The 57,671-nt window shown below is 41.6% G+C and carries 41 protein-coding genes (1 of these 41 running past the window's edge); 24 read left to right on the forward strand and 17 right to left on the reverse strand.

All coding sequences use genetic code 11. The features are described from left to right. Positions 1–279: 279 nt before the first annotated feature. Positions 280–843, reverse strand: coding sequence for a nuclear transport factor 2 family protein (locus Q0R88_RS07560; RefSeq protein ID WP_295714531.1), 564 nt, complete (start codon positions 841–843; stop codon positions 280–282). A gap of 309 nt (positions 844–1,152) precedes the next feature. Here Q0R88_RS07560 and Q0R88_RS07565 point away from each other — a divergent pair, with 309 nt between their 5' ends. Continuing rightward, entirely contained in the window at positions 1,153–1,830 is a 678-nt protein-coding gene (locus Q0R88_RS07565) for a tetratricopeptide repeat protein (protein ID WP_295714535.1), read from the forward strand. A gap of 352 nt (positions 1,831–2,182) precedes the next feature. Here Q0R88_RS07565 and Q0R88_RS07570 read toward each other — a convergent pair whose 3' ends face one another. After that, a complete protein-coding gene (locus Q0R88_RS07570; protein ID WP_295714538.1) occupies positions 2,183–2,539 on the reverse strand; it encodes a helix-turn-helix domain-containing protein in 357 nt (118 codons plus the stop codon). Between the two features lie 105 nt (positions 2,540–2,644). On the opposite strand from Q0R88_RS07570, the gene Q0R88_RS07575 reads away from it, so the two are divergent. The 9 genes from Q0R88_RS07575 to Q0R88_RS07615 all read left to right on the forward strand — a co-directional run bounded on the left by Q0R88_RS07575 (position 2,645) and on the right by Q0R88_RS07615 (position 13,447). Continuing rightward, on the forward strand, positions 2,645–3,397 hold the full coding sequence (locus tag Q0R88_RS07575) for a glucose 1-dehydrogenase (RefSeq protein WP_295714543.1): 753 nt from the start codon (positions 2,645–2,647) through the stop codon (positions 3,395–3,397). Between the two features lie 247 nt (positions 3,398–3,644). Next, positions 3,645–4,229, forward strand: a complete 585-nt coding sequence (locus tag Q0R88_RS07580; protein ID WP_295714546.1) for a Crp/Fnr family transcriptional regulator — start codon at positions 3,645–3,647, stop codon at positions 4,227–4,229. Positions 4,230–4,680: 451 nt separating this feature from the next. Further along, positions 4,681–5,439, forward strand: a complete 759-nt coding sequence (locus Q0R88_RS07585) for a glucose 1-dehydrogenase (RefSeq protein WP_295714549.1) — start codon at positions 4,681–4,683, stop codon at positions 5,437–5,439. Positions 5,440–5,719: 280 nt separating this feature from the next. Next, positions 5,720–6,361, forward strand: coding sequence for a hypothetical protein (locus Q0R88_RS07590; protein WP_295714552.1), 642 nt, complete (start codon positions 5,720–5,722; stop codon positions 6,359–6,361). Positions 6,362–6,908: 547 nt separating this feature from the next. Then, a complete protein-coding gene (locus Q0R88_RS07595) occupies positions 6,909–7,637 on the forward strand; it encodes a hypothetical protein (RefSeq protein WP_295714555.1) in 729 nt (242 codons plus the stop codon). A gap of 50 nt (positions 7,638–7,687) precedes the next feature. Beyond that, positions 7,688–9,136, forward strand: a complete 1,449-nt coding sequence (locus Q0R88_RS07600) for a family 43 glycosylhydrolase (RefSeq protein ID WP_295714558.1) — start codon at positions 7,688–7,690, stop codon at positions 9,134–9,136. Between the two features lie 57 nt (positions 9,137–9,193). Continuing rightward, positions 9,194–10,321: an alpha/beta hydrolase-fold protein gene (locus Q0R88_RS07605; protein ID WP_295714561.1), complete on the forward strand. Its 1,128-nt coding sequence runs from the start codon at positions 9,194–9,196 to the stop codon at positions 10,319–10,321. 173 nt (positions 10,322–10,494) lie between these two features. Continuing rightward, positions 10,495–12,060: a glycoside hydrolase 43 family protein gene (locus Q0R88_RS07610; RefSeq protein ID WP_295714565.1), complete on the forward strand. Its 1,566-nt coding sequence runs from the start codon at positions 10,495–10,497 to the stop codon at positions 12,058–12,060. A 43-nt stretch (positions 12,061–12,103) separates the two neighbouring features. Next, the gene (locus Q0R88_RS07615) at positions 12,104–13,447 is read left to right on the forward strand and encodes a family 43 glycosylhydrolase (protein ID WP_295714568.1); all 1,344 of its coding nucleotides are present in this window, start codon (positions 12,104–12,106) and stop codon (positions 13,445–13,447) included. 142 nt (positions 13,448–13,589) lie between these two features. On the opposite strand, the gene Q0R88_RS07620 is transcribed toward Q0R88_RS07615, so the two are convergent. Then, the gene (locus Q0R88_RS07620; RefSeq protein ID WP_295714571.1) at positions 13,590–17,804 is read right to left on the reverse strand and encodes a hybrid sensor histidine kinase/response regulator transcription factor; all 4,215 of its coding nucleotides are present in this window, start codon (positions 17,802–17,804) and stop codon (positions 13,590–13,592) included. A gap of 592 nt (positions 17,805–18,396) precedes the next feature. Between Q0R88_RS07620 and Q0R88_RS07625 the strand changes: the two genes are divergently transcribed. From Q0R88_RS07625 to Q0R88_RS07655, 7 genes are all read left to right on the forward strand, one after another. Beyond that, the gene (locus Q0R88_RS07625) at positions 18,397–20,358 is read left to right on the forward strand and encodes a family 43 glycosylhydrolase (RefSeq protein ID WP_295714573.1); all 1,962 of its coding nucleotides are present in this window, start codon (positions 18,397–18,399) and stop codon (positions 20,356–20,358) included. A gap of 67 nt (positions 20,359–20,425) precedes the next feature. Continuing rightward, the gene (locus tag Q0R88_RS07630; RefSeq protein WP_295714575.1) at positions 20,426–21,700 is read left to right on the forward strand and encodes a glycosyl hydrolase family 8; all 1,275 of its coding nucleotides are present in this window, start codon (positions 20,426–20,428) and stop codon (positions 21,698–21,700) included. A 30-nt stretch (positions 21,701–21,730) separates the two neighbouring features. Continuing rightward, positions 21,731–23,704, forward strand: a complete 1,974-nt coding sequence (locus Q0R88_RS07635; protein ID WP_295714578.1) for an alpha/beta hydrolase-fold protein — start codon at positions 21,731–21,733, stop codon at positions 23,702–23,704. A gap of 14 nt (positions 23,705–23,718) precedes the next feature. Then, entirely contained in the window at positions 23,719–24,573 is an 855-nt protein-coding gene (locus Q0R88_RS07640) for a sialate O-acetylesterase (protein WP_295714581.1), read from the forward strand. A 72-nt stretch (positions 24,574–24,645) separates the two neighbouring features. After that, complete coding sequence (locus Q0R88_RS07645; RefSeq protein ID WP_295714584.1) at positions 24,646–25,848, forward strand: endo-1,4-beta-xylanase; 1,203 nt, start codon at positions 24,646–24,648, stop codon at positions 25,846–25,848. A gap of 176 nt (positions 25,849–26,024) precedes the next feature. Next, a complete protein-coding gene (locus tag Q0R88_RS07650) occupies positions 26,025–28,529 on the forward strand; it encodes a glycoside hydrolase N-terminal domain-containing protein (RefSeq protein ID WP_295714587.1) in 2,505 nt (834 codons plus the stop codon). A gap of 347 nt (positions 28,530–28,876) precedes the next feature. Next, positions 28,877–31,039 (forward strand): CRTAC1 family protein, encoded by a 2,163-nt coding sequence (locus Q0R88_RS07655; RefSeq protein WP_295714588.1) that lies wholly within the window; start codon positions 28,877–28,879, stop codon positions 31,037–31,039. A gap of 130 nt (positions 31,040–31,169) precedes the next feature. Here Q0R88_RS07655 and Q0R88_RS07660 read toward each other — a convergent pair whose 3' ends face one another. The 7 genes from Q0R88_RS07660 to Q0R88_RS07690 form a co-directional block, all read right to left on the reverse strand. Further along, complete coding sequence (locus Q0R88_RS07660; RefSeq protein ID WP_295714590.1) at positions 31,170–34,733, reverse strand: VCBS repeat-containing protein; 3,564 nt, start codon at positions 34,731–34,733, stop codon at positions 31,170–31,172. Between the two features lie 73 nt (positions 34,734–34,806). Next, the gene (locus Q0R88_RS07665; protein WP_295714592.1) at positions 34,807–36,366 is read right to left on the reverse strand and encodes a RagB/SusD family nutrient uptake outer membrane protein; all 1,560 of its coding nucleotides are present in this window, start codon (positions 36,364–36,366) and stop codon (positions 34,807–34,809) included. 21 nt (positions 36,367–36,387) lie between these two features. Further along, a complete protein-coding gene (locus tag Q0R88_RS07670) occupies positions 36,388–39,555 on the reverse strand; it encodes a TonB-dependent receptor (RefSeq protein ID WP_295714594.1) in 3,168 nt (1,055 codons plus the stop codon). Positions 39,556–40,448: 893 nt separating this feature from the next. Beyond that, entirely contained in the window at positions 40,449–41,210 is a 762-nt protein-coding gene (pstB, locus tag Q0R88_RS07675; RefSeq protein WP_295714596.1) for a phosphate ABC transporter ATP-binding protein PstB, read from the reverse strand. After that, positions 41,203–42,048 (reverse strand): phosphate ABC transporter permease PstA, encoded by an 846-nt coding sequence (gene pstA, locus Q0R88_RS07680; RefSeq protein WP_295714599.1) that lies wholly within the window; start codon positions 42,046–42,048, stop codon positions 41,203–41,205. The genes pstB and pstA overlap by 8 nt, the downstream gene beginning before the upstream one ends. Further along, on the reverse strand, positions 42,045–42,935 hold the full coding sequence (gene pstC, locus Q0R88_RS07685; protein ID WP_295714602.1) for a phosphate ABC transporter permease subunit PstC: 891 nt from the start codon (positions 42,933–42,935) through the stop codon (positions 42,045–42,047). The genes pstA and pstC overlap by 4 nt, the downstream gene beginning before the upstream one ends. Before the next feature lies 1 nt (position 42,936). Beyond that, positions 42,937–43,773, reverse strand: a complete 837-nt coding sequence (locus Q0R88_RS07690) for a substrate-binding domain-containing protein (protein WP_295714605.1) — start codon at positions 43,771–43,773, stop codon at positions 42,937–42,939. A gap of 1,197 nt (positions 43,774–44,970) precedes the next feature. Here Q0R88_RS07690 and Q0R88_RS07695 point away from each other — a divergent pair. From Q0R88_RS07695 to Q0R88_RS07705, 3 genes are all read left to right on the forward strand, one after another. Next, positions 44,971–46,011 carry a methyltransferase gene (locus Q0R88_RS07695; RefSeq protein WP_295714607.1) on the forward strand — a complete coding sequence of 347 codons (1,041 nt, stop codon included), beginning with the start codon at positions 44,971–44,973 and terminating at the stop codon, positions 46,009–46,011. Positions 46,012–46,265: 254 nt separating this feature from the next. Continuing rightward, the gene (locus tag Q0R88_RS07700; RefSeq protein WP_295714609.1) at positions 46,266–47,189 is read left to right on the forward strand and encodes an aldo/keto reductase; all 924 of its coding nucleotides are present in this window, start codon (positions 46,266–46,268) and stop codon (positions 47,187–47,189) included. Between the two features lie 115 nt (positions 47,190–47,304). Next, positions 47,305–48,075 carry a DUF2310 family Zn-ribbon-containing protein gene (locus Q0R88_RS07705; protein ID WP_295714611.1) on the forward strand — a complete coding sequence of 257 codons (771 nt, stop codon included), beginning with the start codon at positions 47,305–47,307 and terminating at the stop codon, positions 48,073–48,075. 184 nt (positions 48,076–48,259) lie between these two features. Here Q0R88_RS07705 and Q0R88_RS07710 read toward each other — a convergent pair whose 3' ends face one another. The 5 genes from Q0R88_RS07710 to Q0R88_RS07730 all read right to left on the reverse strand — a co-directional run bounded on the left by Q0R88_RS07710 (position 48,260) and on the right by Q0R88_RS07730 (position 52,694). After that, positions 48,260–49,054 carry an alpha/beta fold hydrolase gene (locus tag Q0R88_RS07710; RefSeq protein ID WP_295714614.1) on the reverse strand — a complete coding sequence of 265 codons (795 nt, stop codon included), beginning with the start codon at positions 49,052–49,054 and terminating at the stop codon, positions 48,260–48,262. Positions 49,055–49,241: 187 nt separating this feature from the next. Continuing rightward, positions 49,242–49,838, reverse strand: coding sequence for a Crp/Fnr family transcriptional regulator (locus Q0R88_RS07715; protein ID WP_295714617.1), 597 nt, complete (start codon positions 49,836–49,838; stop codon positions 49,242–49,244). 532 nt (positions 49,839–50,370) lie between these two features. After that, a complete protein-coding gene (locus Q0R88_RS07720) occupies positions 50,371–51,177 on the reverse strand; it encodes an AraC family transcriptional regulator (protein WP_295714620.1) in 807 nt (268 codons plus the stop codon). A gap of 77 nt (positions 51,178–51,254) precedes the next feature. After that, positions 51,255–52,061 (reverse strand): SDR family oxidoreductase, encoded by an 807-nt coding sequence (locus Q0R88_RS07725; protein WP_295714624.1) that lies wholly within the window; start codon positions 52,059–52,061, stop codon positions 51,255–51,257. Between the two features lie 132 nt (positions 52,062–52,193). Beyond that, positions 52,194–52,694, reverse strand: coding sequence for a DUF2165 domain-containing protein (locus Q0R88_RS07730; protein WP_295714626.1), 501 nt, complete (start codon positions 52,692–52,694; stop codon positions 52,194–52,196). 138 nt (positions 52,695–52,832) lie between these two features. Between Q0R88_RS07730 and Q0R88_RS07735 the strand changes: the two genes are divergently transcribed. Continuing rightward, on the forward strand, positions 52,833–53,459 hold the full coding sequence (locus Q0R88_RS07735) for a hypothetical protein (protein ID WP_295714628.1): 627 nt from the start codon (positions 52,833–52,835) through the stop codon (positions 53,457–53,459). 90 nt (positions 53,460–53,549) lie between these two features. On the opposite strand, the gene Q0R88_RS07740 is transcribed toward Q0R88_RS07735, so the two are convergent. Beyond that, positions 53,550–55,139 (reverse strand): ABC-F family ATP-binding cassette domain-containing protein, encoded by a 1,590-nt coding sequence (locus Q0R88_RS07740; protein ID WP_295714630.1) that lies wholly within the window; start codon positions 55,137–55,139, stop codon positions 53,550–53,552. A 208-nt stretch (positions 55,140–55,347) separates the two neighbouring features. Here Q0R88_RS07740 and Q0R88_RS07745 point away from each other — a divergent pair, with 208 nt between their 5' ends. From Q0R88_RS07745 to Q0R88_RS07755, 3 genes are all read left to right on the forward strand, one after another. Further along, complete coding sequence (locus Q0R88_RS07745; protein WP_295714632.1) at positions 55,348–55,929, forward strand: Crp/Fnr family transcriptional regulator; 582 nt, start codon at positions 55,348–55,350, stop codon at positions 55,927–55,929. Positions 55,930–56,009: 80 nt separating this feature from the next. Continuing rightward, a complete protein-coding gene (locus Q0R88_RS07750) occupies positions 56,010–56,687 on the forward strand; it encodes a hypothetical protein (RefSeq protein ID WP_295714634.1) in 678 nt (225 codons plus the stop codon). A 21-nt stretch (positions 56,688–56,708) separates the two neighbouring features. Further along, positions 56,709–57,068, forward strand: a complete 360-nt coding sequence (locus Q0R88_RS07755) for a hypothetical protein (RefSeq protein WP_295714645.1) — start codon at positions 56,709–56,711, stop codon at positions 57,066–57,068. A gap of 352 nt (positions 57,069–57,420) precedes the next feature. On the opposite strand, the gene Q0R88_RS07760 is transcribed toward Q0R88_RS07755, so the two are convergent. Beyond that, positions 57,421–57,671, reverse strand: partial view of a nitronate monooxygenase gene (locus Q0R88_RS07760; protein WP_295714772.1) — the 3' portion only. Its footprint extends 613 nt past the window's final position; the window shows 251 of its 864 coding nt (coding positions 614–864); the start codon falls outside the window, past its right edge — the gene reads right to left on this strand; its stop codon occupies positions 57,421–57,423.

A 57,671-nucleotide genomic window follows, 5' to 3' on the forward strand; every position in this document is an offset into this window, starting at 1 on the left:
CTTTCTGGACATTCAAATGCCTGATGCCTTGCAAACTTGTTATCGAATAACCGAAAGAAAACAATGTCTTACATTTTGAAAAGCCCTTAAAAATGGGTATATTTATCTTATAAGATTTGCAATTAATCTGTATCAAAAAAACGCGGTGCGTAATTCGGTGAGTAGTGCCGTTATATCCGTTTAAAATACTGAAGTCCTACACGTTATGAATACTTGGGTATTCTCGTCGGGACCACTGAGAAAAGTAAAGCCTTTGGATGCAAATTCAGAGGCTTTTGTTTAAACAACTTTTATTCTTGATCTCTTTATTATTTTTGTAATGAATCTGGCTATTAAATACAGCAAAATAAGCCCCAGGATGGTGAATATCACAGGATAGTAGGATGGTAAGCCGGTCATTGTTCCCTGCCAGCCAATAAAATCCCACTTTCTATTACGATATATCCATGTTTCTGTATAAAATATCTCGGCAACTAAAATGGATTTCAAGTAAAACTTTGCCCTCCCGGTGATAATCGACAGGTTCCCATAGTGCCTCACCTGCTTGTCGGATAATGTAACCGCTGCGCCTTTAAATTTTCCGAAGTTTTTCATCATTTCGATTTTATCCTCCAACACCCCATCCGCGTTGATGGTGATATAATCCTGTCCCACCATTTTGTCGGTGGCAGGTTTATCAGCAGTCAGTATCGCGTTAAACATTTCCGCTTCTTTACCGATGAGTACCTTTGTTAGTGAATCGGCATTTGCAGACAATTGTGCGAAGCATGGTTGTATAATTCCTGGAAGAAAAAGCACAATTATAACGAGTATCCTTTTGGCAAACAGAATAAATTCAGGCATGTTTTTAAGCTAAAAGATTTAGAAATAAGTACCACTATCAATGAGGCACTTGAGTTATGTGTTGATAAATGCCTGATTATGAATGAAGATACGCTTTTTTATTATTATTATAAATAAGTTCCCCCTAAACTTTAGATATGAGTTCGATTCTCGTCGGGGTCACATTCACACCCATCCATGGGAACAGGATGGGAAAGATTAATAAAAAGCCTTTGGATTGAAAATCTGAAGGCTTTTTATGTTGTCATATTCAAAACGATATTAATTACCTTAGCTACAGCTATGAAACATATTATTCTGTTTTAACTTTTGAAAAAAGATTACGTAGCAGCAAATGAAATGAAGAAAATATTCGGTATCCTAATAATCGTTTTAAGTATTTTTTTTCTGATGAAAAAAATATACCCATCTTCTGAAAAATTGGATGTTAAGAAAATAAATAAGTTGTACTACGCCAGAGAATTTGAAAAAGCAAAGAATGAGCTAGAAGCACACATAAAGACATATCCAAGTTCTTCTCAAAGTTGGACTTATCTGGGCCTAGTAAAACTTGAGCTAAATGACACACTTGGAGCCGAATTGGCTTATAGAAAGGGATTTGAACTAGATAAAGAAAATGATAAAGCTATTGTAGGCTTGGGAATAATAGAAAGGATGAAAGGTAATTATGCGAAAGCAAGGCAATACTATGAAAATGCAATGGCGATAAATTCTAACAATCCCGATTGCTATGCGAGTTTGTTGATACTGGAGATTAAAAATAAAAACTACTCAAAGGCTGTTGAATTAGGGGAAAAAGCGAGGAGCCTTAGTCTGACTAAAACTCGCCCTGGAATTCTCGGAAATTTGGTAATTGCCTATCATTTAAATCATCAGATAAAGGAACGAGATAACGCATTAGCTGAACTTGAGAAAATGGATTACCCGGATATTAAATATACTAAAATGATAATTAATAATGAGCTTGATGTTGATGACTTTCTTTAGGCGAGACCGTTCTTGATTATGAGGAAGCTTTTAGCTTTAGCGCGGCACCTTACGTCGATATTCTGTAGATCGGCAATTTCAAAACCTAGGCAAACTATCCTCCAATCCCACCGCACAAAGCAAATCACCCGTAAAAGAGTTCGGGTTTTGTAGTCTAAGGACCACTTCACAGGGAAAGAGCGATAGCATCACATCTTTCCCATTTATATTTTATCGTAACACATTGTTAATGTGATATATTAGACGAGTTTCTTCGTTCAATCTTATATTCTATATTTTTTATTGGGCAATCTAATGGCTGATACGAGGTTGTCATCAGCATGGTTGAACGACACTCAACAAAGAACCAATATTATTTCCCGACAATTTTCTTGCGGTGTACAATTCCCCAGCCTGAAAGTTCGCTGATGATGGTTTGCAGCGTATTGCCGTGCTCGGTCAATTCATATTGAACCGATATCGGTTGGGTGTCTAAAACTGTTCGTTTAACCAATTGATTTGTTTCCAATTCCTTTAATTCCTTACTCAGCATCCGGTTGGAAATTCCTTCTATATCATTCAAAATATCGGAGAATCGCCTTTTTTTGTAACAGCAAATGGATGAAATAATAGCGACTTTCCATTTCCCGTTCAACGCGTCCATGGCATCCTGAACGGACCTCATTCTTTTCTTTTGTTCCTGTTGAAACTCTGTTATTTCGCACCTCATAATGTTACTTGGTTACACCGATGTTACTGTTATTTATCAGTACAAAGTTACTAAAAATAACCAATGTGGTCTACCTTTGTCGCTCAATCTTTAAAAAAAGAAATAATGAGTAAATTAAAAAACAAAGTAGCCGTGATTACAGGCGGCAATAGCGGTATTGGGTTTGGTATTGCTGAAGCATTTAAAAACGAAGGTGCCAAAGGAGTTATTGTCGGCAGAAATCAGAAAACTTTAGATAGTGCTGTGGCTCAGCTTGGCGATAATTTTATAGCCATAAATGCCGATGTAACCAACCTTGCCGACCTGGAAAGAGTGTTTGCAGCAACAGCTGAAAAATTTGGTAAAATAGATGTTATTGTAGCTAATGCGGGTGCTGGAACTGTAGGAACTGTGGCAACTATTGGCGAAGCCGATTATGACAAGACAATGGATTTAAACCTGAAAAGTGTTTACTTCACTGTTCATAAAGCACTGCCCCATATGAATGATGGCGGTTCTATTATTCTTATCGGGTCAAATGCTGCACATCGGGCATATCCGTCATTTACGCTGTATGGTGCTGCAAAAGCGGCTGTGATCTTTTTTGCAAAAGCATTTTCAAGCGACCTTTTAGATAAAAAAATCAGAGCAAACGTAATAACACCAGGTACAACAGATACACCAGCATTTGAACAGTTTGTTCCCGCAGAACAAATTGAAGCTATAAAAAAACACTTTGCAGGTGAAATGCCGACAGGCAGGATTGGGCAACCTGCCGACATTGGTAAAACAGCGGTCTTCCTGGCCTCCGATGATTCTTCGTTTATGCTTGGTGCTGAACTCCTTGTTGATGGTGGTATGACCTATTTGGCTAAGTAATTAGCCCACACTGGCGCGGGTTTTATAACCCGTGCCAACTTGTTCAAGTTCGACTGACGAATTGTGGTCATAAATTGCGATGCAATAACGCCTCATGGACAAAGGAAACCACAGTTTGATTATAAGTTTCTTTTAAATCCCTGTTCCTTCATGAGCAGGGATTTTTATTGTTTAAAATAACCGGCCAAAGATCTTAGTCTTTTATCCGGCAGCTTGATTAAATTGCGCATGATTATATATTTGTACAATGTCCAATTTTGAAGCGTTTTTCGATTACATTCAAAAAATATCAGGCAAAGTGCTGTCAGAGGATGATAAGCATTTGTTGACAGCGCATTTCAAACCCAGAAAACTTCGAAAACGGCAATACTTTTTACAGGAAGGAGACGTGTGCAAATATATCGCGTTTATTGTAAAAGGATCCGCCAGGACTTTTACGGTAGATGAAAAAGGACATGAACATATACTGAAATTGTCTGTAGAAAATTGGTGGCTGACAGATTTCGAAAGTTTTTACCGGTTAACGCCAACTCGCTTCAATATTGAGGCGCTGGAGGAACTGGAGATACTGCAGTCAACCCACGCCGAAATTGAGGAGTTTTTGAAGCATATCCCTGCCTTTTCGGCGATGTCGAACGTGATCAGTCAAAACAACACCATTGCTGCCCAGAAAAGAATGCAGGCCATTAGTCATTCGGCTGAAGAACGCTACGAAGAACTGATCAGCAATTATCCTCATTTTCTACAACGGTTTCCGCAAAATATGATCGCTTCCTATCTTGGTTTATCGTCTGAAACTTTGAGCCGGATAAAGAAAAACGCCTTAAAATAGATCCTTTAGCGATTTCAGGCTTCGCTATCCATTACAAATGCGCCTGTTAAATTGAATCGCCCGGGAATCTTCTTTCTCCCTGATATATAAACATCCGACTGATCAATGTCTGGATTTGCGAGGGTAACTTGTCAATTACTTCTACCGGGGACTACAATTCGTGGTTTGCCAACGCTATACTTCCCTGGATAAGAAGATGTGCTCAACAATGAAATCTATGCTGTTGTGGTCTTTCAGCCGTTTTGCATCTTCGATTTTCACTGCTGTTTTAAGTTGTTATCTTATAATTAGTTAGCGTATTTTTTTGATTTAAGCCACCTCTTTGAAGTGACATTTATCGTGTGTATTTAATGATTTATGTCAGCCTCCGGTTCGTTATGATGCAGCATCTTTGAATGTGCTTCAGAACGGAAAAAACCTGAAGAACTTGAATATAATTAATAATAGAATCATGAGTAAATTAGAAAACAAGGTAGCAGTAGTTACCGGTGCTTCAAAAGGAATAGGTGCAGCTATCGCCAAACATTTTGCTGCTGCAGGCGCAAAGGTTGTTGTAAATTATGCTACAAGCAAAGAAGGCGCGGATAAAGTGGTAAAAGCCATAACCGACAATGGAGGTACAGCCATTGCAGTACAGGCCGATGTATCGAAAGAGGCCGATGTAACCAGGCTGTTCGAAGAAACAAGGAAGGCTTTCGGCACGCTGGATATTTTAGTAAATAATGCGGTATCTCAGGGATATGCACCTATTGAACTCATTTCGGTAGATGACTTCCACCAAAGTTTCAATGTAAATGTGTTAGGGCCTGTATTGACTATCCAGGCAGCTCTGAAACTTTTCGGCGATAAGGGTGGGAACATTATCAATATCAGTTCGGGTGCAAGTAAATACCCTCTTCAAAATGCCTCTTTGTATTCTGCAACCAAAGCGGCACTGGATGCCTTCACCATTGCTTTATCTAAGGAGTTGGGCATAAAAAACGTTCGTATCAATTCTATTTTGCCGGGCGCTACGGAAACAGAAGGTGCAGCCAGTGCGGGCGTTACTGCTGGCAGTGAGTATGAAAAGATGTTTGTAGAGAAAACACCGCTTGGCCGCAGAGGACAGCCCGCAGATATTGCGAAAGCTGCAGTATTTCTGGCTTCCGATGACGCAGCCTGGATCACAGGAGAGCAAATTTCTGTTTCGGGTGGTATGTATGGTTTTTAAATTCATATTGACCACAAAACTTCATTGTTATGGCAGTTACAGGCTTAATAATCATATAGTTTGAAACACTTCCCGGCGCCATATTTAAAATGTGTATTTATTACGCCGCGAGGTCGATTAATGGCTGTAAATCCTCAATGAAATTATCGGAAATCGGAGCCTTTGAGACTACATTTAACCCCGCTCATGGTAATTGCCGGGAAATATTATTAAAAGCCTTTGGATGGAAATCTAAGGGCTTTTTTTATTGCTGTCCAAGTGGCTATATTCGTTCTGGCATATGGAGATAATTGACCAACTTTTAAAAGCTATAGAAATAAACGATGAGGTTGTTATTTGCTCGACATCAATAGATGATACAACAAAATGTGCTTTTCTTAAGCTGTCGGCTTACATTAAAGACTTTTTAATAGTTAATTCCCAAAAAAGGAAATTAAAATCGCATGAAATTAACTCTTTAAAAAATGAACTTTTGATTTATTGGAATGAATCGGTAAATAATGATGTTGAACAATTTTGGATAAAGCTGAAGCAACAATCAATTCCTTTTGAAAGAAAAGACCCACTCAGGCGTGCTCTGATCAACAATAGATTTAAAAGAGTGGAACAAGGTATGGGGGCGAGAAATTTCTGGCCGGTTCTTAAGGAAATGAACTCTATAACTCAACGGTTTACTGAATCTGAAATTGTAAGACTCCATCAAATAATATCAGAAGATGAGAAATATAGGCTAAGTATACTGAACAAGGTACTTGCCCACAAAAAAATCTTTTCAAGTCAATATTTAAAGTTTGGGGAATGTATGGCATATTTTGAAAATTGCAAACTATTTATGGTGTACTTCAACGAAAATGAAAAAAATGAGCTTTTTCAAATATGGCTCAATTATAATACCGGAGAATCAAAAGCTATAAAGTCATAACTTCCTCCAAACCCGCTACACAACCTAAGTCAGCAATAAAAGTAAAAATACCCCCAAAGGCACTTATTTAAAAAAAGGTGTCGAATGCGGTGGGTACCGCCGCCTTTATACTCAACTCCGAGTTCCTATTTAAAAATCACCTGTAAATAGGACTAAGTGCTTTTGCAAAGAATTACCCTCAGGCGCAACTTTTTTATTTCTATTGGAAATGGCATCACGGCCATGCTCGAATAAATGATGGAAAAATCGTTCATAAACGGTATTTCACGCAGCGTTATTGACAAAAGTTGACTTTTATTGCTGAATAGTGTGATAGAGTCCTTTTCTGAAGGTATAGTTTTGGGTTAATGGTTTACAAGCCATTTTTTAAAATTGAAGAAATACATTTTAACGTTAACGCAAAATATCATCAATAACACATAGGGGTATTAGGCCAACGATATCTCGTAGGCCAACGACTTCTGGGCAATCGATCGACAGGCCGCGACTCAATGCATTTTCGACAATTTATTATTTATCAAAATTGATTTAAGTTAAAGTATCTACTATGAATATTAAACTCAGTGCAGCGTTGGCGGCAGCCTTTGTAATTTTGACAGGATTAAGATCACAGGGACAGTCTGCTGCCCCAGGCAAGATCGATGTTATAACCCAAAATGATACCGCACGAACGCTCACACCATTCTTTATCCCGGCAACCGCATCAAAAAAGACCCCAAATCCCGAGGGGTTTATTCAGCGTTGGTTACTTTTAGAGCCCATTAACAAATCAATACGGAGTAATCTTGTTTTTACGGATAACTACCTGAAAACACAATTTGAAACCAATTATTTTCCAAACCAGTTTACCGTTATTCCGAAGAATCTGGAAAAAGTAAAAGTTGCCGAGCAGGAATTGTTATGGCATGCATTGGAAAGTCCGAATTTCAACCTCAAATTATTCCGTTTTGCCTATGGGTTAAAGAAACAGACGTATGCAGTTTTGTTTTGGGCGGTAACCATAGTTAACAGTCCGCGCGAAATGAAAAATGTAAGATTGGCAGTAGGGTCAAATGGAGGATCAATGTGGTGGCTGAATGGCAAGGAAGCGGTAATACTTGACGGAGATAGGCGCATGGTGATGGATGATTGTGTCTCCACTCGGTTGACACTCAACAAAGGAAAAAATATAATACGGGGAGCCGTAATCAACGGGCCCGGACTTAGTGACTTTTGTGTTCGTCTGCTGGATGAAAAAGGAGAGCCGATAAAAGGGCTCACTATCAGTCTGCAATAAATTAGTTGATCATCCCATTTAATATCGAATTTGTATAGCAATTATTTATTATGAAATTAATAGTAAAGGTAATAAGCACTATAGCCCTATTTTCATTGTGGTCAACCGGAAATGCGATAGCACAAATTGGCAAACCATTTATACATGATCCCTCAACTATCACAGAATCTGATGGGAAGTATTTCACATTTGGAACAGGTGGAGGCGGATTAATATCCGAAGATGGCTGGACATGGAATGGGGGTGCAGTAAGGCCCGGCGGAGGAGCCGCTCCTGATGTATTAAAAATTGGTGACCGCTACCTTATTGTTTATGGCGCAACTGGCGGTGGCCTGGCGGGCGGTCATAACGGAACAATACTTACCATGTGGAATAAATCGCTCGATCCCAAATCCCCGGATTTTAAATATTCAGAGGCTGTCAAAGTTGCCTCGTCCGATGGTATAGAGGATAATGACGCGATAGATCCGGGGCTTCTTCTGGATCCAACCGATGGAAGGTTATGGTTATCGTACGGCACCTATTTTGGGTATATCCGCCTTGTGGAACTTGATCCCAAAACGGGTAAGCGGGTAGAAGGTAATAAAGCATTAAACATAGCCATAGATTGTGAAGCCACAGATCTGTTATATCGGGATGGATGGTACTATTTGCTTGGAACCCACGGCACATGCTGTGATGGCCCAAACTCAACCTATAATATTGTTGTTGGTCGCTCCAGAAAGGTAACCGGCCCATACCTTGATAACATGGGAAGGGCTATGTTAAAGGGAGGCGGCAAAATGGTAGTTGCAGCTGGCGACAGGCTGATAGGCCCAGGCCATTTTGGACGTTTAGTTGTTGGCGACGGCGTTGAAAAGATGTCTTGCCATTATGAGGCAGATTTGGATCAAAGTGGTCGGAGCGTATTAGGCATTCGCCCGTTACTATGGAAAAACGGATGGCCTGTTGCTGGTGATAACTTCAAAGAAGGAACTTATGAGATTGAGTCTGAGCGAAGGGGATACGCCTTAGAATTAGGGGTTGATTTTATAAGAATGCCAGGTGGAATGCGGTTTAATAGAAACAATGATGAACCGGTAAAACCGGTTCCGTCCCAGGAATTAGCAGATGTAGCTAAGGGCTGGCCAGCTGGAAACATTGGTGTAAGGATAAGTGATTATGTATTTCGTCCACATCAAAAATGGGCCATTTCACAAGTTCCTAGTGCAGGGGGATATCTGGGCGGACCATATTATAAAATAGTGATTGCCGGAACAGACCGTGCATTAGCAGCAACAGCAGAAGCTGAACTGATAACAGTTCCAACGTTTACCGGTGCGCCGGAACAATTATGGCGAATTGATCAATTGACTGATGGAACTTATAGGATTATGCCAAAGGTGGTTCCTGATTCGAAGGAGCAGCTGGCTTTAGTGTCATCTGGAGACAGCACACCCACACTCGCCAAATTTGATATGAATAGTGATAATTCAAAATGGAATTTCAGGGCTCATTAACTTATTTAAATGCGCTCAGGAAAATGCTACCAATCTTGAAAATTAAATTATAAAAAAATGAATTTAAAACGTTTTGCTATTTTATTAATGGCCTCCCTGGCCGGTAGTGTTTGCAAGGCTCAAACGAGCCCTGGAGAGATCAAAGAAGATTTCCATGCTTCCAGCCTTAACCAACCCGGGCGGGACTACCCCCAGGTTAATTCGCAAGGCTATACACGTTTTCGGATAATGGCCCCCAAAGCGGACAGCATACGGGTTACCCTGGGCCTGGGTGGAAGAGGAGGAACAAAACTTACTAAAGGAGCTGACGGATATTTTTCCGGCACAACAGAAGGCCCAATGGACGAAGGTTTCCACTACTACCACTTAATAGTTGATGGAGGCGTATTTAATGACCCCGGCACATTAAATTATTATGGCTCCACCCGTTGGGAGAGCGGAATCGAAATACCTGCTCATGACCAGGACTTTTATGCCTTGAAGGATGTACCTCACGGTAATGTGCAGCAAATACTTTTTCCTTCAAAAAGCACAAATACGCAGCGAAGAGCCTTTGTTTACACACCTCCGGGTTATGACAAGGAAAAATCGAAGAAATACCCGGTGCTTTATTTGCAACACGGCTGGGGTGAAGATGAGACCGCATGGAGCAACCAGGGGCATGCCAACCTGATCATGGATAACCTAATTGCTGAAGGCAAAATAAAACCCTTCATCATCGTGATGACCTATGGCATGACCAACGATATTAAAATGAAACCTGGTGGTTTGAGGGATTTCAAGATAGATGCTTTTGAAACCGTATTAACAGATGAATTAGTGCCTTATGTGGATGCCAGCTTCCGTACGGTTGCAGATAGGGCGCACCGCGCGATGGCAGGGTTATCAATGGGGGGCATGGAAACGCATTTAATAACACTTGCCAAGCCCGATGAATTTGCCTATTACGGTCTTTTAAGCGGAGGGATTTATACACCCGCTGAATTAAAAGATAAACCTAAGGCTAAACTTATTTTTATAAGTTGCGGCAGCAAGGAAAATCCTGCTGGCGTAAATAACGCTGCGGCTGCATTAAAAGAAGCAGGCTACAATGCGGTATCTTTTATTTCAGAGAATACTGCCCATGAGTTTCTAACCTGGCGCCGCAGCCTGAAAGAACTTGCGCCGCTGCTGTTTAAAGACTGAGCGGCCTTGTTGTGTTAATATATTAAGTGCGCTTAATTGCGGGTAAAGCAATTAAGCGTGTTTTTTAATATCTATGCGTATCATAAAGCATTCAAAATAATCATCATATGAAAAGGATTCAGTTACCCAGCTGCAAATAGAAATATCTATTCATATAACAGCACAAACCGACTATGAGTAAAATATTCAATAATCTTTTTTTGGGAATAGTATTTTTTTTGCTGGGCCCATCCGCGCCTTTTGCACAAACGGCTCATAATCCAATTATTTACGCAGATGTGCCTGATATTTCAATAATCAGGGTAGGTAATACTTATTACATGAGCAGTACTACTATGCACATGAGCCCTGGGGTGCCGATAATGAAATCTAAAGATTTAGTCAATTGGAAACTTGTTAGCTATGCGTATGATATTTTAGATGACACCGATGACCTAAACCTGAATAATGGCCAAAACAGTTACGGGCGAGGTTCGTGGGCAAGTAGCCTGCGCTATCATAATGGCATTTACTATGTAGCTACTTTTGCTGGCAATACCGGCAAAACTTATATTTATACCACTCATAATATTGAAAAAGGCCCTTGGAAGGCTTTATCCTTTAAGCCAAGTCTGCATGACCATTCCTTGTTTTTTGACGATGATGGTAAAGTTTATATGATTTATGGAAGCGGGCGCATCATGTTAGCGCAATTGAAGGATGATCTTTCCGGAATAAAACCTGACACAAAGCCACAGGTGCTGATAGAGAACGCCAGCCTGGCTGCCGGGCCGAATTTAGGATTGCCGGCAGAGGGTTCCCAGATGTTCAAAATCAAAGGGAAATATTACCTGTTCAATATTTCATGGCCCCGTGGTGGAATGCGAAGTGTTCTTATCCACCGGGCAGATAATATTACTGGCCCCTACGAGGGCAGGCTGGCGTTACAGGATAAAGGCGTAGCCCAGGGTGGTTTGGTAAACACACCAAACGGACGGTGGTTTGCGTACCTTTTTCGCGATTTTGGTTCAGTAGGCCGGGTGCCCTACATGGTTCCTGTAAAGTGGGAAGATGGTTGGCCTGTATTGGGTATAAATCATCAGGCACCCGATACTGTCGCGTTACCGGCAAACAAATCGCTCATGCCCGGTATCATCTCGTCGGATGAATTTAACCGTAGGCGCGGTGAGCGCGATTTGCCCCTGGTTTGGCAATGGAACCATAACCCGGTTAACCAATTATGGTCTGTTACACAGCGTAAAGGTTACCTCAGGTTAACTACGGGGAGGCTTGATACCACTTTAGTTGCAGCAAGAAATATACTCACACAACGCACGTTTGGTCCCGAATGTTCAGCTATAACGGCTATTGATGTTTCTGGACTTAAAGACGGCGATCATGCCGGCCTCGCCTTGTTACAGCGAAAATTTGGATGGGTGGGGGTGAAGGTCGAAAACGGCAGTAAGTATATTGTTATGGTAAATGCACAGGGAGCTTCGCCAACAGAGTCGGCAAGTATTCCGTTATCCCAAAATCTGGTGTATTTAAAGGCCGCGTGTGATTTTAAAGACCGGACCGACAAAGCGTATTTTTATTATAGCATCGACGGAAATAATTGGATACCAATTGGCGCTACGCTTCAAATGGCTTATACCATTCCACATTTTATGGGTTACAGGTTTGGCCTTTTTAACTATGCCACAAAAGCCACAGGAGGATATGCCGACTTCGATTATTTTCGGTTAGCGGCAGGTAAATGAAATCGATTTAAAGAACAAGATAATGAATAGTAATAAATTGTAGATGATGAAAGATTTTAAGACATACGCAGCACTAATTGTATCTATCTTATGGTTCAATTGTTTGATGGCGCAAAACCCGCTTATACAAAACCAGTTTACTGCAGATCCCTCGGCCCGTGTTTTTAATGGCAAGGTATATCTTTATCCTTCGCACGATATCCTGGCTACGCCCGGGCATGGCAGAGCTGGTTGGTTTTGTATGCAGGATTATCACGTCTTCTCATCGCCCGACCTTACCAACTGGACCGATCACGGCGTAATTGTAAGTCAAAACAAGGTGCCCTGGGCCGACTCCACAGCATATAGTATGTGGGCGCCTGATTGTATTGAGCGGGCAGGAAAATATTATTTTTATTTCCCGGCCACTGCAAAATCCGGTAGCCCCAAAGGCTTTTCAGTTGGTGTTGCCATAGCCGACGAGCCTTACGGCCCTTTCATTCCCCAACCGTTGCCCATAGCCGGGATTCATGGCATAGATCCGAATGTACAGATCGATAAGGACGGGCAGGCATATATTTATTGGGCGCAAGGAAACCTGTACGGCGCTAAACTTAAAGCAAATATGCTTGAACTGGCATCAGAGCCGGTAAAACTTGAAGGCTTTCCAGATAAGGGTTTAAAGGAAGGGCCTTACTTATTTGAACGAAAGGGTATTTATTATATGACCTATCCGCATGTGGCTGATAAAATAGAACGGCTTGAATATGCCATGTCAAGTAACCCCCTGGGGCCTTTTAAATACGCCGGCGTGCTTATGGACGAATCAGCTTCGGGCTGCTGGACAAATCATCAGTCGGTTATCGAGTTTAAAAATCAATGGTACTTATTTTATCATAACGATGATTTATCGCCAAACTTTGATAAAAACCGGGCGGTAAGGGCCGATAGTTTGTCCTTTAATGAAGATGGCACCATCCGCAAGGTTATCCCCACATTACGTGGCGTTGGTGTAACGGCCTCATCAAAAAAAATACAGATAGATAGGTTTAGTGCCAAAAGCGCGGATGGAGTAGAGGTAGCGTTTCTCGACACGCTAAACAAATTCAGGGGCTGGAAAACTGTTTTTAATAAAACTAATTCATGGATAAAATATAACAGTGTGCTTTTTGGCAAAAAAACAGCAGGGCGCATTAGTGTAAACGCCTGTTCGGCAACCGGGGGAACTTTATTAATAAGTACTGAGGATAAGCCGGGTAAGGTTATAGCAAAACTTATTATACCAAAAGGAAATAACTGGAGCGTTATCAAAAAAGCAGTTTTATCCATGCCAGGCGGTGTGAAAAACCTTATCATACAATTAAAAGGCAGCGGCCATGTGGAAGTTGACTGGATAAGCTTCGAGTAGCTTTGTGTTACCGTAAGTATTGATACTCATTGGTTGGTAAGTTCACCCGCAAACGGCTCAAGCACTTATGGCTGTTTACCTAAATTAGGTTACTTACCCGCACATCAGCGTCCGCTTATATCAAATACATAAAAGCCATTTTTTATGCCAGCACCCTGTTATTCTCCACCTTTCTATAATCAGAAGGTAGCATATTAAATTTCTCTTTAAACGATCGGGAAAAATAATGAGGTGTAGCAAAACCGGCTTCATAGGCTATTTGTGTAACCGTGAGGTCGCTCTTCAGAAGCAATATCGCAGCGCGGTCGAGTTTATATGAGCGGATAAATTCAACGGGGGGAAGGCCGGTAAGCTCAAATATTTTTGTGTAAAGCGCACCCCGGCTCATTGCCAAATGTTCGCTGAGATTTACGACAGAAAACTTCGGATTATTTAAGTTGTTATCTATGTAATTGATCACCTTACTTAAAAACTTCTCTCCGCTTGATTCAATTTCTATATCGGGGTGGATGACCGTCAATTGCTTTTTATAGGTGTTTTTGAGCATGGTATTGAGTTGTAATAAATTTTTAATTTTGATATTTAGAATATCAAAATTGAAGGGCTTGGTCAAATAGTCGTTTGCCCCCGATTCAAGCCCTCTTAGTTGCTCATCTTCGCGCGTGCAGGCGGTAAGCATTATAAATGGAATATGGCTGGTACGTTTATCGGCTTTTATTTTTCTACTCAGCGTAATGCCATTCATGAATGGCATCGTTATATCGCTAATGATCAAATCAGGATGGCATGATAGCGCCTTATCCCAACCCTCTGCACCATTTGAAGCTTCAACAATTTTATATTGGGCAATTAAATTATCTTTAATGTAATAGCGAAACTCATCATTATCTTCCACGATAAGCAGTGTTGGCATGTTTGTAATTGCCTGGGCATTATTTCTTTTTATCCGCAGATCGTTTTCTTTAACATCTGTTTTAACCGGCAGCTGAACGGCAATTGACCTATCTGCAAAAACTTCAAGAGGAATTAACACGCTGAAAACTGAACCTTTTCCTAAATCACTTTCAACAGCTATGCTGCCACCATGCATTTCAACAAATTCCTTTGTGATTGAAAGACCGATTCCGCTTCCCGGGTTTACGTTTCCTATATTAGTATCCCCTGCCTGATAAAACCGTTTAAATATAAAATGTTTTCTATCCGGGGCAATACCAATACCGGAGTCACTTATTTTTAATTCCAACACGGTTTTATCTGTGTGTGATGTGAGATGCTGCGTAATATTAACGGTAACCGTCCCTTCAGGTAATGTAAATTTAAAGGCGTTGGAGAGCAGGTTAAATAAAATACGCTCCACTTTGTCGTGATCAAAACGTACGAATAATTTTTCCTGTGGTGCCTTAAAATCAAACGTGATGCTTCGCGATTCTGACAGATCATGAAAAGAATCTACAACATCGCTTATAAATGAAATTATTTCACCTTCGGCCAGGTTAAGCTTTAATTCCTGCTCTTCTAATTTGCGGAAATCTAAAAGTTGATTTACCAAATTCAACAGCCGTCGCGCATTTCGTCGTATCACTGCCAATTGGCCTGTGGTTTGCTCGTCTTTATGTTCTGTCAATAGCTTATCTGCCGGTGCCATGATAAGCGAAATTGGTGTGCGGAACTCATGACTCAGGTTAGTAAGAAATTTAATCTTAAGCAGATCAAGTTCATGCAGTTGTTCCGCTTCCCTTCTTTCCTGTTCCAGCGCAAGTTTGCTTTTTAATTTTTTTATAGCCCTATGACGGATGAGTAGAAGCGTGCCCACAGCCATCAGGGCATATAGTAAATAGGCATACCAGGTCATCCATATCGGGGGATGAATCACGATGCGGATTTGTGCACCAGAGTTGTTCCATATTCCATCGTTGTTGCAAGCCCTCACTACAAAAAGGTATTCGCCGGGATCTAAATTGGTATAATACGCTGTAGTAGCCGAGCCTACATAATTCCAGCTTTTATTGAACGATTTAAGGATGTAGGCGTATTTGTTGCGTTGGGGAAGCGTAAAATTAATTGCAGAATAACTGATTGAAAAGTTTTCCTTGTAATCCAGGTCAATCTGCTTTGCTACCGAAATATCTTGTTTAAGTGGCGAGTGACTGCCGGATAATACAATGTTATTATTTACTTTAAGGGTGGTTAAAAATACCGGGGGCGCATTGTTGTTGCGTTTTACTTCCTGCTGCGGGTCGATATAATTAAAGCCCCGGTCTCCGCCGAAGAAAAGCAGGCCTTTGGTTGACCGTAGGCCCGATCCGTCGATGAATGCATCGCTTTGCAGGCCATTGTAGGCAGAATAGTGAGTAAACTTTTTGGATACCGCGTTAAGCATACATATTCCTTTATCGGTACTTAACCATATGTTGTTGCTATTGTCTTCCAGTAGTTTGTGCACTACTCCGTCTGGCAGTTCATCTGGTGCAGAGTAATTAACGATTTTTTTATTGTTGAAATTAAAGCAATATAACCCGTCTCCGGCGGTGCCAATCCACATGTTGCCCTTATGATCTTGCAACAGCGAAAACGTGCGATCGATTGCCATGCCGGTATTCTTATTATTATACACCCTAAACTTTTGAGTTGCAGGATTTAAAACCGCTATTCCACTACCATAGGTGCCAATCCATATATTTCCCTCCTGATCCTCTTCAATAGCCCTGATAAAACCATTCACAGGTAACGGCCTTTCCCCGGCAGAAGCAGGAGTTGACACATATTTAAAAAAGGTTTTTTTATCAGGGTCAAACACATTAACGCCGCCGCCATTGGTCCCTATCCATATCTTTCCTTTGCTGCTTTCTTTTAAACAAAAAATTTCGTTATGGTTTATATGCGCATTATCGTTTCCTGCATTTAACTGTTGATACTGCCCTGTTTTTGTATTGTAATTAAATAGGCCATCCTGAAACGTGCCGATCCAGAGTTGCTGGTTGCGGTCAAGCATCATACATAATATCGGGAGACCGGCAGAATTACTTCTTGCCTTAGCTTTTATAGCGATATGGCTAAACAAACCGCTCTTGATGTGAAAAAGGTTCAAGCCTCCGCCGTCTGTGCCAACAAACAGATCCCCGTCCTTGTTCTCGGCGAACGATGAAACAAAAGGCGCGCTTAGGCCGGCCGGGTCATATGCATTATTTTGCTTTGAATTAAATAAGGTAAGGTGTTTGTCATACTTATCAACCCCACCCTGATAAGTGCCAAGCCAATAAATCCCTTCGGGATCATTATAAATGCAGCGGATAGATTTGCTGCTTACGCTAAACTTATCCCTGTCGTCGTGATTGTAGCGGGTTGCCTTTCCCGATAATGGGTCTATAATATTCAAACCACCTTCGGTACCTACCCAAATTTTATCACCGTTCGCGGCTATGCTATATATAAGGTTGCCGCTGATCGTGCTATCGTCAGCGGGGCTGTATTTAAAATTTCTGAAAGTTTTTAAATCCGACGATAAACTGCATAGTCCATCATCGGTACCTATCCATAACCTGTGCTGGCATTCGGCTATGGTATTGATTCCGTCACTTGGGATACTTGAGGGATTGTTTTTTTCATGCAGAAAGGCATTGAAGCTGTTTGATCCTTCATCATAAAGATACAGCCCTTTATCTGTACCAACCCACATTCGCCGTTGGCTATCCCGGAAGATAGATAATATGATACCCGAATGGAGCTGCCCGGGTTTGTTTTCGTTGGCCGCGTAAAATATTTCTTTTTTTGTTTTAGGGTCAAGTACGCACAGGCCACCTAACATACCAATCCAAAGACGGCCACGATCATCACCGTAGATAGATTTTATGTAGCTATTTGCAAGACGTCCATTTGCGGAACTCTCCTGGTAGATTCGAAACTGATCGTGAGAACGGTCGAAGTAATATAATCCTCCTCCCATCGTAGCTACCCAAAACTGCCCCGCTGCGTCTTCATACATGCTTGTAACTTCTTTGGACCGATAGCCTGATTTGTCTGCGGGATCAAAACGGTATGGCTTATGTTCCAAACCGTCAAATCTGTCCAGTCCATCGGCGGTAGCAAACCATAAAAATCCGTAACGGTCCTTTATGATCGCATTAACCGTATTTGAAAGCAAGCCGTCATGAGATGTCAGTACAGTAAATCGTATGGCCTGCCCGCGGCATTGGGAACTGATACAGAGTGATACCGTTAATACAATTAAAAACAACCGTGTAACAGTAGTTTGCTTATGTGATGATGAGGTATTTAACATGCCAGATGCCATTGCTTTTTTTAAAATTGTACAGGCACCCCCCTTTTTATCGGCAGATGAGTGTACTGATAATTTCATTTTCGGAAACATGAGGTTTATAAAGGTGCAACTTCAATCGTTTAGTAAAAATCACACAACGTAAATCTAAACTATAAATTCAAAAAAAACAATCGATTGCATAAATAAAAAAATAACATTCTTAAGCAGGTTGTCTGTAAATTATTTACGTGGATTTTTGATCATGTTGGCATAGTATACCCAATAAAAACCTCTTAATTCATCGCAAATTGAAACCGCCGTTTATTATTGTTGACTTGCCCCCGTATCGCGATTTGTTTGCCGTATCGCAACCGGATAATCAGGTATTAAATGATTTAGGGTTTTGGATATGGTATGCCTGAATAAGGCTCCTGTGCAGGAAAAGGCCGCTTATTTCAACTAAAGTGTTAATTTAATCAACATTTGTGTCACAGCAAGTTCTGTTTTCAAAATACTTTTGGTTGATGTTGATTTAACAATTATTGGTTTTACCATTGTTCCCTTTTTTATTTAGCAAACTAAATTATAAGGCCGTGAATGCATAATACTTATTCGCCAGGTAAATCGCCAATCTGTGAAACAACGCTTCAACTTAAACACCCTGGAGTACAATCTGAATTAATTAAATATTATGAACCAATTCACAAGGCTTACCGGCCTTATATTCATCTTCACGCTTGCTGTTTTATTTGCCAATGGCCAGGGAAAAATGCCAGATTCTTCTTTGTTTTATCAAACAGTTAACACCTATGTGAACCCGGTGTTACCTGGCGACCACCCGGACCCCACCTTACTTAAAGTGGGAGACGATTTTTATCATTGTGGGTCTTCTTTTCATTTTAACCCTTACCTGCCCATTTATCACTCAAAAGATCTCATTCATTGGGAGGTAATAAGCAGGGTGTTACCATCATCCAAAGCAGCCTGGGTTACTGACCGGCCTTCCGCTGGTATCTGGCAGGGCGCTATAACCTATTTTTACGGCTCTTACTGGATCTATTTTTCGGCAGGAGGGCAGTGGTTTTGTAAGGCAAGTTCCCCTAAAGGGCCGTGGTCTGCTCCTGTACAAGTAAAGTCTAATCCCGAAACAGGTAATCTTGGTTACGACAACTCCATTTTTGTGGATGATGACGGAAAGCCTTATATGGTAATAAAAAACGGTCAAAAAGTTAATCGTTTGCAAGCCCTGGGCAAGGATGGGCAATTGACAGATCATGTGATAAATCTCGACTGGGTAAACGCCAGGCTACAATATAGCTGGGCGGAGGGGCCGGTAATGTGTAAACTCAATGGCTATTATTATTACTTTCCGGCTGGCGATGTTACCGGCGGACAATATGTTTTAAGAGGAAGAGCATTGACCGGCGACTCGACAAAATGGGAAAGACTGGGTGATTTTTTTAAACCGGTTACCGATGATAAGGCAGGCTTTCGTCGTCCTAACCACATTTCAGCCCCCTTTCAATTAGCCGATGGCACCTGGTGGACTATTGGACAAAGCTATGAAAAGTATGATGGCGACGATTGGTCAGGTGCCGGGCGACAAACTTCGCTTTACCCTGTAACCTGGGAGGGCGACAGGCCATGGGGCATGGCGCCAGTCACCACACCTATCCGGAAACCAAACCTGCCACGGTCAGGTATTTCATGGACAAGCGTAAAGACAGATTATTTTGACGGTAGTGACTTAAGCCTGAATTGGCATTTCCTCACCAAAAAAGCTTCAGCCGCTTATTCACTTACCGGCCGGAGGGGATGGATAAGGCTTGTGCCCGATTCATCCCGTACCCACCTTGTTCAAAAAGAAACGGACCACTATTATTCCGCTGTTACAAAGGTTGACCTGGGTGCAACGAATGACGGTACCAAGGCTGGCATTTACCTCACTAACGGAAACCAGACCGTGGTGGTGAGGCTTTACAGCGGTTACAACAACGGAAAGAAAATTGTTTTTACAATGGATACCGCGAGCCGAAGCGTGCCGAACATCTTTGGAAACACAGTTTGGCTGAAACTGGAAAGAAACGGCCACGAGCTAACCGGATATTATAGTGGCGACGGAAAAGCCTGGGTTTCTTTAGGCAGGCCAATTAACGCAGTTAAACTTGATGAAACCCAGCCAAACTATAATTCATGGGTAGGTACAAGTGTAGGGTTATTTGCAGAAGGAAAGCCGGCGGATTTCGACTGTTTTATTTGTAAAGACGGATCCTCCTCATTGCCCGCAGCAAGCTATAGTAATTACTATGGAATAGCAACTGTTAATAAAGGGATGGGGAAAACGGTAACCAATACATCTATATATGGCGGATGGTTTATGATCTCCGGTGTGGAAATTGGAAGGCAGTCGGCATCTTCCGTCCAGGTAGTTGCTTCTTCAAAAGGCAAGGGCAAGCTTCAAATATGGCTTGATGATCTTCAGAACGGTAAATTGATAGCCACAATACCGCTAAACGCTACGGGCAGCGGTAATTATAAAATATTCAGCAAACAACTTAAAAATGTTACCGGGCAGCATGATGTTTTTGTGCGGTATCCTGCAGGCGTTCCGCAAAGCATCTTTATTAAAAGCATAAGGTTTCCTTGCAAGTAGGATGACCTTTTTATTAACCAATGAGAAAATTAGTAAGACAAAATCTTTATTTAACTACCACGTGAGTATGAAAAAATTAGTGTTATTGTATGTAATGATTGCTTTGCTGCCTGCTTTGGCAAATAGCCAAAATCACAAAGCTTCAAAAAAAATGTCAGGTAAAGGGGCCTTTGCATCCGGCGTTTATCCTGATCTTTTTCATGAAGCGGGATACAGCAAGGATGATATCAACATTAAGGTAGCCAAGGCTTATCATGATGTGTTTGAAGGCCCCAACAAGGTTTATTTCGAGGTAGGCGATTCAATGGCCTACGTGTCTGATGTGAAAAACCACGATGCCAGAACAGAGGGCCTTTCGTATGGTATGATGATCGCGGTTCAGCTTAATAAAAAAGACGTATTCGACCGTATATGGCGATGGTCAAAAAAATATCTTCAACACCAGGACGGACCAAGCGAAGGGTATTTTGCCTGGAGCATTAATCCGCAAACTATGAAGCGTAATTCAGAAGGTTCTGCATCTGACGGGGAATTATACTATATCACCGACCTGCTTTTTGCGTCCAACCGGTGGGGAAATAATACAGGCATTAATTATTATGGAGAGGCCAGGAGGATACTTGACGCCATGTGGAAAAAAGAAGGCGCCGCGAGTGTTCATCCTTTAATAAACATTGCGGCGAAACAAATTTCCTTTGTGCCCGAAGGCGGCGGGTATGAGTGGACAGATCCTTCCTATCACTTGCCTGCGTTTTACGAAGTATGGGCGCTTTATGCAAAAGACGGCCATGAACAATTTTACCGGGATTGTGCAGATACAGCAAGAGCGTTTTTACACAGGGCCTGTGACCCCGTTACAGCTCTTAATCCTGATAATACCGATTTTAATGGCAAGTCACTCGGTGGGAGGCGAATGCCGTCGGCTTTTCGTTTCGACTCCTGGCGCGTACCAATGAATATCGCGATGGATTATGTGTGGTTTGGGAAAGACAAAAAGTGGCAGCAAGGGTATGCTAAGCGTTTTCAAAACTTTTTACGCTCAAAGGGGATAAATGATTTTGAGGATCAGTTTAATACAGACGGATCTACGCCTGCGTTTGTTCTTCCGGCAGGAGGAGTAAAGAAGTTACGGCATTCTTTGGGATTGGTGGCCACTTCGGCCTCAGCCTCGCTCATGATAAACGATAACACAAAATTCGATTTTGTGCGGCCTCTTTGGACCGCTAAACTTGAGCCTTATGCAGATGGATATTTCGATCCATATTATGATGGCTTGTTGTATGTATTCAGCCTGATGCATCTCAGCGGCTCATACCAGCTTATACAACCACAAACCAATTGATAAATTATTTACCCCTAAACAATATTAATAATGAACATATTACAAAACATTAAGCAGGTTTTCCTAGCGGTATGCGCCGTTCTTTTGTTTAATGCACCGGTTTATTCGCAAGATATAGTTAGCCAGGCACGAGCGGGTTTTGATGTATTTCGTACAGATATTCCGCATGGCAAAATTGATACTATCACTTATCAATCAAAAACGGTGGGTAATACCCGTCGTGCTCTTATTTACACACCTCCCGGATATTCTAAAAGCAAAAAATATCCCGTGCTGTATCTTTTGCATGGTATTGGTGGTGATGAAAAAGAATGGTATAACGGTGGTAGCCCCCAGGTGATATTGGATAACCTTTATGCACAAGGTAAAATTGTACCCATGATAGTAGTATTGCCGAACGGCAGAGCTATGAAGGACGACCGCGCGACGGGAAATATCATGGCACCCGATAAGGTACAAGGTTTTGCCGTTTTTGAAAAAGATTTACTGAACGATCTGATACCATTTATTGATAGTAAATACCGCGTATATACTGATAAGGATCACAGGGCAGTGGCGGGCTTATCGATGGGCGGTGGGCAATCATTAAATTTCGGGTTAGGAAATCTTGACGTATTTTCATGGGTAGGTGGTTTTTCCTCAGCCCCCAATACAAAAAAACCTGAAGAATTGCTTCCCAACCCCGACGCGGCAAAAAGTAAACTAAAATTACTTTGGATATCATGTGGATCAAGCGACGGACTAATTGCATTCAGCAAACGCACCCATGATTACCTGGCAGAGAAAGGCGTGCCGCATGTTTACTATATCGAGCCGGGCGTCCATAACTTTAAGGTTTGGAAAAACGGCTTATATATGTTTTCACAAATGCTTTTTAAGCCGGTAGATGCCTCAACGTTTGCCCGTTATTCTTATAATGAAGCAGGTGTACCGGCGCCCACTAATATTCCGGGTGTGCAATACCCGCAGATATTTCCAGACAATACAGTTTTTTTTCGTGTAAAGGCCCCGAAGGCACAAAGTGTTCAAATTGACTTATTGAAAAAGTACCCAATGACCAAAGATACCGGAGGGTATTGGACGGTAACTACCGACCCGATTGTGTTAGGGTTTCACTATTATTCTTTGATAATTGATGACGTTGCCGTTGTCGATCCGTCAAGTCAAACTTTTTACGGTATGGGAAGAATGGCCAGCGGGATTGATATTCCTGATCCGGAGGGTGATTTTTATACCACCAAAGATGTGCCCCACGGTGAGGTGCGTTCAGTAAATTACTACTCAAACATAACTAAGGCCTGGAGACGGGCAAATGTATATACACCTCCCGGTTATGATACGCAAACCGACAAAAGATACCCGGTACTTTATTTACAACATGGCTCGGGCGAAGACGAAACCGGCTGGCCCACACAAGGTAAAATGAACTTTATATTGGATAACCTCATTGCGGGGAAACAGGCAACGCCTATGATAGTTGTTATGGATAGGGGATATGCCACAGATCCAACGCAACCGGTAGCTACTAACGCACCTGGAATGAGCATGGCAGGAAATGTTTTTCCGGATGTGCTTGTGAAAGAAATTGTTCCAATGGTTGATGCAAAATTCAGGACGCTTGCCAGCCGCGATCACCGTGCTATGGCTGGGCTTTCAATGGGAGGATTTCAAACATTCCAAACTACAATGACCAATCTTGACAAATTTGCTTATATAGGAGGTTTTAGCGGCGCTGGTTTCATGCAGCCGGGTACCGATATAACCAAAATGTATAACGGCGTATTTGCTGATGCAAATGCTTTTAACCAAAAGGTTAAAGTGCTTTACTTAAGTGTTGGAACTACCGAGCAGGAAAGAATGCAAACCATGGTAAAGGGCTTTCACGAGGGGCTTGAAAAGGCAGGCATTAAACATGTATTTTACCAATCGCCGGGCACAGCGCACGAGTGGCAATCCTGGAGACGCTCCTTAAACCAGTTTGCAGGCCTGATATTTAAGAATTGAAATTATACATGAAAATGAAGTTTAGATTCATAGCCGTTGCATGCCTCACTTTGTTAAGCCTGAAAAGCTTTTCGCGAGACAAGAAATTTTACATATTTATCTGCTTTGGTCAATCAAATATGGAGGGTAATGCAAAAATTGAAGCCGAAGACACTACCGCTGTTGATAGCCGGTTTCAGCTGTTGCAAGCTGTTGATTGTGGCGACAAAGGCAGGATAAAAGATAATTGGTATAGGGCCGTTCCGCCATTGGCGCGGTGTACTACGGGCTTAACCCCGGCAGATTATTTCGGCCGGACTTTGGTGGCTAACCTTCCTGAAAATATAAGGATCGGCATTATAAATGTCTCTGTCGCCGGTGCCAAAATTGAAATTTTTGAAAAGGATAGTTATCAATCATACCTTGCAACAGCCCCCGGCTGGATGAAAAGTATTGCCGCTGAATATGGTGGAAATCCGTACGGAAGGTTAATAGAACTGGCCAAATCAGCTCAAAAGGCTGGTGTAATTAAAGGTATTTTGTTACACCAGGGAGAATCAAACCCGAACGATACGCTATGGACAAAAAAAGTAAAAGGGATTTATGATAATTTGATCAAGGATTTAAACCTGAATCCTAAGAAAGTGCCATTACTTGCAGGCGAATTGGTAAATGCTGACCAGGACGGTGCTTGCGCTGCGATGAACAAAATTATTGCAACGTTACCTCAGGCCGTTACTAATTCATACGTTATTTCTTCAGCGGGTTGTCCCTGCTCCCGTGATCATCTTCATTTTACAGCAGAAGGCTACAGGTTATTAGGCAAACGATATGGCGAGGCGATGCTTTCATTGTTGGGTTACAAGCTTACACAAACCGCTAAGCTTTAACCTGTTTAAGATGAGTAACGCGGAGTGATGTAAGCACAGTTAAACACTATCAAATAAAACCATTAATGATTTATGAATTTTTCAGCTGTCACTAAACAAACAAATCGGGGCTTCCTGCTCTTGGCCATTGTGTTTATTGTTTTATCGTTTGTTCAATGTACACCTAAACATCAGGTTGCTTCCTCATCCCAGGCGGGTACAAAAGCCGATCATCCAGACAAAGGTTTAAAAGATTATTATAAAAACTATTTCCCAATTGGTGTAGCGGTTAGTATGGCTTCCCTGCATGGCCCTGATTCTGCATTAATTGTGAAAGAATTTAACAGTGTAACGCCCGAGAACGATATGAAGATGGGCCCGATACATCCATCAGAAGATATCTATAATTGGAAAAATGCCGACAAAATTGTTGATTTTGCAGTAAGCCATCATATTAAAATACGCGGGCACAACTTATGCTGGCATAACCAGGAAGCAGCATGGATGTTTAAAGGGGCCGATGGAAAGCCGGTTACCAAAGAGTTGCTGTTGCGGCGCTTAAAGGATCATATTTTTGCTGTTGCGGGAAGATATAAAGGGAAGATTTATGCCTGGGATGTGGTTAACGAGGCCGTTGATGATAGCGATGATACAACGCAGGTATATCGTAAAAGCAATTGGTACAATATATGCAATGGTCCCGATTTTATAGAGGCTGCCTTTAGGTATGCGCATGAAGCCGATCCGCAGGCTAAGTTATACTACAATGACTATAACAGCGAACACCCGGTAAAGAGAGAAAAAATATATAAATTGTTAAAAAAATTGATTGAGGACCACGTACCTATTGATGGGGTGGGCATGCAGGCACATTGGAAGTTATATGAACCATCGCCCGACGAATTACGTAAAGCTTTGGATGAAGTAACCTCGTTAGGTTTAAAGGTACAATTTACCGAACTGGATATTACTATACGTTTGCCACAACCAAAACCTGCGCCCGGATCAACTCCGCCAACCCCTGACCCGGGTTATACGCCAGAATTGGAAGCCAAACAAATAGCGCAATACAAAATGGCGTTCGATATCTTCAGGCAGTATAAAAAGTTTATAACAAGTGTTACTTTCTGGAACGTATCTGACAAATACAGCTGGTTGGACCAGAGAGGGGGAGGATTAACTGGCGGAGTTGCCGCAGGCGAGAACACGCCCCGCACGGTTAGAAAAGCGTATCCTTTATTGTTTAATGAAAACCTTCAACGCAAAAATGCTTACTGGTCTGTAGTGAATTTTTAACCCGAGTTTTGTTGAACTTCGCAATGAGGCGTGATCAATGAGTTTTACTACTGAAGGCTATAAGCATTAGGCACACGGTATGGATTTAAAACGCGGATGTTGCTGAAACAGATGATATAATAGAAAGATAATAATAATGCTGTCCAATGAGGATTGCACGTTACAAACCAAAGTATATGACAAGATTAGTTAATAAAAAAGTGTACTTATTTGCTGTGGTATTATTGATATTTTCATCAATACAGGCTCAACAGAAAAATTATGCCGGTAAAAAAAATAGCGTACCCGATAATTCCGGGCGATATAAATTGTGGTATAATCAACCTGCTAAAAACTGGAACGAAGCCCTGCCTCTTGGTAACGGTTTTATAGGGGGAATGGTGTTTGGCAACGTACAAAACGAACGTATTCAGCTTAATGAATCAACCATATGGGGAGGAGGCCCCAATAATACAATTGATTCAAGTGCGAGGCCATACATTGATCAGGTTAGGCGGTTGCTCGCTGAGAAAAAGTATGCAGAAGCGCAAGAATTAGCTAACAGTAAACTTGGCCCAAAAGGTAATAGCGGCATGCCGTACCAACTTGCCGGTAATTTATATATCAGCTTTCCTGGATCAGATGCCGTTAGCAATTATTATCGCGATCTGGATATAGCGAATGCCACAGCTACGGTAAAGTATACTTTAAATGGAGTTAACTATAAAAGAGAGTTTTTTACTTCGTTTGGCGCAAATGTGTTCATGGTAAAACTTACAGCCAATAAGCCCGGCATGATTAACTGCAGGCTAAAACTTCAAAGCCCTCTTAAATCTTCAGTTACCATAAATAACGAAAAAGCATTGGTTTTATCCGGCCAGGGCAGTGAGCACGAAGGGCAAAAAGGACAAATAGAATTTAATGTGCTCACCAGGGTCAAAAATTCGGGAGGCACAACCGTTGCAGATACTTCGGGCATTACTATCGCAAATGCAGATACGGCCGTGATATATCTTTCTATGGCCACCAATTTTATCAACTATCACGATGTTTCAGCAAATTCAATGCTTCGGGCAGAAAATATTTTAAGCAAGGCGTACGAGCACAGTTACGATGAATTGTTGGCTGAAAATATCAAGTTTTATCGCTCGTATTTTGACAGGGTTAAACTCGATCTTGGTGCAGATAGTGCAGCAAAACAGCCAACAAATCTTCGGATCCAAAATTTTTCCGCCAATAATGATACGCAATTAGCCGAGTTGTATTTCCAGTACGGTCGCTATCTGTTGATTTGTTCATCTCAGCCAGGATCGCAGCCAGCCAATTTACAGGGTATCTGGAACGGCGAAGTTAAAGGCCCGTGGGATAGTAAGTATACGATTAACATCAATACCGAAATGAATTATTGGCCAAGTGAGGTAACCCAGTTACCAGAATTAAGCACTCCGCTTTTTAATATGATCAAAGATTTGTCTGTTACAGGCAAGCCTACTGCCAGGATAATGTACGGAGCACGTGGATGGATGTTACATCATAATACTGATATCTGGCGCATAACCGGTGTTGTAGACGGCGCTTTCTGGGGTTTGTGGCCAACGTCAAATGCATGGCTTTGCCAGCATCTGTGGGAACATTATTTATACTCAGGCGATAAGGAATTTTTAAAGCAATATTATCCGATAATTAAAGGCGCGGCCGAGTATTACGTTGATGCCCTTCAAAAAGATCCTGAACATGGCTGGCTGTTGGTGTCGCCGTCGGTTTCGCCCGAACACGAGTATATCGACGGAAAAAACCAGGTTTCTGTTACTGCAGGCGCCACCATGGATAATCAGTTAGTTTATGGCTTGTTTACTGATGCTATACGAGCGGCAGCCGAACTAAATATTGACAAGGTATTTGCAGATAGCCTGGCCACCTATCGCCGCCAACTACCTCCAATGCAAATTGGCAGGTACGGGCAGTTACAGGAGTGGCTGGAAGATCTTGATCGTACGGATGATCATCATCGCCATGTTTCTCATCTATACGGCTTGTTTCCGGGAAACCAGATATCTCCTTTTACGCAACCGCAACTTTTTGCCGCTGTAAAAAAATCACTTAATTATCGTGGTGACGTATCAACCGGATGGTCAATGGCGTGGAAGATCAACCTTTGGGCACGTTTACTGGATGGCAATCACGCCTACAAGCTTATTAAAGATCAAATAAAACCTATAGGCGGGGGCTCTGGTGGCACTTATCCCAATTTATTTGATGCTCATCCGCCATTCCAGATTGATGGTAATTTTGGCTGTACATCAGGGATAGCAGAAATGCTTTTGCAAAGCCATGATGGTGCGATTTACCTATTGCCTGCATTGCCTGATGAATGGAAGGATGGCAGCATCTCGGGGTTAATGGCAAGAGGTGGTTTTAAAGTAGATATAAAATGGGCTAACCATAAAATCATCAAAGTGGTGATACATTCCTCACTTGGCGGAAACTGCCGTCTGCGTGTCAATCAACAAATGAATGGTAAATTGCTGACAGCAGTAAGCGGTATAAATAAAAACCGCTTTTACCAAACAATGGATTTGCAAACGCCGATCATAAAAAATAGCGATAAAAATCTTCAGCCAGACTTACCTAAAACCTGGATGTATGATGTAGCCACGCTTCCGGGTAAAACATATACCATTGTTAATAGCGGTTTGCATTAGTCTGCCGATTTTACAAGGGACAAGCAATTTCAAATTCTATTGAAAGACAGTTCCTGTAAATTTATACAGATGTTATATGAATATAAACAAACGTTGTGTTTGGGGCTATGGTCGTTTTTTATCTTTACTAATCGCTTCTTAACGAGGGTTGTTAGATATAGTATTTTGGTCCGTTTTACGGTTCAAAATACTATATCTGGCAGCCTTTCATGGTTTAGGGAACAAAAAAACGTATCTAATTTTTAAAACAAAATATCATGTTATCACGATTTGCAAAAATGGTCATGTTTTTTGCTGCATGTACTTGTGGTTTAATAATATCATGTAAACCACATTCGCCGGCGAAAATGACAGACTTGCTGCAGCAACTTGAAAGACGAAATTATAATCCTCAAAATATTTTTAGTTCAGATGCCCGGCTTGCTGCCAGCGATTCGCTGTTAAAGGTTGATTCGCCAAACTATGATGTTCAACTGTTGTTAAAAAAAGCTTTGTTTGAGTTACAGGAAGGGCATGAACAACAGGCTGTTGACATATATTCAAAAGTTTCAAAACTGCCGCCTTACATGAATCCCGTAAATGTAATGCCAGATCAGGCTGTTGCTTTTATGCGTTTAGGAGAACGTGCCAACTGCATGCTTGGCCATAACGGCTCATCATGTATATTCCCAATTAAAGGCGCGGGCATACATCAGGCGCAAACAGGATCGCAGCAAGCCATTGAAACACTGGAGAATATTTTAAAAAGTAACTCTCATGATGCCCAGTCCCGATGGCTGTTAAATATAGCTTATATGACGTTAGGTCGTTATCCTGATCAGGTTCCTGCCCAATATATGATCCCTAACTTAAATGCTGACGATGGGCCGTATAAAGTGAAGCCATTTACAGATGTTGCAGCAAATGTTGGTATTAACCTGAATAGCAGGGCGGGCGGCTCCATTGCCGACGATTTTGACGGAGATGGTTATATAGACATCATTACAAGTGGGATGGATCTTCAGGATCACATGCATTATTTTCATAACAACGGAGATGGTACTTTTAGTGATCGCACCGCTCAAAGTGGCTTACAAGATGAGGTTGGCGGCCTTAATATTGAACAAACCGATTATAACAACGATGGCCTCCCCGATATTTTTATAATGCGTGGAGGCTGGCTTCGGGATGGTTTTGGCAACCAGCCAAGTTCATTGCTTAAAAACAACGGCAACGGTAAGTTTACCGATGTTACTATTGCAGCCGGCCTGCAATTTATGCATCCTACACAAACTGCCGTATGGGCCGATTTTAATAACGATGGCTGGCTTGATGTTTTTATCGGGATGGAAAGCCATGGCGGGACGGACCCTAAGAATAACCATCCATCGGCGCTTTATATGAATAACCATGATGGTACCTTTAACGAAATGGCTCAAAAAGCGCATTGCGGGATCAACGATTTTGTAAAAGGTGTAACATCAGCAGATTACAATAACGACGGCTGGCCCGACATTTTTGTTTCTACCATGAGCGGAAGAAAATATTTGCTGAAAAATAAATGTAAGGGAGGGAAGAATGTAGATTTTGAAGATGTTACCGAAAAGGCGGGCATTAATATTACGCAAAATACATTTACTACTTGGTTTTATGATTACAACAATGATGGCTGGCCTGATATTTTGATTGGTAGTTATAATTTTACTACAACCCTGGGTTATTATGCTGCATTGGAGGCTTTGGGTACACCTGTGGCAAATAATGGCAACATTTTTCTTTTTAAAAACAACCGCGATGGAACATTTACAAATGTAACCCGTGATGTAGGGCTGAACAAAGTAGTGTTTAGCATGGGGGGTAATTTTGGTGATATTGATAATGACGGCTATCCCGATATTTACTTTGGAACCGGCAATCCCGATTTTGGATCGCTTATACCGAATAAACTTTTTCGGAATATAGGGGGCAAAAAATTTGCCGATGTAACCAGTTCGTCACGTACCGGCAATTTGCAAAAAGGCCATGGCGTGTCATTTGCCGATTTTAGGAATAATGGCCTGCAGGATATTTTCATCGAGATGGGCGGGGCTTACATAGGCGATGCTTATAAAAGCGCATTGTACCTTAATCCAGGTCAAAATAACAATAATTGGATAGGTTTAAAACTGGTTGGTAAAATGTCAAACAGGAGTGCTATTGGGTCACAAATCAAAGTCACTATTACAGAAAATGGCTTACAAAGAAGTGTGTTTAAAGATGTAAACTCCGGCGGAAGCTTTGGTTCGTCTCCATTAAGGCAAGAAATAGGGATAGGGCAGGCCGGTATCATCGATGATATCGAGATTCGATGGGCAGGGAGTGGTACCGTGCAGCATCTTCAAAAAATAAAGCCTAACCAATTCCTGGAAATAACAGAAGATGGCAAGGTAACACCACTTAATTTGAGGACACTTAAATTTAATACCAACGCGCAGCCGATGTCAATGCCCATGGCTGGTATGACGGTAAAAGGCAAAGGTATTTTTAAGTAAAAAGCACTTAAAAAAGGAAAAATCTAAATCATCATGCAAAATGGATTTGCAGAATGATTTAGATTTTCCCCAATAGAAAGGCCTTTTAGGAACAGCTAATTAATTGATTAAACCGCTAAAATTATCCTGCCTAAAATTTAACTAACCTCGTTTTCCCCGAATAATCTTTTATAGATACCTGCGCTACTTTATCACTAATGAGGATAGACCTGGAAGATTGAGAAAGAAACGAACTACCATAGTAAAATTCTTGTTTGGTATTACTGCCATTTTTATAAGTGATAACAGCGCTTTGATCGGTATCATTTATTTTTAACATGGATACGTGAGCATTTAGTTGAAAAATTCGGAGTGGCCCTAAGTGCTCGCTTGCCGCCAGTAAATAGTTATCAGCCGCGCCCTTTAATTTTACAAGCGCTTTCCCATCTCCAGGTAAATATATGCCGCTGCGTGCAATTGATAAAGGGGAAAAATCACCTTTGCCATTACCTTTTAGCAACAAGCCATTTAAGGCATCATATCTTCCAATTGAAACATCAGTGCCAAAATCATTTCCATTAATCAACAAATCCAGATTGCCGTCCGCATCAAAATCGTCGGCCACCATCCCGTTTAATGCTGAAACCTGCGCTTCAAGAGGTAAGGGAACCATCGTGAATTTACCTTCGCCATCGTTTCTAAAATAGCAGGACCTTAGCTCGGTAGCTTTAAGCCGCAGCGCACTTTTCATTTGGTCGGCGCTCAGCACATCCTGCATTGTAGCCTCCGCATAAGAATGATAGTTGGTGAATTTTGCACGTAAAGTTATCATTTGCTTAATGGCATCATCCCTTACATTTGCAGGGTATTCGCGTTTTATGCCATCCTTGCCCGGAAGGAAAAATGATGGAAATGCATCAAACCGGTTTCTTTTGTCGAAATCATTTGCTGTAATAAAGGCCGGAAATTCTTCACTGGCCTGGTAAAGGGTGTTTAAGCCTACATTTCCAACTATGTAATCTGTTCTGCCTGTATGCCTGAAATCGCCGGCAATTATTGAGTTCCACCATCCGGTTTTATTACCGACGCCACTTTTTGCTGTAACGTTCGCATATCTTCCGCCTAGGTTTTTTAAGAAGGTTAGTGGCATCCATTCTCCTGCCAATATCAGATCTGTTTTACCATCGTTGTCAAAATCACTAAAAATAGCATCACATACCAACCCAATCTTTTTTAGGTCTGGTGCAACTTCATTAGTTACATCTGTGAATTTCACCCTCCCGTCCTTTGTGTCATTTCTTAAAATATAACTATTTACAGGTTCGGGATATCTCCAGGGCTCAACCCGGCCTGAAATAAAGAGATCTAATTTGCCATCGTTATTGTAATCGAAAGCTCTTACGCATAATTTACTTTTAAAGCATACCGGCAACGCATCTTTTGCAAGCGTAAAATGGCCTTTGCCATCGTTAATATATAAGCGGTCCTGATAGGCGGGATCATTTGCCGGCGTTTTATAACCGCTGCCGGTAATTAATACATCAGGAAATTTATCGCCGTTTGAATCGAAAATGAGAATTCCTCCATCAAGATAGGCGTGATCATACTTCTTTTCTTCTAAAAGGCCCCGTTGTATAAATGTGCCATTCTTTTGTTGAAAAAAGATCTGTGCCGGCTCAGTCAAATTTCCACCGACAACTATATCATCTAAGCCATCGCCATTAATATCACCTGCCGATAGCGCGGGATTGTACTCTGAAAGCTTATGCGGCAAAAGTTTTTGAATATTAAAGTCTGTATAATCCGTATCGCGATGAATGTATTTAACCCCGCTTTTGCCCGTGATATTGGTAAACAACGGAGTTTTTACCTGTATAGGTTTTTCCCAGGAATAAGTTTGATGAGCATTATTAACGTTTGCAGACAAAGTTTGATCTGCATCTACATTTAAAAATGTTTGCCTGAATTTGTTTGGCCACCTAACAACCACCGAGTCTATGGTTTTGCATTTACCTAACCCGAAATGTGCTATAGGCTGAATGCTGGTAAGGTAGCCCCGGTAAGGAGTATTTTCATAAACCTGGTGTAAACCGTGCTGGTAATATATATCCACAAAAGTTCCGATTCCTTCGAGGTTCTGATTTGGGCCTTTAAACTTTACACTGAGGTAATGGTGTACATTTTCTTTATCCTCCCCGGCGGTGTTTTTATAAATCAGCGCTTCGTCATTGATATTATTAATTACAAGGTCAAGTGCGCCGTCATTATTTAGGTCGGCATACACTGCACCATTCGAAAAGGAGGGAATACCCAGGCCCCAATCCAGGCTCACATCATTAAATTCCGCACCGCCCTGGTTACAGAAAGCGTAGTTGTGAATTTTGACTGACGGTATCTGCTTGAGAACTTCTTTCTTTGGCGTTATTAAAAATGCATTGGATCTGTAAGCAATAAAATCGTGATCTGTAACGTCGCGGGGATAACCGTTAGTAACTATAATATCGCGGTAACCGTCATTATCAAAATCGGTTATCATCGGGGTCCAGCTCCAGTCTGTTTGGGCCACACCGCTTAAAAAGCCTATTTCGCTAAAAGTTGGGTTACCAAGCTGGTTATTTTCTCCTATAGACGGCCCTTGATTTAGCTGTAGTGTATTTCGAACGTATTGATATTGATAACCGTAGTGGTCAAAATTTTGAATAGTGTTATAGCTGCTTGGTCCCGACATCATTTTTTTTCGGAAATTATCAGCAGGATTCATATCCAGCTCAAATATATCGGCCAGCCCATCGTTGTTGATGTCCTCAATATCCTGACCCATGGCATTGAAAGAGGTATGCTTAAAATATGCTTTAGACTGATCGGTAAAAGTGCCATCATGATTATTGATGTACAATATATTATTAGACAGAAAATCGTTGGTAACATATATGTCTTTCCAGCCATCGAGATTAATATCAGCAACAGTTGCAGCATGCCCGTAACCTTCAATCTTGATCCCCGCTGCTAATGATACATCCGTAAATACCGGATGTTTAAGTTTCGGGTCCCAGTCGTTCCGATATAATCGGCCCATGCTTCTGCCGGTGCCGATGGTATTAATGGGCCTGAACTGGTTCGGAAATTCGGCAGGGTTTGGCTCATTTACGGTCAAATACATATCAAGGTCGCCGTCATTATCATAATCAAAAAAGCTGGCCATTGTAGAAAAAAACTGACTATCAAGGCCGTATTCCTTCGCTTCCTCTTTAAATACAGGCACACCGTTTCTATTAGCCCCTTGGTTTATATACAATAAATTCTGCCTTTTTTTTGGATCATTGGCAAACGAGTTACATACCAATATATCGGGCAAGCCATCGTTATTAATATCAATGACAGAAGCGCCCCGTCCCCAGCGTCCTTTGCCATCTACGCCTGCTGTTGCAGTAACATCCTCAAACCTGAAGTTACCTTTGTTGATATATAACTTGTTTGGCACCATGTTGCCCACAAAGTAAATATCCTGTAAGCCGTCGTTATTAAAATCACCAATGCCAACACCTCCGCCATTATATACAGTGGCATTATCGATAGGATTAATCGAATCGTTTTCTGTAATCAGGTTATTAAACGTAACGCCGGAAGCAGAAGATGGTATTTGCTCAAATAGCGTATGTTTTTTACATGACGAAATTAGTATCGCAACAGTAAAACCAATAAGGAGCCTTTTCATAGTTTAACATAAATATAAGAAAAAGCAGGCGGCTTGTAGGCCGCCCGCTTTTTAAAAATAAGTGCGAAGTGAATTAATAACCAGGGTTTTGATGTCCTGTAACAAGAGGATTATTATCTAACTCAGCTTGAGGTATAGGTAATAACTCGTCTCTGTTGGCATGGAAAGCAGCAATCGGCTCGGTAGCGAAATACCCTTTTTTGCGCCATCTTAAAATGTCAATGTTGCGTACTTCTTCATCGCCTAATTCTACCATTTTTTCGTGCATGATGGCTTTAACCACATCACTTTTGGAAGCAACCGGGAATTGGGCTGTTGGATAAGGAGGCATGGCAACATCTGGCCTTGAACGCACCATATTAAGGTATGTTATAGCTCCGGCAATGTCGCCAGTTTCGTTAGCACACTCGGCAAGGTTAAGTAAAACTTCCGAATAGCGGATAATACGTTGGTTGTTACCGGCCGGGTGGAAGCCTGCAGTAGCAGCACTTTCCTGGTAAATGATCATGAATTTACGCCAGCTGATTTTTTTGGTAACGCCGTTCAACACCGAAGAATTTCCGTTTTGATCGGCATCGGTTAATGTGCTTTGGCCATTGTTATAAACATCGCCGCTCTGATAAACGCTATATGAAAAACGTGGATCTGTTTTTACCGCACCTGTAGCGGTACTTTCAAATTCATTCAGATATTTGTTTGAAGGAATAAGGTTTCTCCATGCAACAGGGCAGTATTCCTGGTTTCTAACTGTTGACTGGTCTTCAGTTGCGCTTTCGCCGCCCCAGTTGTAACCATTGGTTCCTTTATCTACAAACACAACTTCAAAAATTGATTCTTTGTTAAATTCGGTAGCTAACTCAAAATTATCAAGATAGCGGGAAGTTAACGAATAGCCATCGGCCCCGCTGGTTGGTATCTTAAGAAATGCAGCTTTAGCATCAGCATAATTGCCTTGCTGCATTAACACCCTGCCCAGCATCGCATAGGCGGCAGATGCCGTGGCCCGTCCCTGATCAGTAGCTGATTTCCCGGGCAGCACTGCGGCTGCATCTGTAAGGTCCTGAACTATCTGCGCATAAACGGCGGCAACCTCCGCACGTGGTTTAAAATCGGTTGGGCTTTTGGGAACAGATGTTACCAGTGGCACCCCGCCCCACATGCTTACCAGGTCGAAATAAGCCCAGGCACGCAGGAATTTTGCCTCGCCCACTGATTTTTTTGCGTCGGCTATGTTATCGGTAACATTTGGCGCATTATCGGTTACAACATTGGCACGGAAAATTACCGTGTACCAGCCATTCCATACAGAATTCATCACAGAGTTTGTAGGATCGTCGGTATTGTTGATCAATTGGAGCCTTGGAGCTTCCAATTGTCCGCCACCTGGTGCTACTTCGTCGCTCCTTGTATCATGCAGGTAATACCACTCCCGGGATACGAGGTTGTTTTGATGCATAACTGCGTAGATGGCGTTAACGCCCGACTTTAATTGCGCTGCCGTTTTATAATAGTTGCCTGTAGTAAGGTTGTTTGGATCAGAAGTATTTAGCGCTGTTTTTTTACAGGACAATACGATCACCGTTATTGTTAGCAACATAACGGTTGACAATAAATAAATTTTTTTGTGTTTCATAATATATCAAATTAATGATTGTTAAAATGTTGCCTGTAAACCTGCCTGGAACACTCTTGGCGAAGGATATTGACCATAGTCTATACCATTTGTAAGCGTTCCGTTTTTGGAGCCTACCTCCGGATCAAGTCCGGTGTACTTTGTAATGGTGAACAGGTTTGTTGATGATAAATAGATCCTCACTTTGCTCACTAAATTGTTACTGGCCGATTTAAGCCACGGCATTGGCAAATTGTAACCCAACTGGAGGTTTTTTAAACGAAGGTATGAGCCGCTTTCAACCCAGCGGGATGATGGCCTTACATTCGAGTTAGGGTCTCCTGAAATAGCCCTCGGAATAACGGTATTGGTATTGGTAGGGGTCCAGGCGTTTAACACCGCAACATCTGAGTTAAATAACCGGGACATACCTTGAGCGATAATTTTTTCGGCGTTAAATATTTTATTGCCATATACGCCCTGGAAAAATAAAGAAAGGTCGAAATTCTTGTAGCTGGCAGAGTAATTTAATGAATAGGTGAATTTAGGGAGGTAACTGCCCAGGTTAACCCTGTCCTTAGCATCAATTACGCCATCGTGATTAATATCTTTAAATTTTAAATCGCCTGGTGCTGCACCTGTTTGAGTAGCATGGCTGGTTACATCTGATGCATTTTGGAATATGCCTTCAACCACATAACCGTAGAAATACTGGATAGATTGGCCAACCGAAGTGTTGGTAATTGGACCACCACCACCAAAATCAGCATCGCCACCGGCACTTATCGCACCGTTTGCAGCTCCTGTTAATGAGGTAACTTTATTTCTGCCTAAACCAAACACAGCTGATATGTCATATTTAAAGTCGTGGGTGGTTTTATGGTAACCTGCGGTTAATTCAATACCAGTGTTTTGCATCGAGCCAACATTTCCCAATGGGGCGCCAACTCCTTCGCTGGGTGGTACAGGTATAGTCAAGATCAGGTTATCGGTTTTTCTTTTATAAACCTCGGCCGATAGTGTAAATGCGTTTTGAAATAAGCCCAGGTCAAAACCAATGTTTGTTGATTTTGTTATTTCCCAATGAAGAAAATAATTACTTAATGCAGTGTAAAAAGATCCGTTACCAGCGTTAGCGCCTGTTGCCAAATTGCCAAATGGATATGTTGTGCCACCTGCAGAAACATTGGAAACGTAAGGGTAATTTCCCAATACAGTTCCGTTTATCCCGGTAACGCCGTAACCGGCCCGAATTTTGAATTCGCTTATTGATTTAATATCCTTCATGAAACTTTCCTGGTCAACCTTCCAGCCCACCGAAGCCGCAGGGAAGTTTTCATATTTGTGGCCCGGAGCCCAAACAGACAAGCCATCACGACGTATTGAACCGGAAATTAAATATTTCCCTTCAAAATCATACCCAACCCGGGCTACTAACGACTGAAGAACGTTAGTACTATAAGTGTAATTGGTAGTGGTGTTTGTGGCGTTGTTTAGTGTGCGTATAATGTTGTTATTTTGGTTACCAAATGAATTTTGACTATCGCCACGGTTGGTTTGCACCTCGTAAACTGCCAAAGCCGAAACGTGGTGTTTGCTGGCGAAGGTGTGATCGAAAGTTAATTGTTGTGTATATAGCGTAGTAGTGCCGCTTCCGGTATTTTCGGTTATTGAAGCAAGCGGGTTACTTGAAGTACCACCATCGTTATATATTGGGGTGTATTGTTCTTGCCTGTTTGTTCCGTAATCAAGGCCGTAAGTGGAATTGAATTTCAGCCATGGTGTAAACTTTACCGTTAAATAAGCGTTGCCGCGTATTCCAACACCAAAATTACGGTTTTCGTTAATTAGTGCCTGTTCTATCGGATTTACCGGGTCGGCACCGTCAAAACTGCTTTGTGGGCCAAAAAAGCCGCCGTTATTATTAGGATTGTAAATAGGTAAGTATGGCTGCATCCTTATCACGTTGGTAAGGGGCGTTCTGTTGCCTGGAGGAATCCCAAAACGTTGGCGGGTTTCCGAAACATTGAATGTTTCGCCGATTGTAATAAACTTGTTCAGGTTATGATCAGAATTCATTCGGAAGCTTTTACGGCTGAAATTTGTTCCAACGGTAATACCATCCTGATTAAAGTAACTGGCAGAAGTAAATATGCGTGAATTTTCATTCCCACCGCTTAGTGAAACAGCGTGCTGTTGCACAGGTCCTTTTTTGAAATAGGCGTCCTGCCAGTCTGTATTGGTTTGGGCGAAGGTTTGCGAAGAGCCTGCATAGATGGGCAGATTAAAGTTTGCTGCTTGTAAACGCGGCGGCACACCAATACCGGCGGCTCCGTTTAAAGCCCTTTCGTATTGTACATATTGGTTTGTATTAAGAAGGTCGAACTTTTTAGTAACCTCCTGAAATCCAGCGTATGAATCGAAGCTTAACACAACCTTGCCCCTGGATCCCTTCTTGGTTGTGATGATGATAACGCCGTTAGTTGCTCTTGAACCGTAAATTGCTGCGGCGCTCGCGTCCTTAAGTACATCAACCGATTCTATGTCTCTTGGGTCAAGTCCGCCGATAGAGCCCGGAAAACCGTCAATAATGTACAAGGGGTCAACTCCATAACCTATTGAGCTAACACCGCGTATCTGTACAATAGGGGCGGTACCTGGCGAGCCATTATTGGTAACCGTTAAACCGGCAACACGGCCCTGTAAGGCCTGATCAACACCGCCAACAGGTAAAGCTGATATTGTTTTGCTGCTTACTGATGACACAGCGCCGGTTACATTGGCACGCTTTTGTGTTCCGTAACCTACAACAACAACTTCACTTAATGATTTAGAATCGCCCTTTAAGGATACGTTAATCACAGATTTATCTGAAACAGAAACTTCTTTGGAAGCGTATCCTATAAAAGTAAAAACAAGTACCGCCTGATCATTAGGAACTTCAATGCGGAATGCGCCATTGGCATCAGTTCCGACCGCGGTGGTAGTACCTTTTAATGTAACAGTTACGCCTGGTAATCCTTCACCGGTTTCGTCGGTTACTTTACCCGTGATAACCTTGTTTACGTCTGATGTTATTACATCAGGATTTGTATACCGCAAATGAGCCAGGCTATTAGCCGCAAACGTGGAGTTTATAATAGTAATACTTATAAATACTATTATAACCGTCATTCTCATGAAAGTGCTTAGTAAATATTTTTTTTTCATATTTTGGTTTGTTAATTGAAAACATTGGTTGGGAAACTGGTAAGATTCTCCACTTATTTCAAACAGGTCTCCGTATTAGTAATGGTTAAGTGATGGATGAATTAAGCTCATTCATAATTATTGACCGTACCGTATAAGGATGACTTCATTTGGTTTAATAAAAGGTGGTTTACTTAATTGGTTGCTTAACCGGTAGCCTGTATCAGGATTGAATTAATTGGTTATAGAATCCATGATATTGATGCCGGCGTAGTTTACTGCGGGCCACGAACGGTGACCGGCAAAACAAGATCTTTTTGGTTTATTCTCTCATAAATATAGCTCAGAAAAGGTTTGCAATCGATTGTAGAGTCGAACCGGTTTGTACGTTTCCTGAATACAACTAAACTATAGTATACAGGTCGATCAAGCTTTAATAACTTAAATCGAAATTTTGACAGAACTCGCCGGTCGGCTTTATTGGTTTATAATTCAGCAGCTATTTGATTAGAATTGTAGCAGCTTTGCAGGAGTAAAATTACTTTTGAAGCAGATTCAAGCAACCAATTTTTTAACATAAAAACACAACATTTGTCAACTTATGCCATATTCAGCCCTAACAACCGTCGTTACAAAAGTGAAAACGTGATCATCTTCCGAATAAACCTTACAGTTTATATCTTAGAAATGAATTCAACGTAGGGCATTGAAAAACCATTGCCGGCTTATCAGAATTTTTATTTGAGCGGGCGCTTTATTTCTGTAAATGTTATAATGGAAGAAGGTGATATCTGATATATAAAAAACACCTCATTGCCTGATGCCCCTTATTAAAGTAAGGATACGGAAATGCAGTATTTGATCTTTGCCTATAAGCTATTATTTTTTAAGCATCATTATAAAAGCGCAGTCCTCTACCCAAAATGCCCTTTTACGTAATTGCCCGTCATTTCCTGTTGGGGTTTATTAAAAAGTTGATGCGTATCGCCCGCTTCAATAATTTCCCCTAAATACATAAAAACCGTTTTATCTGCTATGCGCTGTGCTTGTTGCATATTATGCGTTACGATCACGATAGTATAGTCTTTTTTTAGTTTCAGGATTAGTTCTTCAACTTTGGAAGTGCTAATCGGATCTAATGCCGAACAGGGTTCATCCATCAAAATAACCTCCGGCCGCAAAGCAACGGTTCGTGCTATACATAAGCGCTGCTGCTGTCCGCCGGACAGCTTGGTGGCGGGTTTCTGCAAGTCATCTTTCACCTCATCCCATATATAACTTTCTTTCAAAGCATTTTCAATGATGGCGGGGCGTTCGTGTTTAGGAATATCATTGATCTTTAAACCATAATTAATTTTCTCATAAATACTCTTGGGGAAAGGATTGGCCTGCTGGAAAACCATTCCGATGCGCCGGCGAACTGCTGTAGCCGTAAGATTGCCTTTATAAAGGTTTTGCTCTTCTAGTAGAAACTTACCCTCTATCCTGGCATCCGGCGATAGATCATGCATTCGGTTAAAGCATCTGAGAAGGGTACTTTTACCGCAGCCGGATGGTCCGATCAGCGCGGTTATTTTATTTTCGGGAAATGCTACCGTAACGTTTTTCAATACCTGCTTGGTGCCAAACCATAGCTTAGCAGCGGTTGCCGATAGTTTGATGTGTTCTTTATTCATGCTTACTGTGCTGATACCGGATATAGAAAGCGGATAGGTTTAAAAAGAATACCACAATAATTAATACCAATGCCGTACCGTAGGCTAACGGCCTTACCTGTTCAATAGCCTGGTGTTGGGTGGATAACATATATAGATGGTAAGGCAGCGCCATAAATTCCTGATTTAAATAGGCCGCCGGTTTATTGATGTAAAAAGCAACTCCAGTAAATAGTATAGGCGCGGTTTCACCGGCAGCGCGTGATAACGTCAGCACCAGGCCGGTTAATATGCCCGGAAGCGCAGAAGGCAATACAACATCCCGGATAGATTCCAATTGCGTAGCCCCAACCGCCAAAGCGGCCTCTCGCATCCGATTAGGAATACGCCGTAAGGCCTCTTCGGTAGTAATAATAATGTAAGGGAGCGATAAAAGGCCTAAGGTTAGCCCGGCTGCTAAAAGTGAAGTACCCATTTGCAGGCCCTGGACAAACAGCGCCAGCCCGAATAAACCATAGATAATGGACGGCAAGCCTGCTAAATTCCGTATCGACGCCCTGATGATCCTGGTGAGCCAGTTATCAACAGCATATTCATTCAGATAAATTGCACAGCAAATACCAAAGGGAGCCGCTACGAGGGCAGTTATGAACGTTAGCAATACAGTTCCGATGATTGCAGGTAAAATCCCACCTTTAGTCATTCCATCGGTGGGGGAACTACTGATGAACTCCCAGGATAAGGAGGGAGCACCTTTACTGATCAGGTCCCAGAGTATTATTGCCAGGAAAAAGCAGGCCAAGCCAGTGCTTAACAATAAAGTTCCCCATTCAATAACCGGTGTAAGTTTCCTGATCATGCTGCCTGATATTTCCGGTATTTATTTACAAAATATTCTCCAACAACATTAACCAGCAGTGTCATCAAAAAAAGTACGGCCGCTATAGCAAACAGCCCATAATAATGGGTGGTTTGATACGGAACCTCGCCCATTTCTATAGCGATGGTTGCTGTCATGGTTCTCACAGAATGGAAAAATCCTTTTGGAAACGCAGATACGTTACCGGTAGCCATCAGCACGGTCATGGTTTCGCCGATAGCGCGCCCAACTCCCAACATAATGGCTGCCAGGATACCTGGTGCAGCAGCAGGTATAGTTACCAGTATTAAAGTTTGCCACCTGTTTGCGCCAACACTATAGCTGGCTTCCTTATAAGCATTTGGAACGCCCTCCAGTGCATCCTGAGTTACTGTGATGATAGTAGGTAAAGACATGATAGCGAGTAAAATGGCGCCATTGAGCGCGTTCAACCCATTTGATTGCCCGGTCATTCCGGCAATGCCAGGACCCAGTACAACGATACCTAAAAATCCAATTGCTACCGAAGGAACTGAAGCAAGCATTTCAATTGCTGGTTTCAAAATGCTTTTCAACTTTTTACCGGCATAGTCTGATAAGAAGGAGGCGGTTCCAATTCCTAAAGGGATAGCTATACACATCGCCCCGAAGGTAACAAGGCTGGTACTCACCAATAACGGCAGCATCCCGTAAATAGCGGGGCTTCCCGATGGGTTCCATTGCGTGCCGGTAATAAAATCAAATGGTTTTACTTTTAAAAAGAAAGCTGCTGTATTCCACAGCAGCATTAAAAGTATCCCCGCCAGTATAGCAATCACCATAAGGCCGGTCATTCTGAAAAGAAGTTTGGCAGCGTTATCTATTTTTTCTCTGGTTGCTAATTGCATGTTATTTGGGGATAATGTAGTAACCTGATGTGGTGATTATTTTTTGGCCGGCTTGCCCTTTTTCAAAATTGATAAATGCAGCCACCTTATTCCAGGACGTAAGTGGTATAAATTGGTATAGGGGGCGTTGAAAATAGTACCGATGGGCGGCAATTGCTTTTGTATCTAACGGAGATATGGCCGTCATTCCTTTTTTTTCTATGATTTTTAAAACTTTAATGGGTTGATTAACACCATCGTGAAGGATATAACCTGCGCCGACGTAACCTATACCTGACTTGTCGCGCTTAACACCTTCCACTATTTGTGCGCTGCCGTTCATTTCTTTGGCGTCACGGCTAAATGCTATTTTTAGTTTTTTACTGATGAAGGAGTGGGTACCCGAATTACTTTGCCTGCCATAGATATTGATCTGGATATCTTGTCCGATAACAGGTTTCCAGGTTTTGTACTGCCCGTTTAATACCCTGGTTAAGGATACAATATCAATAGAATCCAAGGGGAAATCCTTACTAACGATAAAAGCAGTAGCATCCTCTGCAAAAATTACCGTGCGGATAGGTATGCCTTTTGTTTTTAACAATTCTGTTTCTTCCCTGTTCAACGGACGGGAAGAATTGGCGATATCTGTTTGCCCGTTGAGCAGTGAGGCAATCCCCAGGCCAGATCCGCCACCGGAGATCGCTACACTGAAGTCGGCATGTACCTTGTAAAAGCCTTCGGCCAGGCTCACTACTAAATTAACCTCCGTATCAGAACCTTTTACTTTGATAGATCTTTCTGCGTTACTACAGGAAGACAGTAGGCCTAATAACAAGTACATTAAATACCTCATCATGAACTTATAAATATCTGTAAGATAAATCAAGGATATTTCCTTTTTTATGGATTTCGACAAACCTGAAATTGAAGCTTCCCGGATTTGGATGCCTGTTAGTGATCAGTTTTTTTCATCCTTTTATTATAGCCCTCGTAAACATTTTAGGTAATGCTGCAAAATTGCTGATTTATAGGTATGATTATAATGATGGTCATCATTAATTAAGTTGATGTCGGTTTCTGTGAATAACTGATGATCCGGTTCTTGAATAAATATGGTGATTTTGAGTGATTTGTATATTGATTTTACCTGTGTTAATAAAAATATAACATATAAATCACTTTAAATTAATGTGTTGTTGCGCTACCTGAACAAAACACTAAGCTATTTTAATGAGATGCATTTAATAATTTGTAAATCATTAAATGCTTTTTTCACTAAGTTGAATGTTTTAGTAATACAACAGTTTTATACTTATATTTATTTACAATTTGAAATAGCATTGCAAAGCGAATAATTATGAGTCCCTCTGCCGAATTGTTCCTAAAGTATAATTACCTTGAAACCAAGGATATGGGATTGCACTTTCTAACGCTGGTTACAGCCGTCCTTGTTTTCTCTTTAAGTTTCGCCGAAAAGGTTTTTGATTTTAAAAATGCACCAAAACGCAAACGCACAGTTGTTATTTTAGGATGGTGCCTGTATCTGATTTCCATAATTTTATGCGGGTTAGGATTAACCTTAAATGCATTAGCTGGTGGCGCGGCCGTTTATGGTAATGACTATAACTATTGGGCTCATTTGTCTTATAAATTCATAATTTTAGCGGGAATCTCTTTTATATTCGGACTCGTTTTTACCATAATATCTGCAATTATTTCAGGCAACAGAAATAAATTGCAAATTGACAATACTGTTATTTAATGTTTTAACCTGTGTAGGCATATCCCCACTTCTTGTCTATCTATAACAACATCTAATAATTCCAATCAGCCATAAATGAGTTCGGGTTTTGTATTCTAAGGACCGCAAAAATGATCAAATGTATGCCAATCATGGAAATGTTGTTCAGAAAACCTTAAATGAAAATCTAAGGCTTTTTTTAGTTATATCAAATTAAATCGCCGTATTTTTAGATAACCTAATTTCTGCCCCCTCCCCCGGTAGAGTTTCCTGGAATGCAAACCAATTTATTAAAACTGATAATTAAAAAAAATGGAACAGCAAACTAACCAGCCATCACCTGAAAACATTATGAAAATTGGCACAGGCTTTTGGGCCTCAAAAATTCTTTTGACTGCAGTGAGTTTTGAATTATTCACCACGCTTGCCAAAAAGAAAACCATGAAGGCCAAAGATGTAAAAGACCTTTTAGAGCTTAAATGCACAGACAGGAATGTTTATGATTTTTTAGATGCTTTAACCGTGTTTGGTTTTTTAAAGCGGGAAGGTATTTTGGATACAGCCATTTATTCAAATACGGTGGATGCAGATACATTTTTAGATAAAAACAAACCATCATATATTGGGGGTATCCTTGAAATGATGAACAATCGTTTATATGCATTTTGGGGTAACCTGGGCGAGGGGTTGCTTACCGGGCTTCCGCAAAACGAAGCAAAAAGGAGCGAGGATTTTTTCGGTTTGATGTACCAGGACCCTGAAAAGTTGAACGAATTTACCAATGCAATGAGCGGTATCCAGATGGGTAATTTTATGGCCTTTGCTCAAAAATTTGATTTTACAAAATATAAAACGCTGATTGATGTGGGCGGTTCGGCAGGGTTGCTTTCAGTTATGGTTGCAAAGGATAATTCCCATATGCATTGTACAAGTTTTGATCTGCCGCCGGTTGAGCCTATTGCAAATGCTACCATACAGCAATTCGGGTTATCAGATCGTGTAAAAACTGCAAACGGCGACTTCTTCACCATGCCAATACCTCATGCAGACATTGTTGTAATGGGAAATATCCTGCATGATTGGGACGAAGAAAATAAAATATCATTAATGAAAAAAGCTTATGACGCAATCCCTGTGGGCGGGGCATTTGTGGCTATTGAGGGCATCATTGATGATGAAAGAAAGCAAAACGTTTTTGGTATGATGATGAGTTTGAATATGCTTATTGAAACCGGAACAGGATTTGATTACACATTTGCCGACTTTAACCGCTGGGCAAATATTGTAGGGTTTAAATCAACCGCAATCGTTCCGTTAGCGGGACCATCAAGCGCGGCAATAGCATACAAATAGGGCCGCGTTACGGTTATCGGGTTGAAATTTTTCTCAACCATTATTTCGATCAGCTGTTATAGGTAAAAAGAAGCCTTATAATATCATCTTAAAGTAAGAAACGGGAGCTGGCCGGAATCATCAAATCTTTGGCGCTTTAGGTGAATTGAAAAGAAAATACGTACCTAACTTTATCCTGGAATAGCTGATAACACAATGCTGTTATTACATGCAGTTTTCCATTTTAATAATTTAGATAAAAAACGTATCATAAAATGAAGTCAACAAATAACCCCCTCGATATGCCGCTGCTTGGGTTTGGCACCTTGATTCCAGATCCGGCCGAGACGATAAGAGCCACCAGGGACGCGCTGGAAGCTGGATTTCGACACTTCGATTGTGCGGAACGATACCGCAACGAGAGCGAAGTGGGCGAGGCCTTACAGGCAGGACTTGCCGCTGAAGGACTTGCCCGCGAAGACATCTTTGTCACCACCAAGTTGTGGAACACCAATCATAGACCCGAGTTTGTTGAAGGCGCATTCGAGGCGAGTTTGAAGAGGCTCCGGATCAACTATCTTGATCTCTATCTCATCCACACTCCGTTTGCATTTCAACCGGGGGAGGAGCAGGATCCGCGCGATGAAAAGGGTAATGTCATTTACGATCACAGCGTGAATTTGCTCGACACCTGGAGGGCGATGGAGGATCTTGTAGACGGTGGCAAATGCAGGGCTATCGGACTGTCTGACGTCAGCTTGAAGGAATTGTTGCCCATCTACGAAGCGGCGAGAATTAAGCCGGCCGTGGTCCAGGTTGAAGCACATCCATATCTGCCGGAAACAGAGCTCCTGGAATTCTGCAAGGAGAAGGGCATAACATTTTTAGCTTTTGCACCATTGGGTCATGGAATGAGGCCGGGGCCGCTAGAAGACCCAGTTGTTTTGGCGATTGCTGCACGGATTGGAAAATCACCGGCCCAAGTGCTATTGGCCTGGGCACTGCAGCGTGGCACGGCTCTGCTTACCACGCCCAGAACTGCCGCCCGCGCGCGTGAGAATTTCGACATCTCTCCCTTGCCCGAAGACGCGTTTGAGGAAATCAATCGCATTAAAACCAGGCAACGATACAATGCAGTGGTGAAGACCGGCGTCCCAGGTTTCATCCCACGAGTTAATTTGGACGAGACCACTGAATGACGGACCATTGGTGTGTTATAGGGAGATTATTGAAAGCCTTTAGATGAAAATCTGGAGGCTTTTCTATTGGATTTCTTTTTTAACTTAGGGATGTTGTGATAATATTAATCTCTCAGTGTACAAGCAAAAAATATCGATAACTATAAATTCTGGTTTTGAGAAAGAGAAACTATTTGATGAATTTATTATTCTGATGGAAAGTCTTTGTCGAACTGGTCAAATTATGGGTGGGATTGAATCTCCTTACTTTTCGGGAAATGAAATAATTTCTTATCAAACCTCATTGGAGTTAAACTCGTTGGATACACGATATAATGATGAATGGGTCAATGTTAGAATTAAAAATTTAGAGGAGAGGTGTGATTCTAAATTAAATACCGAAGTTATTGGACAACATATTCCATTTTATAAGGATGTCTGTGCTTGCAATAGTAGCGATTCGTACGTCTTATTTACTACCTATTCAAATGAGAGTTCACCCATTGATTGTGGTACTTGTGGGCATCCGGTTCCTATTTATCAAATAAAAGGATTAACAGATAAAGATCGGACTGATATCGAATCCTGGGAAGGTGATTATGTTTCCTGTGATAATCTGAATATGGGTTGTAACGTTGGAGAAAAATGGGCAATAAAACAAATGTCTGACGCTAAATCTCAACTTTCGCAATTCGGCCGGGATATTTGCCATAGAATAGCGAAAGCGACGGGTGTACCTACTTATTATTATCTTTTCAACTACCGGGCTATTTCAGTTGCGAAGGATAAATCAAGAAAATGCCCATCATGTAACGGAGAATGGTTTCTGGATGAAAAATGGTTGGGTTTCTATGATTTTAAATGCCATAAGTGTCAATTAGTTAGTGCATTAACGAGTAAAAGTTAATGTGCCTTCAAACCCCTCGCTAATATCAATCAAACATAAAAGAGTTCGGGCTCGGTAGTCAGGGATCAAAAAGAGGCCTGCCATGGGAAATTTATTCGCTAAAATTTCTATCAGATAAAAGTTTAAACAAAAAGGCCGTCTTCATTTAGAAGGCGGCCTCTTTGCTGGTATTATATTCTTTGTTTTATTTTGATGCTGTTAGCAAAATGGCGGCTAATTTAGCGGGCATTGATATAAATGGGGTATGGCTGCTTGGTAATGAATATTCTTTACTAACCGGACTGTTTTTCACCATTGTTTCCTGCAATGGTAAACTAACTGCATGGTCATTCGCAGTGTGGATATATACTTTTTTTACACTGCCGAATTTTTCGTTGCTTAATGTAACCGGTGTTGCCAATGGTGCTAAAGGTTCTGCTTTAACGCTATTGATGATGAAGTCGTTTATCTGTGCAGGAGCATCGGCGGCGAATACATCAATTATGCCATCTTTAGCAATGTTTGCAGAACCGGTGGTCTGATCAATTTGTAAATATTTACTAACATGGCTGTCTGCATCCTGCTTTGCAAGGGATAATAAGCTTTCTCCATTTTTGGGTAAGTAAGCGGCCAGGTAAACTAATTCTTTTATTTGACCGGGGATCTCTTCCGCCACCTCGCTGATAACCAAACCGGCCATGCTATGGCCTACTAAAACTACATTTTTTCTGTCGCCTATTGCATTCTTTACAACATCAACGTAGGATTGTAAACTGATGTTGGCAAATGAGGTGGTGTCGGTTCCGTGACCTGGCAGGTTCACGGCAATCACTTCGTGCCCCTGGGCTTTTAGTAACGGAACAACGGCCTGCCACGCTGTTGCATCAGACCAGGCTCCGTGAACAAGGACGATAGTTGCCGAATTTTTGTTGTTTGTTTTTTGGGCTTGAGCAGTAAAACCTAATATACTCATTGCCATAACTATTATTGCTGTTTTCATTTTGTTTAATGCCTAATTGTTTAGGACAGCACAAACATCGGGGTAAGCCGGCGGGATAATTTTAACCCAGGTTAAAATCGAAAATTTGAAAAGATTTTTTGTACGCAGTACGCCAATAGAATAACCCATTGAAAGGACTTATGGATAAACCGGGTAACAATTGCAGGAGAATGGAATATTATAAGATTTATTTGCCTACCATTCGCTTCCGAATCCGGCTCAAGGATGGTCCCTGGATGCCCAGATAGGAGGCAATATGATAAAGCGGTACAGCGTTAAAAATATTCGGGTGCTTTTCCACCATTTCCCGGTAGCGATCCTCTGGAGTTTTAAATAAGAATCCTTCTGTATTAACCATTACTTCATAAAAGGCTTTTTCGGCAACCATCCTGCCAAATCTTTCCCATTGATGAGATTGCTCATACAATTCATTAAGATGATCGATATGTATGTATAATATTAATGAATCAGCCATTGCTTCTGTATAATAGTCGCACGAAGTTTGGGTTAAGAAACTTTTATAAGAAGCTACAAATTGATGGTCTGTAAAAAAAAGCATATTCTTTTCTTCACCTGTTTCTCCATTTACGCGATAGATTCTAAACACCCCGCTGATGATGAACCCCAGGTGCTTACAAATATTTTTATATTCATTATAGAATTCGCCTTTTTTATACTGTTTTAGTTTCCAATGCGGCAACGACAGATCAAATGCATCGGCTTTCATGCCGGCAGAGCCCAATGTCGTGCGTAATAATTCTATCTCTGTTGTGCTGTCTAACATGCTATAAAAATATCACTTTTAAATAATAACGGTTGAATGTGTTGGGATTATTACTGAGTTCGGTTGCGCAACCCCACTGTTCGAAGTCCCCGACTTCGAACCACTATGCCTGTAGTTTGCAAAACAGTAACCTGTTTATATATTTTCCCTAAATAAAAACACCATCTGGCGCGAGTATGCAACCAAGGGAATGAGGGCAGAGTACTCGTGACTTTATGAGATCTTCGCGTTAAGGATTGTACAGGATACCGGCCTGGCGCGTAATGCCTGCAGGCGTATGAGGGGAAAGCCTGGGCCGTAGGCAACGCCATAATAATTACGCTATAGTTACACCGGGATTATGGGGGAGCACTATGGATTTCACCGACATTACCATCTACAACGTTACTTGAACGCCTGATTTAACCCCTACCTTCCCTTCCCCGAGGAAGGAATCGCGCACGGCCCCGGTCTTGCATTTTTTTCGATCACTTAAAATGTGATTTTAATCTAATTAACTATACAAAATCCCTTATGGCGAATTTGTTTTAGCCTAAACCATTGATGGCGCTAAACCAAATAACTTTTTAAAGGCCACAAAGAAATGCGCGTAATCCTTAAACCCAACCTCCAGGTACACTTCAGAGGCTTTGACCTTTTTTTCCTTTAAGAGATAGTGCGCGTCTTCAAGCCGCTTTTGTAACAACCAGCGACTTGGCGTTGTATGGTATATTTTTTCAAAATCGCGCTTAAAGGTTGATAGGCTTCTGCCGGTAAGATAGGCAAAGTGCTGAAGATCGCCATTGTATTGATAATGCTCATTCATATAAGCCTGGAGATCTATTTTGCCCGGTTCGTTGAAATCAAACAGCAGGTTCCTTAGTTCCGGGTTAGCGCCCAGAAAAACCAATACCGCTTCCTTTATTTTTACTTTTACCAATTCGCCATCCATGTGCTGGCTGTGTTCCAGGTAGGGTAAAAGGGAGTCAATGTAATTATTAAAAAGGTGGTTGGGTTTCAATAAAAAAACATTGTCGTACTGCCTGCCGGCAGCGGTTATGTCGCGCCGGAATTGATCTTTTAATTGCAGCAATGTATCGTGATCAATACAGATAGATATGGAGCGGTATTCGCCACCCGGCGGAGGCTGCTTCACAAACTTGCTCAACCGGTTTTTTACGGCAAAGCGGAAGTCGCCGGCTTTAAACAGGTGGGATTTGCCACCAAAATGAACCTCGGATGTGCCCGAAATAATATAGTCGACCACATGCTGCCTTATAAAAAGTTCACCCTCCACCATTCTTTTCGAAACGCAGGAATAAACAATTTGAGGTGAGCGCGGATTGGTGGTGTTAGCCATATGATCAAATATACGGGAACAGGGCTAATGTGCAAATTACATCATTCCTGTTCCCCGAGCTGGAGTTTAATTCCCGGTTAGCCTAAAAATATGGCCGACATTTCTTTTCTTGAAGCTTCGGCACCAAGCTGCAAACGTCGCTCATGCATCTCTTTCGAGTCGGCGCCGGCGGTATAATGTACCTGGTCCTTTCCGTCGGTTGCTGCTTCATATATTACCCCGGCAATTTCTTCGGCGGTTGAACCGCCTGCGTTAGGATCCATCATACCGGCTACAACACCCAGGTAATGGTCCATTAATTCTTTATAGGGTTCAGCAGTTGTAAGCACCATATTTGATCCAAATTCAGTTCTGATAAAACCCGGCGCAACTGTTTTGATACCAATGCCAAAGGCAGCCAGTTCATAGCTCATCCCTTCTGTCCATCCTTGTAACCCCCATTTTACGGCATGGTATAAACTATCAAACGGAAAAGTGACCAAGCCGGCTATGGAGGTGATATTAATAAACAACCCATTTTTCTTTTCCCTGAAGTAAGGAACAAAAGCTTGCGTAACTCGTATCGCACCAAGCAAATTAGTATCAACCTGTTTTAATAATTGCTCGTCGCTTACGCTTTCCAGCGGACCTATTGCACCATAGGCCGCATTGTTAAGTACTACGTCTATATCTCCTAAAGCAATTGCGGCAGCGGCGGCGTTTTTAATTTCCTCGGGTTTAGTAATATCGAGCGGCAAAACAGTGACCCGTTCCAGGCTGTCAAAATCTTTGCCCTTGCTTACGTCGCGCATAGTGGCGATCACCTTCCAGCCTTTGCTGTGAAATAAATGAACTGCCGCTTTCCCAAGGCCGCTGGATGTACCGGTAATGAATATTGTTTTCATGTTTTCTTTGTTTTAATGATAACACAAAGAAAGGTGGAATAACAACCCACCGCCTTGTTGAAAAGGTCAATTTACATTGCTTAAACGTTCAGTTGAAAAAGCGTATTTTTTTGACTATCAGCTAAATTATCACTACTCCTCTTTTAAATGCAGCAGAATAAGAACCAGGACCAGGAAGCTGACAATTCGCTCCGCTGCGCCTAAGCCATTCCAACTTGTACTTTGCCACATCGCAAACCATTCACCGCCCACCACTTCAAAACCTAAAAACCAGATTATTATTCCAATAGTAATTGCCGCGACAGCCCAATTTTTGGACGCATGAAACACCGAAGCATCTGATTTTAAGTTTTTGAAAAGCAGCCAGCCTCCCTTAATGCCGAAAAATGCCATCAATGCTTCCATCGCAATAAGGATAATATATCCGGCATGAAAAAGAAATGGGCTTTCCACATGCCTGTAATATAAATGGCTGCGCGGGAAAATCGTATCCATTTTCATCACATGCTCCACAAAATGATAATTGGTGAAATAGTCGGTTATATTGCCAATAACAACCAGTAAAGTCATTAAGGCGATAGCGGCAACAGCCACGGTTTTGGCAATGCGGAACAAAAACTGAACTGGATACATAACGGTGATGGTTGGTTAAACAAATATGCTATTTCCTTTCCCGATTTTTGTATATTTAGGAGTTAGCAGTTTTGCACAAAAGGATCTCATAAAAACTAAATAAAGCGACTGCTTTGGCATATTCTAAACCGATATTGTATGCTTAGAAAACACTCGATTTTAATTGGAATAATCATTTCTTTATTACTGCTGCTGGTAGCTACACTGTATTATCCGGGCGGCTCGCAACACGACAAAAACTCCATTGGGTACGACTGGAAAAACAACTACCTGAGTAACCTCTTTGGCGAAAAAGCAGTTAATGGCTTAAACAACGGATCCCGGATTTGGGCTATTTTCGGCATGTTGTTCCTTAGTGCCAGTTTTGCTTTATTTTTTATCGAAATTTCAAAGAAAATACCAACAAAGGGCGCAGCCAAAATAGTTAGATACTTTGGAGCCGGTGCAATGATATTTGCATTTTTAGCCGTGACACCATATCACGACATTATGGTTACCATAGCATGCACCATGGCCCTCGTAAGTATGTTTTATATTACCGTATTTGTATACAAATCCAGGTTGCTTTTATTTAAAATTATTTCCACCATTTGTCTTCTTGCTTTTTATTGCTCAGAGTATGTATATTATACCAGCAGCTACCTGGAGGTTTTACCCATTTTACAGAAACTTACGCTGTTCATCACAATTACCTGGGTTTTATCTTTACAATATTTTACAACAATAGCTGATTTTCAACCCGGAAAGAATGCTGCAACACAATAGATGATCGAATAATGCATCGGGATTGGATGATAATCAATATTCAGTACCCGGCAGTATTCAATCGCCGGGTACTTTTTTTAGATCACGTCCTTATTCAATATCGATGGAACGTTCCATATTTATTTGTTTCAGAAAAAAATCATCGTGAGATACCACAAGGAGCGTTCCTTTATATTCATTAATGGCGGAGGTTAAAATTTCAATGTTCTGAATATCCAGGTTATTGGTGGGTTCATCCAATATAATAACATCGGGTGCCTGCCTGCCTATTGTTAGGGAGCAAAGCATCAATCGCATTTTCTCGCCGCCACTAAGCGCATTACAGGGTTTACTCCAATAGTCCTTTGTAAATAAAAAACGGTTTAAGCGAATTTTGATATCATGCTCCTGTAATGCACCCGAATTAAATTGTTGGGTCTGTTCATAAACGTTAAGTTTATTATCAATCAGTGAGTAGTCCTGGTCAATGTAAATAGTGCTGATAGCTGCCCTGTCAATGGTTCCTGCAAGCGGCTCTAACTCACCTAAAATCATTTTTATTACCGTTGTTTTACCAGAGCCATTTACCCCATTGAGTGCAATACGTTCGCCACTCCTGATTTGGAAATTCAGCGCCTGTTGCCAAAGCAATTGATTGGCGTATCCAAAGTTGATGTTTTTTGCATCAATCAATACCTTCCCCCTGTGAAGCCCGGAATTGTTGAACCCCATCTTCATTTTACCGATATCCGGCAAATCGCTCCGTAATTGAGTTAACTCCTGCGAAATAGAACCCACTTTTTCTGCATGTACCCCTTTTACCCGCGAGGTACTTTTCTCTGCATTGTTTTTGAATGTGTTCATAGAAATAGTGGGTAGCCCAGCCTTTTCCTGCTTTTTCTTTCCCCGGGCATCCAGTTTTTGCTGCCGTTCCAATGATTCCCTTTCGGTATCCTTTGCTTTACGGAGCGCCTTTTCTTTGCTTTTAACATCCTGGTTTAAAGCATCGCTTTCAATCATTTTTTGCTCGGCGTAAAAATCATAATTGCCACCGTATACTGTGATGCCGTGTTTGCTGAGTTCGCAAACCGTATTCAGGAGATTTAATAGGGTCCTGTCATGGCTTACCACCACCAGCGTGTTGGAGGTGGTTTCGATATAATTGTAAAGCATGGCCCTGCTGGCTCTGTCCAGGTGATTGCTCGGTTCATCCAGTAAAACTATTTGGGGGCGGTGCATGATTATGCCTGCCAAAAAAACTTTCGTTTTTTGTCCGCCGCTCAGTTTTTCCATTTTTTCAGAGAGATCTAATCCTTCAAGGTCCCAATGCGCCAAAGCTTCTCTGCAACGTTCTTCTATTGCCCAGTCATCATCAAGCAATGCCATATTTGTATCGGTTACGTTGCCGTCAAGAATTTCTGTTAAGGCATTTAATTTCGCGTCAATTTCAAGGGCCTGGGCAATACTATAATCATTATACTGGCCAAAAATCTGTGGCACATAGTATGGCCTGGTGGTAGTTTTTATGAGTCCGTTTGAAGGTTGTAATTTTCCGGCCGAAAGTTTCAGCAGGGTAGATTTCCCTATACCGTTATTGCCAATTAAGGCTATTTTATCTTGTTTGTTGATAACGAGGTTAATATCAGCAAACAACAAATCCCTATTGGGATGTATGTAAGCAACATCTTGCAGAATAAGCATAATTTCTTTTAAAAGAGTGAATAATTACAGGAGCCTGATAGGGTCCTGTTTATTTTCCCGGAAAGAAATTAGCTATTACATACAGCGGTGTTTTAATTACGCAGGCAAAAATAAAAAAATACTATGAAATCTGTCAAACAAAAGGGCTTGGGATGTTGAAATATTATACCTGCAAATTTTGATTATATTCGTTCAGCTAATTTATCTGATGAGTAAAGAACACCTTTCTGCTTTTTTTCACAATAGCAACCTGGTTTCATTATCTATGGCTAAAGAACTCGCCGATAGGTTTGAACAAAAGGTTATTGCAAAAAATCATTTCCTGCTTACCGAAGATAAGATAGCCGATGAATATTTATTTCTTGACAAGGGTTATATGCGGGCCTTTGCCTTCGATATTGAGGGAAATGAGATAACTACTAATTTTTACGCGCCGGGACAGATCATTTTTGAAGTGGCTTCATTTTTCAACCGGACGAGATCAAAAGAAAACATACAGGCTTTAACAGATTGCGAAGGCTGGTTTATCACCTATAAGCAGTTAAATGACCTTTTCCATTCTTTACCCGAATTTAGAGAGTTTGGACGATCGATGCTGGTGAAAGGATTTTCGGAACTCAAAACCCGGATGCTGTCTACGATCACCGAAACAGCGGAAGAGCGTTATGCCACTTTATTAAAAACTAAGCCGGAGATATTTCAGCACGCCCCTTTAAAAAACATTGCAACCTATCTTGGCATTACAGATACCTCATTAAGCAGGATAAGGGCCGCCCTTTCAAAAAAATAAACACATTATCATTTCTTGTCATTTGGCAAGATGCCGCGGTTGTAGTTTCCCGTCCTTTGTTTCATCAAAACAACAAAACGATGGAACATTTACCAATCTATATCCCAGTAATATTTGTACTCACCACGTTGCTCACCGTAGCATTGATGTACAAAGCCAGCAATCATTCCAAACCCGTAATTATTATCATGCTGCTGTGGCTTGTGTTGCAGTCAACAATCGGTCTATCAGGGTTTTACCTTATCAGCAGCGGCACTCCTCCCAGGTTCGCGCTGTTACTCATGCCGCCGGTTGTGCTGATTGTAATTCTGTTCCTTACAAAAAAAGGCAGGCTGTTAATGGATGGCTTCGATGCAAAAACATTAACGCTGATCCATATCGTGAGGGTTCCGGTAGAGCTCACCTTATATTGGTTATTCCTCCATAAGGCGATACCGGAAATTATGACTTTTGAGGGCCGAAACTTTGATATTCTGTGCGGGCTAACCGCGCCGTTGATTTATTACTGGGGATACATCAAAAATGCACTCGGCAGGAGCGCGCTGCTGGCCTGGAATATTGCTTGTTTATTACTACTGGCCAATATTGTTGTTACCGGGATATTATCAGCGCCGTTTGATTTCCAGAAGCTTGCCTTCGATCAGCCTAACGTTGCCTTGTTCTATTTCCCCTTTGTATGGCTTCCTTGTTTTATTGTGCCCATTGCATTACTGGCTCACATAGTCAACATCAGAAAATTAATCAAAAACAAAAATTAACACATTTTAAATAAGTAGATCATGAACACAGAAAATAGCAGTGCAGAAAATTTAGTAGACCTAAGTACTCCAACAACAAAAATACTGGCCATAGGCAGCTGGACAGAAAAAGGATTAATAAAGAGCGATAGACTTCCGGTAATGATCAAAGAGGTGCCCGCAACGGTGAGCCTTTATCTAACCGGTGCAATTGAGCAGTGGTATGTTAAGCCGGATATCAGCGGAGTGGTATTCATCATGAACGTTACAAGCCCCGCCGAAGCACAACGGCTTCTGGAGAAACTCCCCTTAGGTGTAGCCGGCATGATGGATTTTGATTTCATCCCACTCGGACCAATCAGCCCGCTTCGCTTTTTATTAAAAAATGAATCTGCTGATTAAATTCAGTTAGCTATAATATAAAAGCACGGTAGTTTTGAGTACTACCGTGCTTTTTTGTGCCCCAACGCTGTAAAGACGACGAGGAATAAAGCAAAGCGTAGAAAAATTGTAAGCTTATCTGCAGGACTTGAAATAATGACGGCTATAGGGTGCAATCAAATATTTTTAGTCGGTGGCCGGTTTTGTCACAATAAATATGGAGATTCCTTCAGATTTCGGAAGTTCGAAGTTTTGACTATAAAAAGTAAATGTTAGTTTGAACATATCACCACCACAGTTAGCACAGGTATCCGGGCAACCCCTATCTCCACGCTTATAATAGTTTGCGAAATAGGGAATTGCCTCAGTCCGGTCAACGCTGAAGGATAAGCTGTGTTTCTGTTACCAGTGCCTGCATTAGCTCTGCCGCTTTGGTATGTTTCAAACTAACCGCATTTTGTCCCGACCAAAAATTGATCATATCTGTTTTACCCTGGGCAACTGCCGCCGCTCTTAAAGGTCCCATCAGGCGGGTTTGGAGTGGGAATGGCAGTACTTCGGTTTCGTATTTAACCTCTTCGGTAATGCGGTTACGAATCATTCTGCCCATTCTGCCGGTTAAGG

This window comes from Mucilaginibacter sp. (assembly GCF_025362475.1).
GTDB lineage: Bacteria > Bacteroidota > Bacteroidia > Sphingobacteriales > Sphingobacteriaceae > Mucilaginibacter.

Excerpts from the sequence above, each read along its gene's own strand:
- Q0R88_RS07560 (WP_295714531.1), bottom strand. The coding sequence starts at position 843 with ATGCCTGAATTTATTCTGTTTGCCAAAAGGATACTCGTTATAATTGTG.
- Q0R88_RS07570 (WP_295714538.1), bottom strand. The coding sequence starts at position 2,539 with ATGAGGTGCGAAATAACAGAGTTTCAACAGGAACAAAAGAAAAGAATG.
- Q0R88_RS07575 (WP_295714543.1), top strand. The coding sequence starts at position 2,645 with ATGAGTAAATTAAAAAACAAAGTAGCCGTGATTACAGGCGGCAATAGC.
- Q0R88_RS07580 (WP_295714546.1), top strand. The coding sequence starts at position 3,645 with ATGTCCAATTTTGAAGCGTTTTTCGATTACATTCAAAAAATATCAGGC.
- Q0R88_RS07585 (WP_295714549.1), top strand. The coding sequence starts at position 4,681 with ATGAGTAAATTAGAAAACAAGGTAGCAGTAGTTACCGGTGCTTCAAAA.
- Q0R88_RS07590 (WP_295714552.1), top strand. The coding sequence starts at position 5,720 with ATGGAGATAATTGACCAACTTTTAAAAGCTATAGAAATAAACGATGAG.
- Q0R88_RS07595 (WP_295714555.1), top strand. The coding sequence starts at position 6,909 with ATGAATATTAAACTCAGTGCAGCGTTGGCGGCAGCCTTTGTAATTTTG.
- Q0R88_RS07600 (WP_295714558.1), top strand. The coding sequence starts at position 7,688 with ATGAAATTAATAGTAAAGGTAATAAGCACTATAGCCCTATTTTCATTG.
- Q0R88_RS07605 (WP_295714561.1), top strand. The coding sequence starts at position 9,194 with ATGAATTTAAAACGTTTTGCTATTTTATTAATGGCCTCCCTGGCCGGT.
- Q0R88_RS07610 (WP_295714565.1), top strand. The coding sequence starts at position 10,495 with ATGAGTAAAATATTCAATAATCTTTTTTTGGGAATAGTATTTTTTTTG.
- Q0R88_RS07615 (WP_295714568.1), top strand. The coding sequence starts at position 12,104 with ATGATGAAAGATTTTAAGACATACGCAGCACTAATTGTATCTATCTTA.
- Q0R88_RS07620 (WP_295714571.1), bottom strand. The coding sequence starts at position 17,804 with ATGAAATTATCAGTACACTCATCTGCCGATAAAAAGGGGGGTGCCTGT.
- Q0R88_RS07625 (WP_295714573.1), top strand. The coding sequence starts at position 18,397 with ATGAACCAATTCACAAGGCTTACCGGCCTTATATTCATCTTCACGCTT.
- Q0R88_RS07630 (WP_295714575.1), top strand. The coding sequence starts at position 20,426 with ATGAAAAAATTAGTGTTATTGTATGTAATGATTGCTTTGCTGCCTGCT.
- Q0R88_RS07635 (WP_295714578.1), top strand. The coding sequence starts at position 21,731 with ATGAACATATTACAAAACATTAAGCAGGTTTTCCTAGCGGTATGCGCC.
- Q0R88_RS07640 (WP_295714581.1), top strand. The coding sequence starts at position 23,719 with ATGAAGTTTAGATTCATAGCCGTTGCATGCCTCACTTTGTTAAGCCTG.
- Q0R88_RS07645 (WP_295714584.1), top strand. The coding sequence starts at position 24,646 with ATGAATTTTTCAGCTGTCACTAAACAAACAAATCGGGGCTTCCTGCTC.
- Q0R88_RS07650 (WP_295714587.1), top strand. The coding sequence starts at position 26,025 with ATGACAAGATTAGTTAATAAAAAAGTGTACTTATTTGCTGTGGTATTA.
- Q0R88_RS07655 (WP_295714588.1), top strand. The coding sequence starts at position 28,877 with ATGACAGACTTGCTGCAGCAACTTGAAAGACGAAATTATAATCCTCAA.
- Q0R88_RS07660 (WP_295714590.1), bottom strand. The coding sequence starts at position 34,733 with ATGAAAAGGCTCCTTATTGGTTTTACTGTTGCGATACTAATTTCGTCA.
- Q0R88_RS07665 (WP_295714592.1), bottom strand. The coding sequence starts at position 36,366 with ATGAAACACAAAAAAATTTATTTATTGTCAACCGTTATGTTGCTAACA.
- Q0R88_RS07670 (WP_295714594.1), bottom strand. The coding sequence starts at position 39,555 with ATGAAAAAAAAATATTTACTAAGCACTTTCATGAGAATGACGGTTATA.
- pstB (WP_295714596.1), bottom strand. The coding sequence starts at position 41,210 with ATGAATAAAGAACACATCAAACTATCGGCAACCGCTGCTAAGCTATGG.
- pstA (WP_295714599.1), bottom strand. The coding sequence starts at position 42,048 with ATGATCAGGAAACTTACACCGGTTATTGAATGGGGAACTTTATTGTTA.
- pstC (WP_295714602.1), bottom strand. The coding sequence starts at position 42,935 with ATGCAATTAGCAACCAGAGAAAAAATAGATAACGCTGCCAAACTTCTT.
- Q0R88_RS07690 (WP_295714605.1), bottom strand. The coding sequence starts at position 43,773 with ATGATGAGGTATTTAATGTACTTGTTATTAGGCCTACTGTCTTCCTGT.
- Q0R88_RS07695 (WP_295714607.1), top strand. The coding sequence starts at position 44,971 with ATGGAACAGCAAACTAACCAGCCATCACCTGAAAACATTATGAAAATT.
- Q0R88_RS07700 (WP_295714609.1), top strand. The coding sequence starts at position 46,266 with ATGAAGTCAACAAATAACCCCCTCGATATGCCGCTGCTTGGGTTTGGC.
- Q0R88_RS07710 (WP_295714614.1), bottom strand. The coding sequence starts at position 49,054 with ATGAAAACAGCAATAATAGTTATGGCAATGAGTATATTAGGTTTTACT.
- Q0R88_RS07715 (WP_295714617.1), bottom strand. The coding sequence starts at position 49,838 with ATGTTAGACAGCACAACAGAGATAGAATTATTACGCACGACATTGGGC.
- Q0R88_RS07720 (WP_295714620.1), bottom strand. The coding sequence starts at position 51,177 with ATGGCTAACACCACCAATCCGCGCTCACCTCAAATTGTTTATTCCTGC.
- Q0R88_RS07725 (WP_295714624.1), bottom strand. The coding sequence starts at position 52,061 with ATGAAAACAATATTCATTACCGGTACATCCAGCGGCCTTGGGAAAGCG.
- Q0R88_RS07730 (WP_295714626.1), bottom strand. The coding sequence starts at position 52,694 with ATGTATCCAGTTCAGTTTTTGTTCCGCATTGCCAAAACCGTGGCTGTT.
- Q0R88_RS07735 (WP_295714628.1), top strand. The coding sequence starts at position 52,833 with ATGCTTAGAAAACACTCGATTTTAATTGGAATAATCATTTCTTTATTA.
- Q0R88_RS07740 (WP_295714630.1), bottom strand. The coding sequence starts at position 55,139 with ATGCTTATTCTGCAAGATGTTGCTTACATACATCCCAATAGGGATTTG.
- Q0R88_RS07745 (WP_295714632.1), top strand. The coding sequence starts at position 55,348 with ATGAGTAAAGAACACCTTTCTGCTTTTTTTCACAATAGCAACCTGGTT.
- Q0R88_RS07750 (WP_295714634.1), top strand. The coding sequence starts at position 56,010 with ATGGAACATTTACCAATCTATATCCCAGTAATATTTGTACTCACCACG.
- Q0R88_RS07755 (WP_295714645.1), top strand. The coding sequence starts at position 56,709 with ATGAACACAGAAAATAGCAGTGCAGAAAATTTAGTAGACCTAAGTACT.